Annotated in this window: 48 protein-coding genes (2 of these 48 running past the window's edge); 19 read left to right on the top strand and 29 right to left on the bottom strand. The window is 59.6% G+C overall.

Annotated features, from left to right (window positions below; all coding sequences use genetic code 11):
- The 4 genes from DHV10_RS23285 to DHV10_RS23265 form a co-directional block, all read left to right on the top strand.
- Window positions 1-642, top strand: partial view of an SDR family oxidoreductase gene (locus DHV10_RS23285; RefSeq protein WP_162601824.1) — the 3' portion only. It extends 168 nt beyond the left edge of the window; the window shows 642 of its 810 coding nt (coding positions 169-810); the start codon falls outside the window, past its left edge; the stop codon is at window positions 640-642.
- 61 nt (window positions 643-703) lie between these two features.
- Complete coding sequence (locus tag DHV10_RS23280) at window positions 704-967, top strand: hypothetical protein (protein ID WP_109488818.1); 264 nt, start codon at window positions 704-706, stop codon at window positions 965-967.
- Between the two features lie 1397 nt (window positions 968-2364).
- The gene (locus DHV10_RS23270) at window positions 2365-3336 is read left to right on the top strand and encodes a VTT domain-containing protein (protein WP_109488816.1); all 972 of its coding nucleotides are present in this window, start codon (window positions 2365-2367) and stop codon (window positions 3334-3336) included.
- A gap of 236 nt (window positions 3337-3572) precedes the next feature.
- Window positions 3573-5627: an AI-2E family transporter gene (locus DHV10_RS23265; RefSeq protein ID WP_109488815.1), complete on the top strand. Its 2055-nt coding sequence runs from the start codon at window positions 3573-3575 to the stop codon at window positions 5625-5627.
- A gap of 81 nt (window positions 5628-5708) precedes the next feature.
- Here DHV10_RS23265 and DHV10_RS27365 read toward each other — a convergent pair whose 3' ends face one another.
- From DHV10_RS27365 to DHV10_RS23260, 5 genes are all read right to left on the bottom strand, one after another.
- Window positions 5709-5885 carry a hypothetical protein gene (locus DHV10_RS27365; protein WP_162601823.1) on the bottom strand — a complete coding sequence of 59 codons (177 nt, stop codon included), beginning with the start codon at window positions 5883-5885 and terminating at the stop codon, window positions 5709-5711.
- Between the two features lie 227 nt (window positions 5886-6112).
- Entirely contained in the window at window positions 6113-6250 is a 138-nt protein-coding gene (locus DHV10_RS27360) for a hypothetical protein (protein ID WP_162601822.1), read from the bottom strand.
- A gap of 282 nt (window positions 6251-6532) precedes the next feature.
- Window positions 6533-6700 carry a hypothetical protein gene (locus DHV10_RS27355; RefSeq protein WP_162601821.1) on the bottom strand — a complete coding sequence of 56 codons (168 nt, stop codon included), beginning with the start codon at window positions 6698-6700 and terminating at the stop codon, window positions 6533-6535.
- 93 nt (window positions 6701-6793) lie between these two features.
- Complete coding sequence (locus tag DHV10_RS27350) at window positions 6794-6970, bottom strand: hypothetical protein (RefSeq protein WP_162601820.1); 177 nt, start codon at window positions 6968-6970, stop codon at window positions 6794-6796.
- A gap of 2 nt (window positions 6971-6972) precedes the next feature.
- A complete protein-coding gene (locus DHV10_RS23260) occupies window positions 6973-7176 on the bottom strand; it encodes a hypothetical protein (protein ID WP_162601819.1) in 204 nt (67 codons plus the stop codon).
- Between the two features lie 104 nt (window positions 7177-7280).
- On the opposite strand from DHV10_RS23260, the gene DHV10_RS27875 reads away from it, so the two are divergent.
- Both DHV10_RS27875 and DHV10_RS23250 read left to right on the top strand, forming a co-directional pair.
- Window positions 7281-7694, top strand: coding sequence for a DUF6321 domain-containing protein (locus DHV10_RS27875; RefSeq protein WP_239462000.1), 414 nt, complete (start codon window positions 7281-7283; stop codon window positions 7692-7694).
- Window positions 7695-7801: 107 nt separating this feature from the next.
- Window positions 7802-8791, top strand: a complete 990-nt coding sequence (locus DHV10_RS23250) for an aldo/keto reductase (protein ID WP_109488813.1) — start codon at window positions 7802-7804, stop codon at window positions 8789-8791.
- Window positions 8792-8875: 84 nt separating this feature from the next.
- Here the strand turns inward: DHV10_RS23250 and DHV10_RS23245 are convergent, their stop codons facing one another.
- Together DHV10_RS23245 and DHV10_RS23240 are read right to left on the bottom strand one after the other, a co-directional pair.
- Window positions 8876-9394: a hypothetical protein gene (locus DHV10_RS23245; protein ID WP_109488812.1), complete on the bottom strand. Its 519-nt coding sequence runs from the start codon at window positions 9392-9394 to the stop codon at window positions 8876-8878.
- Window positions 9395-9739: 345 nt separating this feature from the next.
- Window positions 9740-10558: a hypothetical protein gene (locus DHV10_RS23240; protein ID WP_109488811.1), complete on the bottom strand. Its 819-nt coding sequence runs from the start codon at window positions 10556-10558 to the stop codon at window positions 9740-9742.
- Between the two features lie 743 nt (window positions 10559-11301).
- On the opposite strand from DHV10_RS23240, the gene DHV10_RS23235 reads away from it, so the two are divergent.
- From DHV10_RS23235 to DHV10_RS23225, 3 genes are all read left to right on the top strand, one after another.
- Complete coding sequence (locus DHV10_RS23235) at window positions 11302-12564, top strand: ATP-grasp domain-containing protein (RefSeq protein WP_109488904.1); 1263 nt, start codon at window positions 11302-11304, stop codon at window positions 12562-12564.
- Between the two features lie 117 nt (window positions 12565-12681).
- Window positions 12682-13095: a PilZ domain-containing protein gene (locus DHV10_RS23230; protein WP_109488810.1), complete on the top strand. Its 414-nt coding sequence runs from the start codon at window positions 12682-12684 to the stop codon at window positions 13093-13095.
- A gap of 34 nt (window positions 13096-13129) precedes the next feature.
- Window positions 13130-13876 (top strand): response regulator transcription factor, encoded by a 747-nt coding sequence (locus tag DHV10_RS23225; protein ID WP_109488809.1) that lies wholly within the window; start codon window positions 13130-13132, stop codon window positions 13874-13876.
- A gap of 154 nt (window positions 13877-14030) precedes the next feature.
- On the opposite strand, the gene DHV10_RS23220 is transcribed toward DHV10_RS23225, so the two are convergent.
- Entirely contained in the window at window positions 14031-14546 is a 516-nt protein-coding gene (locus DHV10_RS23220) for a MarR family winged helix-turn-helix transcriptional regulator (RefSeq protein WP_109488808.1), read from the bottom strand.
- An 85-nt stretch (window positions 14547-14631) separates the two neighbouring features.
- A complete protein-coding gene (locus DHV10_RS23215) occupies window positions 14632-15204 on the bottom strand; it encodes a YceI family protein (protein ID WP_109488807.1) in 573 nt (190 codons plus the stop codon).
- A 229-nt stretch (window positions 15205-15433) separates the two neighbouring features.
- Here DHV10_RS23215 and DHV10_RS23210 point away from each other — a divergent pair, with 229 nt between their 5' ends.
- Window positions 15434-16684: an MFS transporter gene (locus DHV10_RS23210; protein WP_239461999.1), complete on the top strand. Its 1251-nt coding sequence runs from the start codon at window positions 15434-15436 to the stop codon at window positions 16682-16684.
- A 154-nt stretch (window positions 16685-16838) separates the two neighbouring features.
- Here the strand turns inward: DHV10_RS23210 and DHV10_RS23205 are convergent, their stop codons facing one another.
- Together DHV10_RS23205 and DHV10_RS23200 are read right to left on the bottom strand one after the other, a co-directional pair.
- Window positions 16839-17450 carry a YbhB/YbcL family Raf kinase inhibitor-like protein gene (locus tag DHV10_RS23205; protein WP_109488806.1) on the bottom strand — a complete coding sequence of 204 codons (612 nt, stop codon included), beginning with the start codon at window positions 17448-17450 and terminating at the stop codon, window positions 16839-16841.
- Between the two features lie 88 nt (window positions 17451-17538).
- Window positions 17539-18162, bottom strand: a complete 624-nt coding sequence (locus tag DHV10_RS23200; protein ID WP_109488805.1) for a flavin reductase family protein — start codon at window positions 18160-18162, stop codon at window positions 17539-17541.
- A 175-nt stretch (window positions 18163-18337) separates the two neighbouring features.
- On the opposite strand from DHV10_RS23200, the gene phoU reads away from it, so the two are divergent.
- Window positions 18338-19009, top strand: a complete 672-nt coding sequence (phoU, locus tag DHV10_RS23195; protein WP_109488804.1) for a phosphate signaling complex protein PhoU — start codon at window positions 18338-18340, stop codon at window positions 19007-19009.
- Between the two features lie 441 nt (window positions 19010-19450).
- Here phoU and DHV10_RS23190 read toward each other — a convergent pair whose 3' ends face one another.
- The 9 genes from DHV10_RS23190 to DHV10_RS23150 all read right to left on the bottom strand — a co-directional run bounded on the left by DHV10_RS23190 (window position 19451) and on the right by DHV10_RS23150 (window position 34228).
- A complete protein-coding gene (locus tag DHV10_RS23190) occupies window positions 19451-20524 on the bottom strand; it encodes a type IV pilus twitching motility protein PilT (protein ID WP_109488803.1) in 1074 nt (357 codons plus the stop codon).
- 225 nt (window positions 20525-20749) lie between these two features.
- Window positions 20750-21667, bottom strand: a complete 918-nt coding sequence (locus DHV10_RS23185; protein ID WP_239461998.1) for a D-alanine--D-alanine ligase family protein — start codon at window positions 21665-21667, stop codon at window positions 20750-20752.
- Between the two features lie 163 nt (window positions 21668-21830).
- The gene (locus tag DHV10_RS23180) at window positions 21831-22844 is read right to left on the bottom strand and encodes a putative zinc-binding metallopeptidase (RefSeq protein WP_109488802.1); all 1014 of its coding nucleotides are present in this window, start codon (window positions 22842-22844) and stop codon (window positions 21831-21833) included.
- 288 nt (window positions 22845-23132) lie between these two features.
- Window positions 23133-26837: a TonB-dependent receptor gene (locus DHV10_RS23175; protein WP_109488801.1), complete on the bottom strand. Its 3705-nt coding sequence runs from the start codon at window positions 26835-26837 to the stop codon at window positions 23133-23135.
- 540 nt (window positions 26838-27377) lie between these two features.
- On the bottom strand, window positions 27378-28940 hold the full coding sequence (locus DHV10_RS23170) for a hybrid sensor histidine kinase/response regulator (protein WP_109488800.1): 1563 nt from the start codon (window positions 28938-28940) through the stop codon (window positions 27378-27380).
- Window positions 28922-29347, bottom strand: a complete 426-nt coding sequence (locus DHV10_RS23165) for a response regulator (RefSeq protein ID WP_109488799.1) — start codon at window positions 29345-29347, stop codon at window positions 28922-28924. The genes DHV10_RS23170 and DHV10_RS23165 overlap by 19 nt, the downstream gene beginning before the upstream one ends.
- A 5-nt stretch (window positions 29348-29352) precedes the next feature.
- Window positions 29353-30783, bottom strand: coding sequence for a sensor histidine kinase (locus tag DHV10_RS23160; RefSeq protein ID WP_109488902.1), 1431 nt, complete (start codon window positions 30781-30783; stop codon window positions 29353-29355).
- A 294-nt stretch (window positions 30784-31077) separates the two neighbouring features.
- On the bottom strand, window positions 31078-31533 hold the full coding sequence (locus DHV10_RS23155; protein ID WP_109488798.1) for a hypothetical protein: 456 nt from the start codon (window positions 31531-31533) through the stop codon (window positions 31078-31080).
- A gap of 223 nt (window positions 31534-31756) precedes the next feature.
- On the bottom strand, window positions 31757-34228 hold the full coding sequence (locus tag DHV10_RS23150; RefSeq protein ID WP_109488797.1) for an ABC transporter permease: 2472 nt from the start codon (window positions 34226-34228) through the stop codon (window positions 31757-31759).
- A gap of 359 nt (window positions 34229-34587) precedes the next feature.
- Between DHV10_RS23150 and DHV10_RS23145 the strand changes: the two genes are divergently transcribed.
- On the top strand, window positions 34588-38025 hold the full coding sequence (locus DHV10_RS23145; RefSeq protein ID WP_239461997.1) for a TonB-dependent receptor: 3438 nt from the start codon (window positions 34588-34590) through the stop codon (window positions 38023-38025).
- 288 nt (window positions 38026-38313) lie between these two features.
- Here DHV10_RS23145 and DHV10_RS23140 read toward each other — a convergent pair whose 3' ends face one another.
- Complete coding sequence (locus tag DHV10_RS23140) at window positions 38314-39357, bottom strand: methyltransferase (protein ID WP_109488796.1); 1044 nt, start codon at window positions 39355-39357, stop codon at window positions 38314-38316.
- 238 nt (window positions 39358-39595) lie between these two features.
- Here DHV10_RS23140 and xylB point away from each other — a divergent pair, with 238 nt between their 5' ends.
- The 4 genes from xylB to DHV10_RS23120 all read left to right on the top strand — a co-directional run bounded on the left by xylB (window position 39596) and on the right by DHV10_RS23120 (window position 44861).
- Window positions 39596-41071, top strand: a complete 1476-nt coding sequence (xylB, locus tag DHV10_RS23135; RefSeq protein ID WP_109488795.1) for a xylulokinase — start codon at window positions 39596-39598, stop codon at window positions 41069-41071.
- 166 nt (window positions 41072-41237) lie between these two features.
- A complete protein-coding gene (locus DHV10_RS23130; protein WP_239461996.1) occupies window positions 41238-42488 on the top strand; it encodes an acyltransferase family protein in 1251 nt (416 codons plus the stop codon).
- 278 nt (window positions 42489-42766) lie between these two features.
- The gene (locus DHV10_RS23125) at window positions 42767-43774 is read left to right on the top strand and encodes a glycoside hydrolase family 20 zincin-like fold domain-containing protein (protein WP_162601818.1); all 1008 of its coding nucleotides are present in this window, start codon (window positions 42767-42769) and stop codon (window positions 43772-43774) included.
- Window positions 43758-44861 carry a hypothetical protein gene (locus tag DHV10_RS23120; RefSeq protein ID WP_109488793.1) on the top strand — a complete coding sequence of 368 codons (1104 nt, stop codon included), beginning with the start codon at window positions 43758-43760 and terminating at the stop codon, window positions 44859-44861. The genes DHV10_RS23125 and DHV10_RS23120 overlap by 17 nt, the downstream gene beginning before the upstream one ends.
- Window positions 44862-45030: 169 nt before the next feature.
- Here the strand turns inward: DHV10_RS23120 and DHV10_RS23115 are convergent, their stop codons facing one another.
- The 4 genes from DHV10_RS23115 to DHV10_RS23100 all read right to left on the bottom strand — a co-directional run bounded on the left by DHV10_RS23115 (window position 45031) and on the right by DHV10_RS23100 (window position 49490).
- Entirely contained in the window at window positions 45031-45684 is a 654-nt protein-coding gene (locus DHV10_RS23115) for a peroxiredoxin-like family protein (protein WP_109488792.1), read from the bottom strand.
- Window positions 45685-45818: 134 nt separating this feature from the next.
- A complete protein-coding gene (ffh, locus tag DHV10_RS23110) occupies window positions 45819-47210 on the bottom strand; it encodes a signal recognition particle protein (protein ID WP_109488791.1) in 1392 nt (463 codons plus the stop codon).
- 60 nt (window positions 47211-47270) lie between these two features.
- Entirely contained in the window at window positions 47271-48065 is a 795-nt protein-coding gene (locus DHV10_RS23105; protein WP_162601817.1) for an alpha/beta hydrolase, read from the bottom strand.
- A gap of 36 nt (window positions 48066-48101) precedes the next feature.
- Window positions 48102-49490, bottom strand: a complete 1389-nt coding sequence (locus tag DHV10_RS23100) for a serine hydrolase domain-containing protein (protein ID WP_109488789.1) — start codon at window positions 49488-49490, stop codon at window positions 48102-48104.
- Between the two features lie 92 nt (window positions 49491-49582).
- Here DHV10_RS23100 and DHV10_RS23095 point away from each other — a divergent pair, with 92 nt between their 5' ends.
- Entirely contained in the window at window positions 49583-50227 is a 645-nt protein-coding gene (locus DHV10_RS23095) for a carbonic anhydrase (protein ID WP_109488788.1), read from the top strand.
- Window positions 50228-50342: 115 nt separating this feature from the next.
- Here DHV10_RS23095 and DHV10_RS23090 read toward each other — a convergent pair whose 3' ends face one another.
- Both DHV10_RS23090 and DHV10_RS23085 read right to left on the bottom strand, forming a co-directional pair.
- On the bottom strand, window positions 50343-50801 hold the full coding sequence (locus DHV10_RS23090; protein WP_109488787.1) for a PA2169 family four-helix-bundle protein: 459 nt from the start codon (window positions 50799-50801) through the stop codon (window positions 50343-50345).
- A 270-nt stretch (window positions 50802-51071) separates the two neighbouring features.
- Window positions 51072-52652, bottom strand: coding sequence for a DHA2 family efflux MFS transporter permease subunit (locus DHV10_RS23085; RefSeq protein ID WP_109488786.1), 1581 nt, complete (start codon window positions 52650-52652; stop codon window positions 51072-51074).
- A gap of 113 nt (window positions 52653-52765) precedes the next feature.
- Here DHV10_RS23085 and DHV10_RS23080 point away from each other — a divergent pair, with 113 nt between their 5' ends.
- Complete coding sequence (locus DHV10_RS23080) at window positions 52766-53629, top strand: hypothetical protein (protein ID WP_162601816.1); 864 nt, start codon at window positions 52766-52768, stop codon at window positions 53627-53629.
- Window positions 53630-53763: 134 nt separating this feature from the next.
- Here the strand turns inward: DHV10_RS23080 and DHV10_RS23075 are convergent, their stop codons facing one another.
- Both DHV10_RS23075 and DHV10_RS23070 read right to left on the bottom strand, forming a co-directional pair.
- The gene (locus DHV10_RS23075; protein WP_109488784.1) at window positions 53764-54519 is read right to left on the bottom strand and encodes an ABC transporter ATP-binding protein; all 756 of its coding nucleotides are present in this window, start codon (window positions 54517-54519) and stop codon (window positions 53764-53766) included.
- Window positions 54520-54584: 65 nt separating this feature from the next.
- Window positions 54585-55961: an efflux RND transporter periplasmic adaptor subunit gene (locus DHV10_RS23070; RefSeq protein ID WP_109488783.1), complete on the bottom strand. Its 1377-nt coding sequence runs from the start codon at window positions 55959-55961 to the stop codon at window positions 54585-54587.
- A 400-nt stretch (window positions 55962-56361) separates the two neighbouring features.
- Here DHV10_RS23070 and DHV10_RS23065 point away from each other — a divergent pair, with 400 nt between their 5' ends.
- Window positions 56362-57671, top strand: the 5' portion of a protein-coding gene (locus DHV10_RS23065; RefSeq protein ID WP_109488782.1) for a GWxTD domain-containing protein. Its footprint extends 433 nt past the window's final position; only the first 1310 of its 1743 coding nucleotides appear in the window; it begins with the start codon at window positions 56362-56364; the stop codon falls past the right edge of the window.

The following is a 57671-nucleotide window of genomic DNA, read 5'->3' as shown; positions in this document are numbered from 1 at the left end:
GTCACCAGCGACGAGTCTGTTGCGCGGTGCCTTGAGGAGGTCGGTTCGCTCGATGCAGTCGTCAACAACGCAGGTATCTCTGGCGGAGGGCCGGTGGAAGGTTATCCACTGGATCGTATCCGTCAGATTTTCGAGGCAAACACGCTGGGAGCGTTGCGCATCATCCAGGGAGTCTTGCCGGCGTGGCGAAAGCGGGGTTCCGGCCTCATCGTCAATGTGTCGAGCGTGAGCGGCCGAGTTGCCTCGCCGCTCGAAGCAGCGTACTGCGCCTCCAAGTTCGCGCTCGAAGCTTTTACGGAGGCCCTGCATGTAGAGGTGGGTCACTTTGGAATACGCTGCGTGTTGATTGAGCCCGGGACCATCATTACCGGCACAAGACCGATCGAGACTCACAGGGGACCGGCCGACTATGCCGGACTGTGGGAGCAGTGGACCGGCGCCCACACGAAAATGACAGGCCCATCCGGTGGAAGCGGACCAGAGGTTGTCGCTTTGGCCATTGCCCGTGCCATTGAAGACCCCGCGACGCCTTTCCGTGTACCGGTGGGCCGGGACGCTGAGATGATATTAGGCTTGCGAAAAAGCCTTGACGATCAGGCCTTCGAAGATGCCATGAGAAAGGCGGTTGGGCTTACTTGGTGATGAGATGCAAGCTTCACTGTCATGTTGTGTCTGGAGATCAATGAGACTGAGGACCAGAAGAATGTTCAGGAGGAGATGGCTTTGTTTCGGGAGGATTATTTCTGATGAGGGATTTACAGTCCATTACGGCCACAAGATTGTCTGCTACTCCGATGAACGCGGCGAATTTCAGATCGGGTACGAAGATGGTCTGCTGTTTGCGGACTCCATTTGCCAGGTCGACCCAGTCAAAGGAATACAGGAAGTTGACACGATTCTAGTTCTGACCCGAGTGCTGCGGGCGCTCAAGTGGGATGGGCAGGAAGCCAGAGTCTTTGGCGAGTGACTGCTTTCGAAGATGATTTGTTCAGAGCACGGGATCGTTATTGCCTTTTTAGGAGACTGACCGGAATCCGATGCTGAGAAGAACCGAGATGATGGAGCCGGGGATTACCTGCGGGGCTTTCGCGGCGAAACTGTCGAAAGTCTTTCTCTCGGCATTGGTCTTGTGTTGCTCTGGATGCTTCCACCACAAGGTTGGGAGCGGAGGGTTCCGTCTCGAAGAGAATGGGGGCGCTCCCATACTTGTCCCAACTGACGATGAAGGTTCCGGTGAAAGTAAGTTTCGGACATCGACGGTCGTCCTTTCAGGTGATTCTGCTGCAACGAAGAATCACGCTCGTGACGACTGCGGGATCAACGGCGAAGTCTTCTCACTTCGTGCGGCGTCGCCTTTTGATTCGAAGCGCTGGGTTGTGCGAAGCCCGAGCGTTTCCGGTTGGAATGCTGTTGCCGGCCAGATCGATGTTGACTCGCATTGGAAAAGCTTCGCGCGCGGCATCGCACGCATGAACGAGGAGGGCTGTTTCCCTGGGGGACTCAGCTCGCTGCAGATTCGAATAGCGATTGCACAGAGAATTCCGCTGCCGGCGGATGAAGTCCCACTGTTCTTCTATTCGGACCGGCGGATCGGATTCGCCGACCTAGCGCCCGGAATGCAATTGAGACTCGAGCGGTTCGTTCGAACTGCAAAGTCAGTCACGGCGGAGGGTCCCCCCAGACAGTGGGTAGCGAGATACGACGTGATCTCCCGGCCCGGGGAAGGAGTCGGGCTGAAAATGACAGGGAAGCCACTGAGGGGTTCTGGCGGTGAGTTGGGGTCGGAAGATAAGGAACTGCTCTCGCTGTCGCAGCGCTTCACTCATACTCCGGTTTTGCGGCTGTTTCTGGAAGGAGTCTACGGAGCCGGAAAAGTTTCCCACGGAATGCTCATTGGTGCGCAGAACCAGGAACAGCTCGACGCATTGGCCGGTCTCATCGAGCAAAGCGATCCAGCGAAGTGCGTGAGTTTCCAAGACACAGTTTGCACTGAGTTTCCGCTGGGCTCGCTAACTTTGTCTTCGCGGGTATGGATTGATGGGCACCCGACATCGTGCCTGTTCGGGGAGTCTCTTGAGGGTTGCCTTCGATCTCTACCACCGTCGAAGCGGAGGGTCACACTAGAGCGGGCAAAGGTATTTCGACGCGTGGCTTCGGATCGTTACGCACAGATTTATTTCTCAAACCACAAGGACGGCGCTGCGCAGCTACGTCTGCTGCCCGGAGACAGAATCGAATCGCGGCACTAGCGAGCGCTCCGGCCCAAGATTCCGCAACCGATTGAGCTCTGGATCATCGGATACACTGAATGTCTCCGGAGGGGCTTCCCGCCGCGAGCGAATCCCTGCTCTCTCGGAAATTGCTATGCCGCTGCCTGAACACATCCTTCTGACGTACGGGTATCTATTGCTGTTCGGATGGGTGCTGGTGGAGCAGTTCGGGATTCCGCTGCCGGCGACACCGGTGCTGCTGACCGCGGGAGGGCTGTCTGCGGATCATCAGCTGAGTTTTGGAGCAGCGCTGGGCGCGGGTCTGGCGGCGTGCCTGGTTGCAGACACCACATGGTTCATCATCGGCCGGCGGTACGGGCATCACGTGCTGCGTATCCTCTGCAAGCTGTCTATGGAGCCGACCATCTGCGTGCGGCGGACACAAGACTCGTTTTCGCGCAATCGCAGCCTGATGCTTGTCTTCGCGAAGTTTGTTCCGGGGCTGGCTACGCTGGCCGCACCGGTGGCGGGCGAGAACGGCATGAGCCTGCCGACGTTTCTGCTTTTCGACGGGATTGGGGCGTTTCTGTGGCTCTCGGCGCTGCTGGGGGCTGGGCGGATCTTCGGAGACGCGCTGAAACGCGATCCAAGCCTGCTGGACTGGGCAGGACGTTTTTCGGGCGCGCTGGTGCTGCTGGCGATTGCCGGGTGGTTTACGTGGCGTCTCTACCGGCGGCGGATGGTTCTGCGCAAGCTGGTGCAGTCGCGGCTGGAGCCGCAGGAACTGAAGGCGCAGCTGGACGCCGGGGAACTGGTGTACATCGTGGATCTGCGGCATCCGCTGGAGCTCCTTGCCGAGCCTTACACGCTGCCGAGCGCAATGCACTTCTCGCCGGATGCGCTTACCGCGCGGCATCTGGAGATTCCGCGGGATCGGGATGTCGTGTTGTTCTGCACTTGCCCCAGTGAGGCGACGGCGGCCAAAACTGCGATGACGCTGCACAAACTGGGCATCGAACGGGTGCGTCCGCTGCGAGGCGGCTTCGACGAGTGGAAGAGGCTGGGCTTCCCGCTGGATGAGGTACCTCCGGTGCAGAACGTGGTGCCGGTTTCGAAGGTAGGCTAGTTGCTGGCCGGCAGTAGCCAGTAGTTAGTAGCCAGTAGCCAGTAGCCAGTAGCCAGTAGCCAGTAGCCAGTAGCCAGTTGTCAGTCGTCAGCTCTCAGCTCTCAGCTTTCAGCCGTCAGTGTGTTGTGAGTCTCGAGTGGCCGGGCTTACGCCGGCTTACTATCTCCTTCCTACCCCTGCTCCCTTGTTTTTGCGCATCCTATTTAGAAGCAGTTGCGCCACCCCGGGAGCCCCGCATGAACGGTTCACCAACCGCACGACTTTTGACGCAGCTCTGGTTTCTGACTGTTGCCGTACTTGCTGTTGCGGTCTTGTTTCTGGCCAAGGTTCTGTTGCTGCCGCTGGGGATTGCCGTACTGTTTGCGTTTCTGCTGGCGCCGGTGGTGGCGCAACTGGAGCGCCTGCGCCTGCCCCGGCCGGCTGCGGCCCTGATCGTTATCTTTGGGTTTTCGGCGCTGCTGCTGGTGGCGGCGTGGACGATCTTTACGCAGATCGTCGCGATTGCGGATGACCTGCCGACCTATCGCGACAACATCACTGCCAAGTTTGAGGCGCTACACCGGCCGAGCAATTCTGCGATCGGGCACGTGCAGCACGAACTGGAGAAGCTGTCGAATGAACTCGGCATCATGAACGCGACGGCTACTGCTGCTCTGCAATCGCCGAAGAAGGTTCAAGAGAAGCCGATCGGAACGACACCTGAACATCCGCTGCAGGTGCGCGAGGTGGGCCGGCCGACGGGTCGTCTGGACCAGCTGGGCGGGATTGTGGAGCCGCTCACAACGGTGTTCCTCGCGGTCGTCTTCACGTTTTTCGTCTTGTTGCAGAGGGAGGACCTGCGCAACCGGCTCATACGGTTGTCGGGCGATCGCAATCTATCGCTGATGACACAGGCGATGCGCGATGCCTCGCAGCGCATCTCGCGCTACTTTCTGCTCCAACTGGCTGTGAATCTGGTTTACGGAACGGTTGTTTGCGTGGCGCTGTACTTCATTGGACTGCCGCATGCGCTTTTGTTCGGGGCGCTCGCCACGTTGTGCCGCTTCGTTCCCTACATCGGAGCTCCGGTGGCGGCGCTGACTCCGACGTTCCTGTCGGTTGCTGTCTTTCATGGATGGGAGCACACCGTCCTGATCCTTGCGCTGTTCTTTGTTTTGGAAGTGGTGACGGCGAATTACGCGGAGCCGCATATTTATGGACGGCACACGGGACTGTCGTCGCTGGCGGTGCTGATCGCGGCGGCGTTCTGGACGCTGATCTGGGGACCGGTGGGGCTTGTGCTGTCAGTGCCGCTGACGGTGTGCCTGGTGGTGATGGGCAGCCACGTTCCGTCGCTCGAGTTTCTCACTGTGCTGCTGGGTGACCAGCCGGCGATTCCGCCGTACACGTGTTTTTATCAGCGGCTTCTGGCACATGATGAGCGCGAGGCATCGAATCTTCTTTTCAAAATGTTGAGCAGCGAGCCCCTGGTGACGGTGTACGACTCGATTGTGATTCCGGCTCTAACGCTTGTCGAGAAAGATCGACAGCAGGGCGATCTGGACGACTCGACGATGGCGTTCATTCGGAACACGACGGGCGAGCTGGTGGAGGAGCTGGGATTTCGGGCTACGGAAGAACAGGCTGCCAGTGAGAGTGGCCAAAATGCGTCTGTGAATACGGCAGACGACGAGGGTGGGAGGATCGCCGAGGATCAAGCGAGACGGGTGGATAGAGTTGCGTTGGCATCAACGGGGCAGACACAACGGTCGCACGCTTCCGATCATGGGGACTCGAATCGTACGGTGGCCGTGGTGGTGCCGGTGCGCGACGGGGCCGACTCCCTGGTTGCGACGATGCTGACGCAGGTGCTGAACCTGAGCGGGGTAAATGCGGTCTCGCTGCCGGTGCGCGCGATTCACGAGACGGTTGAGGCAGTGGCAAAACAGAGGCCTGCGATCGTCTTCTTTTCGGGGATGCCGCCGGTGGCAATGGCGCGGGCAAACCGGCTCTATCGCAGCCTGCGCAGCGGTACTGGCGATGAGGTGCGAGAGAACCCTCTGCGAGCGAATGCAACGGAGAAGGAAGGGTGGAATGGCAATTTCAGAATCGTAGCAGGCATCTGGAATCTGACGGACGATCCGACGAGGGCGGCGCACATGATTACACGAAGCGAGGAGCTTCATATTTCAACTTCGCTCGCCGATGCGGTAGCTCAAGCAATGTCGCTGGCGGGTGATCGGCCCGCAGTGCCGGAGCCGCTGGATGCGAGCCCTCAGCTGGTGGCCGCGCCAAAGGATACGGCTGCGTAGGAATCGGTCTTGCCGTGTTTGGTGATTGGCGAGGCGGCAGTGCGAGTTGTGAAGATCGACTACTAGTCGAATACTGGCCGGCTACTGGTCCTGGTCTTTAACGCCGGAGTTGTGATCGCTGGCGCTGCCGGCGTAGACGACTACGATTTTGCGGTCGGCACCGTCGAGGTCGTCGACTTCGTTTTTTATGATCTTGTTGGTCAGGGGATCCCTTACTGCCTCGAGATCTGCGAAATAAATAGTCGTAATTGTAAGCATGTACGGACCTCTTTCTCTTGCGTCGCGCGGCCCACTGCGAACTACCAACAAACCTTTACCTCATTTGACCCCTTAGCGTGAGAAGAAGATGCACGCACATAGAAATTTTCCAGCAGGGGGCCCGGAGCGCTCGTTGCGTTTTCGCAACGAGCGCGGGAATCATCCGTTCAAGTTCTTGTGCGCGGGCAAGGGTGCGATGCGAAGGCCGTCATCGCGCCGGGGCCGTTCTAGTTCTCGTTATGGCCGTTTCCCTTTGTGCCCTGATAGATGCCGAGGAATTCGCGGTCGTCCATGGGAACCTTGGGTTCGATGTTCTGCTCGGCGGGTTCCTGTGCGTTGAGCTTCTTCGCAGTGTCTAATTCCATCGAATAAATCGTTGTCACGATCAACATAGTTTTAACCCTTCTTCTGTAAGTCCAGCTTTATTGCTTTAAGCCTTGCTCTAAACTCCTGCTGATTGGAACACGGAGGGGCGGGGAAAGATGCAGAGAATGGGGAAATTAGTTTGGGGCGGGGGGACGAGGGACTAGCGACTAGGGACTAGGGACGAGGGACTAGGGACGAGGGACTAGGGACTAGCGACTAGTGAGTAGTTGTGAGGGACGAGGGGCTTGGGCCAGAGGACTAGAAGACTAGAGCTGTTGGGGTTAGTCGATGGGCTCGATGCGGTTTTTGCCTTCGTACATGCTGACCAGCTCGCGGACGTCCTGCAGGGCGCTCTTGTCGTCGGCGAGAAGGAACTCGTCTTCGAGGAGTTCGGGGATTGCGCGGGGGCCTTTGATTTCTGCAACGAATACGGATGTGAGAACTACCATTGCCTACCTCAACAACTCAACATTGGACTCCAAGCGAGCGGAAAGAGTGGCCAGCTTGAAGGAAAATTAATCGTGCAGATCCCAGAATGAGATTCAGGTATTTCTCTGTTCCAAATCGGCGATCTTTTCTTTGATAACGCGTTTGAGGTCGAGCATGCGGGGCGTCTGGTAACCCTGGGTTTCGAGCTTTCTGAGGGTTGCGCGCAACATGCCCAGAAGGTCCTGAGGGAGCGGATCTGCTGGCCGATCTTCTTCCTGGGAGTACGGCATTTCTACTTCGCCTCAAGACGAGGGGAGAGCATCGCACGAGGCGGAAAACGCAGCGCACTCTCTGCGTGGCGGATGCGGAGCTCGAGGTGGTTGCGGATCGCCGCCACGGATGCCGAGTCGCCGATATCAGCCGTTGACTCGAAGTGAGAGAGGCTGGCGCGCAGGGCAGCGAGCTGATCCAAGGGAGAGGGGGAGGCTGGTTTCATGGGACGAACTTGATACTGCCATGCATTTCGCCTGTGTAAAGTGATTTACATCACTCATACAGGTCGTTTTGGGGTACGCGTGTCAGGGCGGCATCTATTTCGAAATGCCAACTCGTAAAACAGCTACCGCTCGAGGCCGTTCCAAGACAACTGCTAAAACCCGGACTGGCGCTGTTACGAAGCGCAAGGCCTTAAGGCATGGTGCCGAGAAGGATCCGAACGGCGGTCTGACCGCCGAGGGCCGCAAGGCATTTGCCCGCAAAGAGGGGTCACACCTACGGCCCGGAGTGAAGGGTCCGGCGGATACTCCGGAGAAGATGCGTAGGAAGGGATCTTTTCTGCGGCGACACTTTGCTCATCCGCGCGGGCCGATGCAACGGGACGGGGAACCGACGCGGCTTGCTCTCTCGGCCCATGCGTGGGGAGAGCCGGTGCCGAAGACACTTGCGGATGCCCGTAAGCTGGCAGCCAAGGGAAAGAAGCTGCTGGAGCGATATCACCGGGCGAAGGGCGTGTGAGGGGACTGCTTTTCTGAAGCGCATTCGCTGAACCTTACTTGTTTCGTTCGGCAGTTTGGCTGCCTTTATGAAACCGTGCGCGCTTCGGTTCCATCCAAGGGAGTGCCATGACCACTACGACTGCTACGACCGCCAAGCCTGATCTGCGTCAACTAGGTAACTCGGACCTTCACCTTACGCCCGTCGGCTTTGGAGCCTGGGCGATCGGCGGAGGGAACTGGGAGTTTGCCTGGGGCCCGCAGGACGACAACGACTCTGTCAATGCGATTCGCCGGGCGCTGGATCTCGGCGTGAACTGGATCGATACCGCGGCCATTTACGGATTGGGGCACTCAGAAGAGGTAGTCGCCAAGGCGTTGAAGGGCAGCAGCCATAAGCCGTATGTGTTTACGAAGTGCTCCATGCGTTGGCATGAGGATCGCAGCATTTATCGATCGCTGAAGGCAAAGTCGCTGGAAGAGGAGCTGAATGCATCGCTGCGGCGACTGAACGTGGAGACGATCGACCTGTACCAGATTCACTGGCCAAATCCAGAGGCTGAGATTGAAGAGGGCTGGACCGCGCTGGCGAAGTTCAAAGAGCAAGGGAAGATTCGATACATCGGAGTTTCAAACTTCAATGTCGAGCAGATGAAGCGGGCGCAGAAGATCGCGCCGATCACGAGTCTGCAGCCGCCTTACTCGATGCTGCGGCGGGCGATTGAAGAGGAGATCCTGCCGTTTGCGAAGGAGAACAATATCGGAGTGATCAATTATTCGCCGATGCTGTCGGGCATGCTGACGGGGAAGATGACGCGCGAGCGAGTGGCGTCGATGCCTCAGGACGACTGGCGGAGACGGGCACCGGAGTTCAATGAGCCGCGGCTGTCGCGGAATCTGCGGCTGGTCGAGGTGCTCAGGGAGATCGGCCGGACGCACAATGTCGAGCCGGGCGTGGTGGCGGTGGCGTGGACGCTGCACCATCCCGCGGTGACGGCTGCGATTGTGGGAGGGCGGAGCGCGGAGCAGGTGGAGGGAATTGCACCAGCGCTGCACTTCCGCATCTCGGAAGACGAGTACCAGCGGATCAACCAGTTCCTGGCGGAGAATCCGGCGTGATACGGATTCGCGGTTGCGAGTTCGGCGGAAAAGCGAAAGCCCCAGCCAATCGGCCGGGGCTTTTGCATTGGGAGAATGCGAGAGTTACATCGCAGCGACGAAGTCGGGAACCATGACCGCAGCGCTTTCCTGCAGGAGCTGGGTCATTCTTGCTGCCATGCCCGTGTACATAGAGGCGGCGCGGAAGGCATTGACGCGGACACCTTCGCTGGCCTGCGTGAATGCATACTGCGCGAGAGCCATGAGGACGCAGAGCCTGATCTGCATTGCGTCACTGCGGAGGGTTGCGATGAGCACGCGATCGACGTTTTCGCAGTTGCGGCCGGCAAAGTCGGCCATCTCAAGCATGACCCGGGCGTTCTGATACATCGCCCAGAGGCCGTGGGGTCCGTGCATGCGCGTCCAGGTGTCTTCAGGGGTGGAGGTCAGGCCCTCTTTCCAGAGGAACTGATCGCTCAGTTCGCGCGCGCTCCAGTCCGGCCTGAGCTTCGCCATGAGCGACTCCCAGGTTTCGGCCTGACGGCGACGAGCATTGAGCCGCCAGTAGCCTAGATACGCAGCAACCAAGACAACAACACTTACTTCAAGCAGCGGGAAGATCATTTAGTAGCCCCTGACCCGGTCTTTGGTAACACTGATGTACTTCCGTCCTTGACCGGACGTGTTCTGACTGGTTCTTCCACTTCTAACAGAAAAAACACGATTTGTGGACGGATTTCTGCCATGTCCCGCCATTTTGTCCCAACCGTGGTAATCCGTTTTTATGGTCACATGAGTAACTTAGAGTAACTATCGTCCAGAGTAAATGACACTTTCGAGTGTCGGCGTGCCACTCTGAGGTCGGGCGTAAGAGGTTGAAAAAATTGCGGTTTGGCGGGAACGGGAAGAGAGGTTTGGGAGAGGGACTGCGGCGCTCCCACGCCTGTGGGAAACCGGGAGGGGTTATTCTCAGTCTTTTTTGGTGAAATCGCGGGAGTTGCGCCTGGTGAAGTCGCGGGAATCGCGCATGCCCACCCGGGTGGTGCGGGCGGTTCCGGCGAGAGCGAGGAGGAAGTTCTCCATCTGGGGGGTGAATTCGCGGCGTTCCCGGACCTTTTGAGCGAAGCTGACCAACCAGTAGAGCATCGCAACGATATAACTGCCGGCCTGTATCTGATCGAACAGATGATAGGTATTTCGGGCGTCGTCGGTGGCAGCGCCTACGTGCATTTTGAAGAAGGTCGTAGAGAGACTTGCGAGCGCGAAGATGCCGAGACCGGTGCCGATTTGCAGTTCGCGATCGCGCCAGCTCAGCGAGAGCCATTGGCTGCATCCTGCAAGCGCGAGGAAGAAGACGATGGGAAGCACTGCCATCGCTGTATCGAAGTGGACCTGGAGTCTACTGGCGGGAGTGAGGGTTGCGAGGCCGGGCGGTTTGGCAAAAGGCCAGATGATCGCAAAGGCGACGGCGAGAATGACAAAGACGGCGAAGACGCTCCAGGAAGGCAGGGACGAGCGAATCGGGCTCAGCACCGACATGGACAATTCAACGAGGACACAGAACATGAATGCCCCATCGATAATGTCGGCAATGACAAAGACTTTCTGGAGCGCGTCGTCAGAGTAGTGCCCGGTGAGAGCAAGAGTGGCTCCGGTCAACAACAGGAGCCATATGAGGTAGGAAAAGAAGAGGGGAAGTTTTTTGTAGAACTTTCTGAAGATCAGCAGGCCAATGACCATCGCCTGAACAGTTAGAGTGAGGTATTCGAGCTTGGTGTCCAGGGTCATCGTCTGCCTTTATCGACGCAGCATCGACAGAGGATCAGCTTCAGGTTAACAGTCCCTGGTGTCGTTCACGTTTGAAAACTAAACGTTGGTCACCAACTTCGAACCCAACCAGCAATCAGGACTGCGAAGGATTTGCCGGAATTGGTTTTGGGCTTGGGATACCCGGGATGAAGCTTGAGTCCGGATTTGCCGGAATCGGCTTCGGGCTCGGGATACCCGGAATGAAGCTTGAGCTCGGATTTGCCGGAATCGGCTTCGGGCTCGGGATACCCGGGATGAAGCTCGTGCTCGGGCTGGCCGGAATCGGCTTGGGGCTCGGGATGCCGGGAATGAACGAGGTGCCCGGATTCGCTGGGATCGGCTTAGGGCTGGGAATCCCTGGAATCATTGAGTTTGGAACAGGACGCGTGGTAGGCGCTGCAGCCGCGGTCAACGCGGAGACAGCAAAAGCCGAACCAAGAGCCACGCATGAAACTTTCAACCATGGGCGCATTCGGATATTCCTCAACTGGAAACAGAAACCTGCAGCAACACTAACTGAAAAGGGGATGCCCGGTACAACAAAAGTACTGAAGTTACTCCAAAAAAAGTTGAGATATCGTTTACTTATACCGCTATATGGGAAAACCCATGAAACGGTGGCCAGAACGTCACGTTACCACCTGCGGCTGAGGATGGTGGAACTTGGGTACAATTCTCACCAACCTGAACTGGAGGGCGGTGACCGCCCGAGGTGCCCTAGCTTGATCCCCAAATTTCGTAGCCAATTTAATGAAAAGTACGTGCCGGAGGCGTACGGCCGACTGCTGGGGCTGCTGGCCGAGCACTGCGGAGGGCCGGTGCAGTTCCGCGTGGCGGAGACGCCGATTTTTGTGCCGAAGGCGATGCTCGACGAGATGGCGGGTCTGGGCGGTGCGATGGCGAAGCAGCTGATGGAGGACGCCGAATATCTTGCTGGAGCGGGGCGGGCGATCCCGGCCGGATTCGACGTAGCGGGCCAGACGGCGCATCCACACTTTCTGACGGCGGATTTCGCCCTTATCCGGAACTCGACGGGGGAACTGGCTCCGAGGCTGGTGGAGATTCAGGCGTTTCCGTCCGTGTTCGCGTACCAGGTGGAGCTCTGCGCTGCGTACCGTAAAGTGTTCGGGCTGCCGGAGTCGCTGAAGGTCTATCTGGGAGGGCTGAGCGAAGAGACGTACTGGGATCTTCTGCGACGGACAGTTTTGGGCGACCGTGACCCGGAGCACGTTGTGCTGACGGAGGTCGATCCGCTGCATCAGAAGACTTTCCCGGATTTCGAGCTGACCCGGCGCCGGCTGGGTATCTCGGTCGTGGACATCAGTTCGCTTGAGCCGCAGGGGAACAAGCTCTTCTATCGCGACGCGGCGGGGAAGCGGATCCCGATCGAGCGAATCTACAACCGAGCGATTGCGGACGAGCTGATTTCAAGGGGAATCGAGTTGCCGTTCGATCTAGCGCAGGAGTGGGAGGTTGAGTGGGCGGGGCATCCGAACTGGTATTTCCTTATTAGTAAATATTCGATCCCGTTTCTGTCACAGTCGAGAGGTTTCCCGGAGGTGCCGCCGGCGTGCTTTTTGGATGGGTTTCTGGCCGGGCCGGGCGAGGACTTTCTGAGGTCGCGCGGGGTGGATTTGGGGACTGGCTCCGAGGCGGAGCGGGGATACGAGAGTCTGCTGCTGAAGCCGCTTTTCTCGTTTGCGGGGAAGGGCATCGAGTTTTCGCCTACGCGTGCGCGGCTGGAGGCGATCACCCAGGAAGAGAGGAAGAACTATATCCTGCAGGAACGGATGCACTTCGAGCCAACGATTGAGACGCCGTTTGGACGGACCCAGGCGGAGATCCGGATACTGTATTTGTGGCCGGATGGGGGCGAGCTAACGCCGGCGATTTCGCTGGTCCGACTGGGGCGCGGGAAGATGATGGGAGTGGACCACAACAAAAATCAGGAGTGGGTGGGTGGTTCGGCGGCTTTTTATGTATGATGGCGGAGCGTAAGTTGCTGGTTTTGCCTGTTCGGTCTTCGATGCCGGCCCCCTCGGCAGAGTTACCTATCCGATTACCACTTTTAAACTTTCGTGCTCTGGGTTTTGCCAGTAAAGATGTATACATTCAGCAGTGGTAGAAAAAGCGGAAAAGGAAATCGCATGATGGAGATATCAAAGACGACGCCCTCCGAGGAGCAGGAGAAAACAGGACACGCTAACTTCCTGAAAGAAGTTCGCTGTGCCGTTCGCTTTCCGCTTTCCCTGCCTGTCGAATTGTCTGAGGACAAAACGCACGAAGCACCGGCAGTGACGCGCAACGTTTCAGCGAACGGAGTGCTGCTTGAACTGAGCGGTCCGATCGATGTGGGACAGGAACTTGACTTCCATTTGAGGATGCCCGGAAGTGTGCTGGGCACTCCCCAGGATGTGTTAGTTCACTGCAGAGGACGTGTGGTACGCTGCTCCTTAAGCCAAAGTCATTATCAGGCTGCTGCCACGATCGATGAGTATCATTTTGTGGAGCAGTAAAGCGGCCTGAAGCGACGGCTGTAGCGGCCACTTTATGGAAATTCTTGACGAAACAAACGACGGCGAAATTCTGGACGCACCAGTAAAGCCGGGAACAGTCCGCATCATTCTGGCGGACTCTCAGGCGATCTACCGCGTCGGAATCCGCAAGATCTTCGCGCTTGAAGATGACGTGCGCGTAGTTGCGCAGGCTGACTCGCTTGAGAGTCTACGTTCGGCTCTCGAACGTCACTCCGCCGACGTTGTTCTGCTTGAGGGCGGGCTTCTTACCGGACAGCCGAATGCCATCCCCGACCTTCTTCGTGTTGCCCCCGATGTGAAACTGATCGTTCAGGCACTGGGAAGCGATGAAGCGCAGACGGTGGAGCTTTATCGCCGCGGAGTTCGCGGCATCATTTCACGCTCGATCTCGCCCGACCTACTGGTGCGCTGCGTGCGGCGCATCGCTACCGGCGAGACCTGGATCGATAACCAGGCGGTTAACTGGGTGATCGAAGCGTATCGCGCGCAAGCGGCGGCGCTGGTGAGCCCGCGGACACAGCCGAGGCTATCGCCGAAGGAAACCGCGATCATCACCTGCATTACGCAGGGCAAGCGCAACAAGGAGATTGCATTCCAGCTTGGCACGACCGAGCAGGTGATCAAGAACTACCTGCGGAAGATTTACGACAAGCTGGGAGTTTCGGACCGGCTCGAGCTGGCGCTGTATTGCCTGCACAACAAGATCATCAAGTCCGATGCGGATGAGGTGGTTGTGGCGCAGAAGATCGTCGGACGGTAAGACGAGATTGGGTTTCAAGTGAGTCGGCGCTGCCTATGGGCAGCGCCGAAATTTTTTTGGGGAGAAGCTCTGGTGAGGTTTGTGGTTTCCCAGGTCTCCAAAAGAGGGAGACCCTTCGACAAGCTCAGGGCAGGCTCTGGGGCACCCCGACGCGCTACGTTTCGCAGATGTCCCCGTCGCAGCTGACGGGAGTTTGCGTGTCGATGCAGTTTTTGCGGGCGAGCTCGAGGAGGCGGATGAATTCGTCGAGTTCTTTGCGGTCGAGGTGTCCGAGCAGTTCGCCGGGGATCTGGGTGATTTCTGGATCGACCTTGCTGAGCAGTTCGAGGCCGGTTGCGCTGATCTGAGTCCAAACGACGCGGCGGTCTTTCTTATCGCGCTGCTGACGGATGAACTTCTGGGCTTTCATGCGCGCGAGAAGTCGCGTGATGTCCGGAACAGCGGTGATCATGCGCTCGCCGACTTCAGAGCAGGTGAGCCCCTGCGGCTGAGCGCCGCGCAGGATGCGAAGGACGTTGTACTGCGTGGGAGTGATGCCCCAGTGGCGGGTGCGGCGCACGAAGGCGCGCTGGAGGCAGTCTGAAGTCCTCATCACGTTCAGCAAGGCTTCCTCTTCGACGCTCGCGAAGGGGCGCTGCTGTGCGATTTCCTGCTTCAATGCCGCCGACATTTAATCCGCTCCCGTGAGAGAAGTGCGGGCCCGCGCACCGGATACGAACACCGGGTACGAAAACCGGGCGCGAGCCGCAACACTTCTATTGTTTCATTACGTCGAGGTCGATGCTCAGCTGCACGTCGTCGCCGATGACGGCAGTGGGGTACTTGGTTCCGATGCCGAAGGCGTTGCGGCTGATGGTGGTGGTGGCGGAGAAGCCGGCGTGCATCTTACCGCCCATGCCCTGCGCGGGGCCGGTGGGGCCTTCGACGGCGAGGGTGACGGGCTTGGTTACGCCGTGAAGGGTCAGATTGCCTTGCACGGTGAGGCCTTTATCGGCCTTGGCCACGCTGGTGCTGACGAAGGTGGCGGTGGGGAACTGTGCGGTGTCGAAGAGGTTGGGGCTTTTCAGGTCGTTGTCGCGCGGGGCTACGCCGGTGTCGACGGACGCGACGTCGATGGTCATCTTCACGGTGGACTTAGTGACATCTGCTTCGTTCCAGACGATCTGGCCGTCGGCAATGCCGAAGCGTCCGTGAACCTTGGAGAGGCTCATGTGGAGGATGGAGAAGTCCACCTCGCTGTGTGCTTTGTCGGGTGTCCAGGTAGAGGTCTGGGCTGAGGCGGGGAGGATTGCAGCGAGGATGCCGAGTGCCAACACGAATCGCTTCATTTGCCGTGTCCTTTCAGAAGCCGAGCGACGAAGCGCCGGCAGTTGATGATTGCCGATGTTGCATTCTGCGGCGTGCAGGCGCATACCGAAGAAGGGCGCGGCCCCGATGGGGAGGCGCCGGGAAGCCGGAAGGTGCGTGTTCCTAATTGACGCGGGACGGGGAATATTCGTTTCAACAAATGTTTCCTGATCGCCTGGGGGGCTGTCAATGGAGAAGTGACGGTCTGATATGCTCCGGCTCATGTCCTTCGTCCACGACTTCAGGCGGCTCAGCCCGGCGCAACGGCACACCTTTGTGGCTGCGTTTCTGGGGTGGACTCTCGATAGTCTCGATTTCTTTCTACTGATCTTCTGTGTGAAGGCGATTTCGTCTGATTTTCACGCGAAGCCGTCGGATGTGCTGAGCGCGGTGTTTCTGACGCAGGCTTTCAGGCCCGTGGGGGCATTGCTGTTCGGCGTGCTGGCGGACCGTTACGGGCGGCGGCCAGTGCTGATGTTCAACATCCTGAGCTTCTCGGTGATTGAGCTGGCATGTGCTTTCGCGCCGTCGTTGAGCATGCTGCTGGTGCTGCGCGCGCTGTTTGGAGTGGCGATGGGGGGAGAGTGGGGCGTAGGCGCGGCGCTGGCTTTTGAGACGCTGCCGACGGAGGGGCGCGGGACCTTCTCGGGGATTCTGCAGGAGGGGTACGCATTCGGGTCGATTCTTGCGTCGGCTGCGTTTGCGCTGTTTTTCCATGCGCTGGGATGGAGAGGGTTGTTCATTCTGGGAGCGTCGCCGGCGCTACTTGTTTTCTACGTGCAGGCGAGGGTGAAGGAGTCGCCGGTGTGGCTGGCGTCGGAACACAAGCGGCGGGCAAATCCGGAGAGGGAGTCGTTCTCGCGGAAGATAGGAATGCTGAAGTCGTTTGTGCCGACGTTTCTGTTTCTGGTGCTGCTGATGACGGCGTTCATGTCGTTTTCACATGGGACGCAGGATGTGTATCCCACGTTTCTCGAGGTGCAGATGAAGATATCGCCGCGGCTTGTGGGGACGATCGGGGTGATCTATGGGTTTGCGCAGATCGCCGGCGGGTTTGTATTCGGAACACTATCAGAGCGCTGGGGACGCAAGCGGGCGATTATTGCGGCGGCGTTGTTGTCGCTGGTTGCGATTCCGGCGTGGGCGTATGGGCATACGGCGCTCACGCTTGCGATTGGGGCAGTGGTGATGCAGTTCATGGTGCAGGGCGCGTGGGGAGTGGTGCCAGCGTATCTCGCGGAGCTGACTCCGGCGCCGGTGCGGGCGACGGCTCCGGGGCTTGCGTATCAGCTTGGCGGGCTGGTTACTTCATGGAATGCGAAGGCGCAGGCGCTGGCGGCGGAGAGGTGGGGGAGCTATCCGAATGTGCTAGCGGTTACAGTGATCATCGTTGCGTTGTCGTTGGCGCTGCTGGCCTCACTAGGGCATGAGGTGAAGGGCAGGGATATGGGGGCGGAGTGAGTATGGCGTTGTCCTGGTGTGATTAGTCAGGAAAAGCAACCGCAGATGTTTCGACTCCGCTGCGCTCCGCTCAACATGACACCTTTCGATTGTGCCGGCTTGCTGCATATCAATTGGCATGACCGGGCTCAAACAGCTACCACCTAGCAGAGGTTTACCTGCCGTACCGCGCGGTTAACTCGCCTTTGGAGAGCACGTGGCTTTGCAGGGCGGGTTCGACGTGGTCGCGAGGGGCGCCGGCGGGGATGTCGATTACGGAGTCGAGGGCGTAGAGGGTGAAGATGTAACGGTGTGTCTGCCCGACGGGAGGGCAAGGGCCGCCGTAGCCTACTTTGGCGAAGTCGTTGTTGCCCTGGCGGCCACCGTGGGCGAGCTGGCCCTGCTTCGGAACGCCTTCGGGCAGACCGATGGTATTTGCGGGGAGGTTGAAGAGCACCCAATGCGTGAAGGTGCCGCCGGGCGCGTCGGGATCGGTGACGGTGAGCGCGAGGCTCTTCGTGCCTGCGGGCGGAGCGGTCCACGTCAGAGGAGGAGATTTATCTTCTCCGTCGCAGGTGAATTCCCTGGGAACCGTGCCGCCTTTCAAGGGCTCGCTCGATAGCGTCAGCGCTGCTCCTGAAGTTGCTGCAACGGCCTGGTCGTGATGGCGGCAGCTTGCCAGGAACGGAACCGCGAAGAGCAGCGCGAGCAGCAGCAGGATGCGGAGAAGCAATCCTGAAGACACATGAAGGTGTCGGAACGGGAGAATCGGTTCGTAGATGTGCATGGGAGCCAACCCTTCCTCTCGTGCAGATGGCGGCTACTGGCCGAGTCCGGCACAAGTATAGCGCTGTTCGCAAACACGGGAAGTGACGCTACTTTGGCCGGATAAGGTCGATGCGATCGTGGGTTCTGGCCCAGGTGTTGCCGGCCATGCGGCCGACCGCGTCGAGGCCGGCGGGGTCGATGCGGAAGTCGTCGAAGAGGTCCTCCCGCACGTGGAAGCGAACGATTTCGCCGAGGACAATGACTCCGCTAGCGGGCTTGTCTCCGGTGTAGATGACCTGAAGGAGGCGGCACTCCATCTGCGCGGGGGATTCAGCAACCCGCGGAGCTTTGACGATTTCGCTGGCTATCGGGGTAAGGCCGGAGAGCTGGAACTCGTCGATCTCGGGGGCGACTTCGGCGGCGGTGGCGTTTGCCTGGGCGGAGATTTCTGCGCTGACGACGTTGATGACGAACTCGCGGGTGGCTTCGACGTTGCGGAGGGTGTCTTTGCGGCCAATTGGGTCTCGTTCTTCGGCAGCGCGGAGCGCGGGGCAAAAGAGGACGGTGGGAGGAGCGGATCCGACGCCGGCGAAGAAGCTGAAGGGGGCCAAATTGGCGTTGCCGTCGAGGTCTAGCGTGGAGACCAACGCGACCGGGCGGGGAACGATTATGCCGGTCATGAGTTTGTAGATGTCGCGGGGCTGGTGCCGGGAGGGGTCGATGGAGAGCATTCTTACCTCGCAGGGATGTCCTTATTTGATAGGCTAAGGCACTGACAGGATGCGGGCCGGCTGGAACTGCCTGGCCTGTCGATGCTGCAAGCCGTTCCGAATGAGATGCCTCAGGGGAAATTCGTCGTACCGTAACACAGGTTGATGCACAATCAATAGCAGGGAAGGGACCGCTTTGCCTCGTATTCACTTTCAGCAGCAGCTGGCCGAATTGAAGGACAAACTCCTGGCGATGGCCGCACTGGCCCAGCAGGGGGTGGATAGTGCGATTGACGCCTACCTGCAGCGCGACCAGACGCTTTGCCTCTATGTAAAGCAGAACGAGACGGCCATCAACACGGCGCAGCGGGAGCTGGATGAGATGGCGTACGAGTTGCTTGCCAAGGAGCAGCCGATGGCCATCGATCTGCGGTTCATTCTGGCCGTGATCAAGATCAATGGCGACCTGGAGCGGATTGGGGACCAGTCGCTGGGCATTGCGCGCCGCACTCGGGACATCATGAAGACGGAAGATTATGAGCTTCCGGTGGACTACTCGGCGATGGGCGAATGCGCGGGCCGGATGATCCGGACGGCGATTCTGTCGCTGCTGGAAGGCGACGCGCGGATTGCCGATTCTGTGCGCGAGATGGATGACGAGATCGATCGCATGAATCGGGCGGCGCAGGCTGATCTACTCAAGCTGATCCAGGACAAGCCGCAGTATACGCAGCAGGCGATGAACGGGATGATGGTTTCGCGGAGCCTGGAGCGGATTGCGGACCATGCGGCTAATATCGCGACTGATGTCATCTTCTGGATTCGAGGGGCGGATGTAAGGCATCAGCTGAGCTTGTCGATGGACTGAAGACAGCAGGGACTAGGGACTAGGAACTAGGGAACACTGACTGGCCCTCCTATGGGTTTGACCCGAACAGAGAACGGGTTTCGTGGAAGCCAGAGCGTTCATTTCCGGAATCCCTGATGGCGGGTTACGGGAACGGTTGGAAACGTTACCACCAAGTGGGTATGTTCCATCGGGGCGGGGTTTGGCATGATGAATTCATCAATCCAAAACCCCAGCCGATCAAGGACAGCTCAACCATGGGACACCAGTACCGTCCGCTTCTCGAGGTTTTTCGCGAGGCCCTGAGAACTCTGCAGAACGAACCCGGGCCCATGATTCCTGCGAAGGTTGAACTGATGGAATACCTGCGCGAGCGGATCGCGGAGCATGAGGGACTGGATCGCTCGACGGCTGCGAATTATCCGGCGCGGGAGATTCTGAACGCTGCTTACGGCTGGATGTCTAAACGCCCATGTGGCGGCGCAGATCCTCAGGATGATTGCAGTTCGCAAGCGCCGTTTCAGCAGTAATGCGGCCAAGGCGGACCAACTCTGCCAGCGACTGCTCGATGGTCAACATTCCTTCTGAGCGCCCAGTTTCAATGACTGCCCGAAGCTGGTGATCGTCGCCGCGGCGGATGAGGTTGCGGATGCCGCTCGTAGCGATGAGGATTTCGACCGCCGGATAGCGATCGACACCGTTGGCTGCGGGCAAGAGCCTCTGATGAATTACAGCGAGAAGCGCGAGCGAAAGCTGGCGGCGAACCTGTCCCTGGAAATTTGAAGGAAAGATGTCGAGGATGCGGCCGATGCTCTGGGCTGCGTCGTTGGTGTGCATCGAGGTGAGGACGAGGTGGCCGGTTTCGGCGGCGGTCATGGCAGCGGCCATGGTTTCGCCGTCGCGCACTTCGCCGATGAGGATGACGTCGGGATCCTGACGGAGGACAGAGCGAACGGCCTCGGCGAAGCTGTTGGTGTCCATGCCGAGCTCGATCTGCTCCACCAGAGACTGGCGATTGGGATGCTCGAACTCAACTGGATCTTCGATGGTGATGATGTGATCCTGGCGGCTGCCGTTGATCTGGTTGACGAGCGCGGCCATCGTGGATGATTTGCCGCAGCCGGTGGCGCCGGTGAGAAGAATGAGTCCCTGGCGGCGCTCGGCGAGCGTGGCGATCTGATCGGGCAAGTTGAGCGATTTGAAGGTGGGGATCTCGGCAGGCAGGAGTCGGATGGCTGCGGCGAGGGTTCCACGCTGGTAGTGAAGATTGGCGCGGATGCGACCGACGCCTTCGTTGACCAGGCAGAGGTCGAGACACTTGAGGGCTTGCAGCTGCTGCATCTGGGTTGGCGTGAGCAGGGGCAGGAGAATGCTCTGGATTTCGGCTTCGGTGAGAGGTGGGCCGAGATCGGCGCGCAGGGATCCGAGGACGCGGAAGTTGGCGGGAGCGCCGGCAACGAGGATGATGTCCGACGCGTTGGCCTGCATGGCGATGGAGAGCAGAGCGTCGAGGGAGTGGTTGGCGAGTTCGGTCATGGGTCGATGGGGCGTCGCTTGCAGGAATACTCATGGTAATCGATGGGCGGCGCCGCGGTCGGGCATTGTCGTTTCCCGCCCGAGGGGAGCGTAGTTGAGCACCCCGGGAAATCTCAAGAGTTGTTCTACGATTGCGGGAAAGGGTTCGTCGTTTCCCAGGTCCGAACACACGGACCTGGGGCACCCGGCTTCGTCGCGGCGAGTGGACGCCCGACATCCTTCCAGCTAGATGGAGCGGGCGCGGGCGAGCTCGATGATCTTGTCGATGAGGTCGGTGTAGGAGTAGCCGGCTTTTTTGGCGGCCATGGCGAATTCGGCCTGGCTGGAGAGCCACGGGTTGGGGTTCGCTTCGATGACGTAGACTTCGCCTTTTTTGTTCAGGCGCATGTCGATGCGGCCGTAGTCGCGGAGCTTGAGTGCGCGGTAGGCTGCGAGCGCGGTGTCGCGCAGTTTTTTGGCGATCTCTTCATCGAGGTCTTCGACGGGAGCGGACTTCGTGACCTTGTAGGCTTCGGTGTCGTGATCGAATTTGACGTCCTGGCCGGCGATACGCGGAGTTCCCTTGGGAAGTTTGGAGAGATCGAGTTCAATGAGAGGGAGAACTTCGGGGTTGTCGTTGCCGAGGATGGATGCGTAGATTTCGCGGCCTTCGATGTACTCCTCGATGAGCGCGGGGCTGTCGAATTCTTCGTGGATGTAGTGGATGCGCTCCATCAGTTCTTTCACACTGTCGACGACGGAGCCGTTGTCGATGCCGATGGAGCCGTCTTCGGAGACGGGCTTTACGATGAGCGGGAATTCGATGTCGTGGGAGTGATCGGTGCGGCCTTTGTAGGAGGTGGCGAAGTCGGGTGTTTTGATTTTGTGGAAGTCGAAGATCTTTTTCGCGATGGACTTGTCTTGAGCGAGAAGGAGGGCGTGAGGACCGCCGCCGGTGTAGGGGATGTGGATGAGTTCGAGGTAGGCGGCGATGTTCTTGTCCATCTTGTCGTCGCCGGCGTAGGACTCAGTGAGATTGACGATGAGGTCGGCGCCGCATTTTGCGAGAGCGACAAGGGTTTGATTCCTGCCGTCGAGGACGTAGTAGGAAGGCTCGTGGCCCAGCTTGGTGAGGGCCTCGAAGATTTCTTCCCGATCGTGCATTGGGTCTTTTTCTTTTGGGGCGCTTGCCGTTTTTGCCGCGCGGCGCTTTGACTGGCTCCGGCTCCGGCTCAGGCGGGCCCTCTTCCCATACATCGTGCAGGATCGTGATCTTCAGGTTTGCCATGTTGCCTCAACATCTTTCTCGTTCATCGTTAGCCGTCAATCAAGGCTGGATGAATTTGCCTCGAGTGATGTAGTTCATCGCCAGCGCTGTTGCGTAGGCGGTGATTTCAGTCAGGTATTCTCTTTCACATTTTATGTCGGCGCGCAGGTTGAGTTCACTGACTTTCGCTTCGATGGTTTCAACCAGTTTTTTCACAAGGGGACGCTGGACGCCTGTCCAGTAATTCACCTTGTCGATGAGGGTCTTGCGATTTTCGCGAAGCAGATCGGCGGCGGGCCGGACGTTTTTTCTGCGGCGGCGCGAGACGTTGAAGATGTCGCGGAGATCGGTGTCGAGCGGAAGATCGCCGGGCGAGAGCTGCTGATCGAGCGCGCGCTCGTAAAACTCGCCCACGGTGACGGACATTTCATCGACCGTGATGTCGGTGTCACCGTGCGCGACGGTGGGATCGGTGTCGCGGAATTTGCGGCCGATGCGATCCATGTAGAGAAGCTTCTTCATCGCGCCCCAGCCCTTGTAGCGCTGACGCCAGTTGGAACGCGGCGTCAGCCAGACAGCGAAGGTTTCGGCGAAGTCTTCGTCGGGATGTTTCTGCGCATACCAGCCTTCCATGTGGCGGACGAACTGGCGCGAGAAGGGAACGGGCTTGTAGTTGTCGCGATAGGGACGGCGGAACGGGCCGAAGCAGGCGCGCCATTCTTCGGTCTTGAAGAGCTCGTAGGCGTAGTTGAAGGCGTGGCCGGCTTCGTGGCGGAGGTACATCATGATCTGGCGCGCGTCTTCGATGTCGTTCATGGCGGACTCGAGGCGCTGGAGCTTGGGATCGGCGAGGTAGAAGGGGATGCCGATGACGGGCTCCATGTTGGGGCAGCCCCACTCATCGGTGAGGTAGCACTTGGGACGGAATTTGTTCAGGCCCTTGGCTTCGAGTTCCTGGTAGAGCTGCTGGACGAAGCGCTCGAGGGGGGAGCCCTCCAGCTTCAGACCGAGCTGCTGAATGGGCTTGGATAGGATCTCCTGGACCTCGACGGGCGCTTTTTCGAAATTAGCCACAATTGGTCAGAAGGGTAGCACAGGGAGCCCCAGCTGTTAGCTCTCAGCCTTTAGCTCTTAGCTGGATAGGTAGTTACTTCGGAGGTGAAATCGAGCTGTCGAGGTTGGAAACTAGCCGAGGTGGGCCATGGCGAGGTCGAAGGAACTGGAGGTGGTGGGGCGCTGGGAAGGAAGACGGTGTGCAGAAGGTTTCGGGTGAGGGATGTAGTGGGGCTTTGGTTAGTCGGCAGGAAGGAGAATCCGGAGCCGACGCCGGATTCTCCTAGTGGACCTGCCGTCTCTTCGGCTTTAAAAGTCTACGCGAAGAGAGAGTTCAAGTTGTCGAGGCCCGCAGGCTCCGCTGGGGAAGCAGCCATTGGCCTCGCCGCCGATCGTGCCATTCGATTCGATGTTGCCGCTGGGATTCCCAGGGTTGATGTGGTTGAACACGTTAAATGCGTCGACGCGGAACTTTGTCGAGACCCGCTCCCAGATTGGGAAGGCCTTGCTCAACGCCATAGAAGCGGTGAAGAAGCGCGGTCCGAAATAGGTGTTTCGGCCAACGTTGCCGATCGTATCCAGGCCCGGGTTCTTGAAAACCCCGGTTCCCGGATCATTGAGCAGGTTCTTTGTCTGCTGGGTGTAGAACTGGCGGTTTCCGGTGCCACCCGTTACATTGAACCCCGTCAGCTTGGTTTTCATTTTCCCGGACCCTGCATAGCTTGGATAGCTTGGCGCACTGCCGGGCACGTTAGTGGAGGCCTCGCTGTAGCCTAATGTGAAGGGCAAGCCGCCGGCCCAATTCCACGTGCTGCTCAATTGGTAGCCGCCAATCAGCAGGTCAGCTGCTTTGTTCATCCCGGCGCCGAATTGCTTGCCTCGCCCGAATGGGAGGTCGTAGCTGCCGTACCACGTAAGCTGCTGGAGGCGTACGTTGCTGTCGCGACCATGCTCAACCCGCTTATTCCACGTGTAGTAGCCGCCGTTGCTGTTGTCCGCAAATGCACTTGCCCGTTGATAGTTCGCGGAGTAGGCAAGCCCCTTCCACACTTGCTGATCAAGTGTCACCTGCAGAGCATTGAAGTTGGTGTTTGCATCGAGTGAGTAGTAGGTAATGTCGTTCGTCCATCCGCATTGGCCGGCAAGAACTCCCGAAGGAGTTGCGTAGTTACTATCCCGACAAGCCGCCAGGGACGACCCGTAGTAACGTCGCAACAGGTTGTAAACTCCGGTTCCCCCGTTCGCCGAAGGCGTGGATCCTGTCACGCTTGGGTCCCAGTGCAATGTCTTGCCCGTCGTGCTGAGCGCTCCAGGCAAGGTGATTGCAGCGGAATTCGGATTGCCCGCATTACCACTTCCATCGCCAAGGTTATGAGTACCCTTGTTTCCGACGTATGCGGCGGTTAGGGTCAGTGAGTTGGTCACCGCATGCTGAATCGCGAGGTTCCAGGCATCGATGGTCGGGAACCTGAGCGGATTTGGACGAGCCCTCGATTGAACCAAAGAGCCAGGATTTGGCAAGAGGCCATTTGAGGGTACAGTTACCGGAGTTGGCGCCGGGGGTCCTAATGCAAGATCGAAGACCCTGGATGTGGTCGACGCCTGATTGATGTTCTGGTTTGCAAGAACGGGTAGATTCTGCGTGACCACGTGCCCGAAGATCGACCCGAAGATGCCGATGTCGAAACTTCGCCCGTACCCTGCCCGAAGAACTGTCTTGGGACCGAGCTGGTATGTCAGACCGACGCGAGGCGCCAGATTTTTCTTATTCCCCTTCCAGCCCATGTTGGTCGCGTTTTGACCGACACCGGCGATGTGTAGATAGCCATCCTCAAGATTCAGAAGTGAGCCATTGCTCTTCGCATTAACAACCTCTGGGAAATAAATCTCCCAACGTAATCCGAGGTTGAGCGTCAGGTTGTGGGTTGCGCGCCACGTGTCCTGACCGTAGAAGAAGGTTCGCTTCTGGAATTCCTTGGCGTTTGTGGAGGTGGACACGTACCGGCCGTAATAAGTCGGCATTCCCAGCATGAATGAGGCGATTCCAAGACCACCCGCACCTGCCGTATTCCCCGGCTTAGATGTCGCGTTGCTTGAGAAAGAGATCACGCCAGTCCGGTTAGTATCCGAAGGTACGCGGAGGTTTCGCGCGTATCGCAAATCAGCTCCAAACTTCAACGAGTGGCTGCCAAGCATTTTGGTCCAATTATTGACGATCTGGTATTGATCCTCGCGCTCGGTCAGCGGGCAGTTGCAGCGATTGATGCCAAGGCCGCCACCGTAGAGAAATCCTGAACTTCCACCAGTGGCGTCATTCCCTTTCGCTCCCGGAACTCCGTTGATTTGGAACTCGGGCGCTCCCCAGGTGAATTGGTTCGCAGTATTCATCCCGGGAATGCCCAGCTGCTCGGCGAACTTCACATTTTGGTCGTACTTCGAAGTACGGATGTTGTACCGGTAATAAGCCAGGCGGAAATCCGTAAGCAGTTTCGGGTTGATTGCGATATCCATGCCGGACGCGAGACTGTCGTTCGCGCCCTTGGATGTACCCCCGTAGTTGTTGATGCCGAACCCGGGGCCGCCCGCATCACCAAACATCACTTTTCCAGTGAGGATGTCTGTGAACCGCGAGAAGCGTCCGAAAGCGTGCATCTCCGGATTGATGTTGTAATCGCCGCGCACTGTCCATTGATTGCTGTTGAACACGCCAGTGCCGCCCGTGCTGTAGTTGTAGTCCAGGCCATTCTGGAGTCCGGCACCTCCCAAAGTGATGCCGGTGGTATACGGCTCGAGCATTCCGATGAGTTTGAGCGCGGGGGCAGAAAGTCGAGCGAGCGGGACCACATTGTCCGGGAAAGGAACAGGAGTAGGACCAGAGGTGTCATAGATAATTCCGTTGGCACCAAACTGCTTGGCATATTCGCTGAAGTCGGCGCCCTTGACAGTGTTGGTCCCACTGATGCCAGGTCCGATCTGTTTGCCCAGTGCGGTTTCAGTAAGCAGGCGCGTGGGCAATGTGTCTGAGGCGGCAGTGCCTACCTTTTGCCGTTGCCCTTCGTAATTGAAGAAGAAGAACGCTTTCTCGCGAAGGATGGGTCCCCCGATCGTGCCTCCGAATCGATTCTTGAGTCCTGGAGGGATCGAATTCGGAAGTCCATGAGCTCTAGCCCACTCGTTCGAATACTGGCTGAAGGGATCTCGCGCGAGGTTCGCGTTGCTCGTCCGGAAATCATATGCACTGCCGTGGAATTCGTTCGTCCCGGAGCGGGTCTGAGCCGTGACAACAGCAGATACCGCTTTGCCGAATTCCGCGTCGAAGTTCTGCGTCGTGATCTTCGTCTGGGTAACCATGTCCATTGTGGGGTTGATGACGATGATCCCCAGGATTGGATCCTGATTGTCCGTGCCATCAAGCTCGAATCCGGTACCGGCGAACGCCTGACCGTTCACCATGATTTGCTTCGAGCCCTGCGGATTCTCGTTTGCGGCATGGGACCAGCCAAGAGGCTGCGCGCCCGGCAGAAGCAGTTGCAGGTTGGTGAAATTTTGATCGCCCACCGGAAGGCTCGAGATTTGCTGCTGGTTGAGAACTGTCGCAACATCGGCGCGATCTGTTTTTAGCAGAGCTTGCTGTTCTGCGCTGACTGTTACCGAAGAGGTCTCTGCTCCCACCTCAAGTGTTGGATCGATGCGCGGTGCGGTATCCGCCAGCACCCGAATACCCTTGGTCTCGAATTTTTTGAACCCAGTAGCGGTGGCTACAAGGTCATAGACGTCGGGGATCAAGTGAGGCACCGAGTAGTCGCCGGAGGCATTTGATGTAACCGTCACCGTTGTGCCTTTCGCGACGTTATTCACCGTTATCAGCGCGTTCGGAATCACTGCGCCGGTGGCATCCGTGACGGTACCGAAGATTGATCCATAAACTGCTTGTGCTCTGGCCGAGTTAACGAGGAACAGACCGAAGCAGAGTAGCGCGATTGGCATTACCGCCCTAAGGACTGCTTTTCTCATACGCTCTCCTGTCTGGCAATGAGGATTCTCAACGCCAAAACAACTTCCAAGGTTTGGCAAACTGAGCGAGATAAAACCATCTAGACCGGGTCTACGCCATCCGGAACAAGCCTGTGTTCACTGCGCACGAATGCGCGGCACGACAAACCAGACCTGGACCGTGAATGGCTGAAGAGGCTGAGGCACGCTAGCCCTCAGTAGTTGCTATCGATGTTTAAGGTCGGTGAGGTTCGGAGTGGAGCAATGCTCTGAGGCTTCTGCTTTCCTCTCGACCAAGTCGCACTCATGTCCTGTTCCGTTTCCAAGGGTAGGAACGGGTTCAGAACAGCGAATGGGCTGTGTGCCGCGTCGCGAAACAAACGCGATTAAATACGCAACCCCAAATATCCGGAGATGGTGCTACTGAGGCGTGGAGGGGTCAGTGACTGCAATCACAAAGGAATGTTCGCGCGGAATCTGCCATTCAAGCGGGGAAGTTTACCGAATCAGTTTGTCCTGCAACGGAGCTGCCGAGCTACCTTCTCGAAATTTGTTGTCGCCTCAGCCGAGGCGGGCCATGGAGAGGTCGAAGGAACTGGAGGTGGGGGCGTCGGCGGGGGTTTCGGTGGGGAGGAAGACTGTGCAGACGGTGCCGGCGGAGCGGTGGGGAGAGGCTTCGCGGCTGTTGAAGCGGATGGTGCCGCCGTGCTTTTCAACGATGCCGCGGCAGATCCAGAGGCCGAGGCCGGTACCGGTGATTCCTTTGGTGGAGTAGAAGGGCTCGAAGAGGCGGCTCTGGGTTTCGCCGCTCATCCCGGTGCCGGTGTCGGCGATGGTGAGCCGGGCGCCTTCCAGTTTCGAGACGGGGTCGATGGCGCGGCGGGTACGAATGACGATGCGACCGCCGCGGGGCATGGCATCGAGCGAGTTGGCAAGGAGGTTGGTGATGAGATGGCGGACTTCGCCATCGTGAATGATGAGGCGCGGGATGTCGCCGAAGTGTTTCTCAACCTCGACCTCGTGCTTGCCGAAGCGTGAAGAGAGCACGGCGAGGACGGTGTCGATCAACTCGTGCAGGTCAGTGGAACGAGCGTGCGTGGAGGAGCGGTGGAAGCGAAGAGTCTGAACCGTGATTTGAGAGATACGCGAGAGCTCGGACTGAGCGGTGACGAGGAATTTGCGCGCGTCGTCGGAGAGCTCGCAGTGCTCGAGAAGATAAAGGCAGTTGGTGATGGCTTCGAGGGGGTTGTTGACCTCGTGGGCGATGACGGCGGCGAGGCGTCCCGCGACGGCGAGCTTTTCAGTGCGGCGGAGCATCTCCTCGCTCTTTTTGCGCATGGTGATGTCGGCGATGAAGACAGCGAGGCGGCGATCTTCGAGAGGCTTTTCGGGGTTGAGTACAGTGAGGGCAACGAGGACGTCGAGGGGTTTTCCGTCAGCGAGACTGCAAGTGGATTCGAAGAGAGAGTCGTGACGGTCGGAAGGCTGAGCCTGAAGGGCGGAGACGATGCGCGAGGAATCAGGGAAGAGAGCGGACAGGGAGCTCTCGCGATTGCGCAGCGAGCCGGAGGCGTACTGAAGCATAGCTTCGATTGCGCTGTTCGCGTAGACGATGCGCTGGTCGGCGTCGGAGATGAGGAGGCCGAGGGGCATGGCGGCGACGAGGCGATCGAAGCGGCTCTCGGAGGCGAGCAGGGCCTGCTGGGCAGCCATCTCTCGGCGACGGCTGCTGACTTCACTGAGTTCGCGTTCGATGGCGGGGACAAGGCGCACGAGGTTCTGTTTGCTGATGTAGTCGGCGGCGCCGGCGCGCATGGAGGAGACCGCGGTCTCTTCGCTGACGGCGCCGGAGAGCATGATGAAGGGGATGTCGAGGCGCGTGCTTTTGAGGAGGGCGAGCGCAGCGGGGCCGCTGAAGTTGGGGAGGTTGTAGTCGGCGAGGATGACGTCGGGGAGCGCGTCAGAGGCGAGCTGGACGCGCATCTCCGCGGCCGTCTCAACGCGGTTGATGGATGGCTGGAATCCGTTGCGGCGCAGGTGTCGCTCGATGAGGAACGCGTCTTCGGGATTGTCCTCAACGAGGAGGACGTGCAGTGGGGTTGCGCTCAGTTGGCCGGGGGACATTCGTTCAGGACCAGCCAGTACATGCCAAGCTGCCGGGTAGCTTCAGCAAAGTCAGTAAAGTTGACGGGCTTGCGGATGTAGCTGTTGACGCCGAGCTGATAGGAGCGGACGACGTCGCGCTCTTCGTCGGAGGAGGTGAGGACGACGACGGGAAGGGTGCGGGTGCTGTCTGTCTCGCGGATGCGGCGAAGGACTTCGAGGCCGTCAAGTTTAGGGAGCTTGAGATCGAGGAGGATGACCTGGGGCTTGAGAGCGTCGGGCCCGAACAGAGTTTCGACGGCTTCGCTACCATCCCGGGCAACGTGAATATCGTTAGCAATGTTTGCCTTTTTAAGGGCCCGGATGGTGAGGAGTTCGTGATCGGGATCGTCCTCAACAAGCAAGATGCAGCGCTGCGTCGTCGACATGGCGGTTATTCTAACGAAAAGAAGAAGGTAGCGCCACGATCGACCTCGCTGTAAGCCCAGATCTTGCCGTGGTGGCGGTGGATGATGCGGGAGACGGTGGCGAGGCCAATGCCGGAGCCTTTGAAGTCTTTATCGCCATGAAGGCGATGGAAGGCGGAGAAGAGGCGGTCAGCATAGGCCATGTCGAAACCAGCGCCATTGTCGCGGACGAAGTAGGCGTTCTGGGCTGGGTCGCGTCCGAACTCGATCAGAGCCGAGGGTAGGCGGGACGTGAACTTGACGGAGTTGCCGAAGAGGTTTTCGAGAGCGACGCGGATGAGGCGCGGGTCGCCGGTGGCTGTGAGACCGGGCTCAATGCGGAAATCGATCTGGCGGCCCGGGTTTTCCTGAACAAGAGTGGAGGCGACGGAATCGGCGAGGGCGGAGAGGTCGAATTCAGACGTCTCGACTTCGGCGCGGGTGATTCGAGAGAGCTGGAGAAGAGCATCGATGAGCTGGCCCATGCGCTGAACGCCTGCGCGGATGCGGCGGATGTAGTCTTTGCCGACGGCGTCGACGGCTTCGGCGTAGTCTTCTTCGAGCGCGAGGCTGAAGCCATCGACGGTGCGCAGTGGAGCGCGAAGGTCGTGGGAGACCGAGTAGGAGAACGCCTCAAGCTCGCGGTTGGTGGCCTCGAGCTCTGAGGTGCGCTGCTTGACGCGCAACTCGAGGGTTTCGTTGAGCTCGTGGATCTCGGCGGTAGAGGCGATGATGCGCTCGTTGGCTTCACGGAGCTCGGTGGCCTGAAGTTCGGTTTTGTAGCGGAGTTCACGCTCGCGGTAGAGGTAGCGGGACATGATGACGAGCAGGATGAGATCGAGGATGGTGGCGACAGCGACCGTTATCCGGGTGCGGATGTCGGCACGCCGGGCTTGAACGAGGCGATCCGTGAGGAGGCGGTATTCCTCTGACTGCATCTCTTTGCCGATGCGGCGGAGTATGTCCATCTCGGCCTTGCCCTGCTCGGTGACGGCGAGGGCGGCCTGGGCCATGGAGGAGCCGCCGCGACGGAGATTGATGGCGTGCTCGAGGAGCTGATTGCGAACCACGAGATGGCTTCGCAGTTGGGCGAGGCGCGACTGCTGGGAGGCGTTGTCGGACGTGAGCTGCTGAAAGGCGTCGAGTTCAGCAGGCAGATCCCGCTCGGCATTGGAATACGGCTCGAGGAAGCGAGGGTCGCCTGTGATCAGGAAGCCGCGTTCGCCGGTTTCCGCGTCCTTCTCGGAGCCCATGATGATTTCTACCTGGGCGATGACCTGGTAGGTGTGCTGGACCCAGGATTGCGAGTGCTCCAGAACGGCAACGGAGCGGTAGGCGACCATGGCGTTGATTGCGACGAGGATGACGGCGAGAACGGTGAGCAAGCCGATGGAGGATTTGCGGCTGAGAATGTCCATGCGCAGAGACATTGTATGTGAGGAAGCATCTCGCCCTGGTTCCCAACGATGGACGGGCACCCGGATCCCGGTTTTGTGCGTGACAAAAACAGCAAGTTAGCGCCGCTTCGCGGCGTTAGCGAGTTAGCAAGTCAGCGGTTGGTTGGCGAGTGCGGAAGGGGCGGAGGTGGGCGGCCATAGTCGGACGTGAGGTTCTAGTCGTCCGATGAGACTCGAGGGTTGTGGTTCCCATGTCTTCCAAAACAGAAGACATGGGAAACCGGAACTGCGCACGATGCGGAAGAGGAGAGTCTGTTAGAGGGCTTGAATTGGAGCGGGACCGGCGGATGCGGGCACCTGGTCGAGGATCTGCGAGAAGCCGGCGATTTTGATCCAGTAGATGATCCAGAGAACAATGTAGACGAGGCCGGTGATCATGTTGACGAGCGGGATGATGGAGCACGCTCCGCAGATGGCCATGGCGAGGCCGATGGTCTTTCCGGGTTCGGGGTCGGCGTTGGGTATGTTGCGAAGCCGGAACTCGTTGGCGAGAGACTTTGTCATCGCCTGAACGACGAAGAAGTTCCAGATGAGGTTGAAGAGAGGGATGAGCAGGAGCCAGACCATTCCGGGTTCCATGGTTCTGGAGGCGGGATGACACTTATTCAGCGCGCGCGAGAGGGTGAGGATGTAGAAGATCGCGACGGCGATGCCGATGGCGAAGAAGGAGAGAAAGACCGCGCCGGTAAAAAGGCGAATCATGTTGTCCATGCAAAGCTCCCCCGAAGTGGTGCAGCGATTTGTGCGGAATCGTAGCACGGAGTTGCGGAAAAGGGGAACAGAAAAAGGCGGGGACATTATGCTCTCCCATGTCTCCAGAACCGGGAGACATGGGGCACCCGAACTGTTGGTTGAACTGGCCTGGTTTTCGGCCCGTTCATCGCGAAAAGATGCGATGAACGGGGCACAGCACGGTTTCCGGAGATGGTGAGGGCTATTCCGATCGGAGGGCGTTGACGGGGTTGACCTGGGAGGCGCGGCGCGACGGAACGTAGCAGGCGAGTAGCGCGATCGCGAGCACAGCGGCGGTGGAGAGCGAGTAGGTGAGCGGGTCCATGGGGCTGACCTTGAAGAGAATGGAGCTCATGAAGCGCATGGTGCCGAAGGCGGCTGCGACGCCGAAGACGGCGCCGATGCCGGCGAGAAGCAGGCCCTGGCGCACGAACATGCCGGTGAGGTGATCGCGCTGCGCGCCGAGCGCCATGCGAATGCCGATTTCGCGGGTGCGCTGCGAAACGGCGTAGGAGATGACGCCGTAGATTCCGACGATGCCGAGCAGAAGAGCCATGCCTCCCGCAACGCAAAGCATGATGAGCGTGAATGAGGTGCGAGCCATCGACTTGGTGTAGAGTTCGCCAACAGTGCCGGTCTCGGCGAGAGGCAGTTCACCGTTGATGGACCAGACGGCCTGCTGCACCTGGGTGAGGAAGGCGGCGGAGCCAGCGCGGGGGGAGCGAATCACAAATGTGAGTCCGCGGTTAACGTCTTCCTTCTGGCCTTCGAAGCGGTCGCGCCAGACGGGCCAGTAGACAACAGAGGGAGCCTTCTTGCTTACGCCGTCGTAGTAGACGTCGCGCGAGACGCCGATGATTTCGCGCCAATCGTCGGTTGTGCCGACGCGGATTTTTTTAAGGATGGCGTTTTCGGCCGAGCCCCAGTATTCGCGGGAGAGGTTTTCAGAGATGAGTGCGACGGGGCGCTTCTGGTAGGTCTCGGCCCAGGTCAGGTCGCGGCCGGCGACGAGCGGCGTACCGACTGTGGAGAAGTATCCAGGCGATACGAAGATGAAGCGGCGGATGGGCGGGAGTTCGCCCTCACGGTAGGTACGGTCCTGCGCAAAGATGGGGTCGTTGGAGTCGTGCCCGTCCATGGGGATTTCGGTGGAGAAGGCGACGGAAGAGACGTTGGGAATGGCGGCAAGCTTGTCGGCCATGGCCTGCTCGGTGCGGAGGACGCGCTCTCTGTCGGTCTCGGGGATGGTGGTTTCGGGGATGTAGATGCGGAACTTCTCGAGCGATGCGGGCTCGGTGAATCCGGGCGAGACGTTGGCAAGGGCGCGGAAGGTGCGGATCATCAGGCCGGAGCAGATGAGGAGCACGAGAGCGAGAGCGACCTGAATGACGACGAGAACTTTGCGGGCACGCTGGCGCTCGCGGGACTGGGTGCCGGAGCGTCCGCCTTCGCGGAGGCCGGTGTACATGCTGATGCCGGAGTACTTGAGGATGGGGAGCATCCCGATCACGAAGCTGACGAACAGGGTAGTGATCAGGACGAAGAGGAGCACCGGGGCGTTGACGCCGATTTCGTGAAGGCGCGGGAGACCTGTCGGGGCCATGGAGACGAGCAGGCGGAGCGCGCCGAATGCGAGAGCGAGGCCGATGATGCCTCCGGCAACGCCGAGGGTGAGGCTCTCGACGAGGAGGCCGGCGGTGATGCTGGAGCGGCCTGCACCAAGCGCGGAGCGCACGGCGAGTTCCTGACGGCGGCCTTCAACGCGAACGAGAAGGAGATTGGCGACGTTGGCGCAGGCGACGAGCAGGACAAGGATGATGGAGCCCATCAGAACCCAGAGGACGTTGCCTACGTCGCCGATGACGTCGCGCTTGAGGGTGTGGAGGTTGGCGCGAACTTTGGCGGACTCGAAGATGCCGGCTGGGAAACCGTCGGGGGCGGGGAAGCTGTGAATGGCGATGGGGAGGAGGCGGTCGATGTCGGCGTTTGCCTGCTTGAGGCTGACGCCGGGCTTCATGCGGGCGATGCCGCGGAAGCTGAAATTGCCGAGCTTGGTTTTGCTGCGATCGAGCTGCATGGGCAGGAAGATGGCGGCGTCGTAGTCGTCGAGGAAGGTGAAGTTGCGGGGGAGGACACCGATGATTTCTCGGGCGGTTCCATCGACTGTGAGAGAGCGGCCGATGACGGATTGATCGCCGCCGAATTTGCGCTGCCAGTAGGCGTAAGAGAGGAGGATGGTTTTAGGGGCGGTTGGAGAGTCGTCCTGGCGCGTGAAGATGCGACCGAGGGCAGGCTTGACGCCGAGCATGGGTAGGACGCCGTCGGTGACGTCGAGGCCGGAGATGTGTTCGGGCTGGCCGACGCCGGTGATCGAGAGGGAGTCGCCGTTGTACATGCCGACGTCCTCGAGTGTTTTGCTCTGCTCACGATCGATGAAGTAGAGGAAGGGCGCCATGTTGAGTTCGTCGAAGCCGATGCCGCTGGCGCTGTGCCAGAGCCCGATGAGCTGATCGGGCTGGGGATAGCTGAGGGGCTTAAGCAGGACGCCATCGACAACACCGAAGACGACCGCGTTGGCGCCGATGCCGATGGAGAGCGTGATCAGGATGATGGAGGTGAAGAGCGGGGCGCGAAAGAGGCGCCGCAGTACCTGCTTGAGCTGGTCTCTGAACATGATCCTGATCCTCTGCTTGGCGTTGGCCGGACATGACGGAATCGGCCTTGGATCGATTTACGCACCAGTGAGGTCTGGGGTTCGCGAATTGTGACGAATGGCGCGACAAACTGCTGCGTTGTGGACGGATGCGGAGGTTTATCGATTTTCTTTCTGTTCGGAGGGGATTGCGGGAGGGAGCTAGTGTGAAATGACCGTGATTTGATGGATTCTCAGCCGATTGTTCTATTGACTTTCCGGAGCGGAAAAACCAAGATGGACAGTCGGCTGGTGGTATCGTTCCCAACCACCTGCAATCGCCGGCGTTCGTCCCGAACCAAGAAAAACTTTGCAGAACCCATCCGCGAGGAGAAAAGGATATGCAGATCCTACGCAGGCTGCTGTTCGTATTTTTGGTAGGCCTGGTGTTCCAAGCCTCTCTAGCAAGCGCCCAATCCGATAACTCATCTATCACAGGAACGATCACCGATTCATCAGGAGCGGTAGTTCCGCACGCGACCGTGACGATTACGAATGAAGCGAACGGTCAGATCCGCACGGTGACTTCGAACGACACAGGTTTTTATGCCGTGACCAACTTGCAGCCCGGGAACTACACGGTGAACGCGACTGCGCAGGGATTCCAGAGCTTTACCCAGACGCACAACCACCTGCAGCCGAGCATTCCGATGCAGGTGAATGCTGCGCTGAGCGTGGGAGCTTCGGCTACCACCGTCAACGTGGTGGCCGATGCGAACGTGATTCAGACGCAGACGGCGGCCGTGGGTCAGCTGGTGACGCAGGAACAGGTGAAAAGCATCCAGCTGAACGGGCGCAATCCCATGTACCTGGCACAGCTTGAGCCCGGAGTGCGGCGAGGCTCGTCGATCTCGAACTTCAACTTCGGCCTAGACAACGGAATCAATATCAACGGGTCGAGTAGCCGCGAAAACGGAATGACGTTCGATGGGGCGCCGATGGTGCGCAGCCGCGGAAACGGAACGAGCATCGGCGTGGCGGATACGGATTCAACGTCGGAGATGCAGGTGCTGACGGCAGCGTATCCGGCGGAGTACGGACGCGCTTCAGGCGGCATCATCCGCATTGTTCCGAAGAGCGGCGGCAGCAATTTCCACGGAGCTGTGTTCGAGTATCTACGCAATTCGTTTTTCAACGCGAACACGTGGGCTCGTAAATCGACGACAGATCCGAACATTTACGGGCATCCGCCGGCGTTCCGCTTCAACCAGTTTGGCTGGAACTTCAACGGGCCGGTTTGGATTCCGGGCGTTCCGTTCAACAGCGAACGGAAAAAGCTGTTCTTCCTTGCGGGTCAGGAGTACATCCGCTACCGCCACGTGGATACAGCGCAGCGCAAGGTGCCTTCCACGCTTATGCGGACAGGAAACTTCAGCGAACTGCTGGATCCGGCGAACATCTATAACTATTACGGCAAGGCGGTTCAGATCTACAGCCCGTTCACGGGGCTTGCATATGCCGGAAACATCATTCCTGCCGGCGATCTGAGCGCGAACGGACTGGGTCTGCTGAATGCTTATCCGGCGCCGAACGCGGCGAATCCGACCTACAACTGGGTTGACGCAGCGATCTATCCGGAGAACCAGAGGAAAGATACGCTGGTGGTGGATTATGCGATTTCAGACAACCATCACCTGCGGTTCTCGCTGTTGAACTACAACTACGACAGCAGATCGCCACACTACGGAAACTTTAACCGGACGCCGCAGGTGTGGCACCGGCCAAACCAGGTGGGCGTGCTCCATTACACGTGGACGGTGAGCCCGACGCTGGTGAACGAAGCATATGTTTCGGCCAGCGCGGATCACGTGCGGATCGGCATCGACACGAGCAGCGGACTGTTCGATCGCACGAAGTACGGTATCAACTACCCGTTCCTTTTCGCGCAGAGCGACAAGGAGATTCCGAACAAGATTCCGACGATCCAGATTGCAAACTTCGATACGCTGGACGGCGGACCGTACCCTTCGCATTCAGGCGGAGTGGTGTGGGACTTTGCGGACAGCATTACGAAGATTGTGGGCAAGCACACGCTGAAGGCAGGCGCACTGTTTGAGCGCGAGAGCCAGAACGACTTCGACCAGATCAACGTGAGCTCGACGACGCCGGGTGCGACGAACAACCAGAACGGGTTCTTCACGTTTACGGATACGCGCGGCGGCAACCAGACGTCGAAGGCGGCGGTGGCCAACACTGCGCTGGGCTTGTTCGATACCTACGGCGAGATCGGCGTGCGCTCGTACACGATCTTCCTGAGCAATATGTATGAGTACTTTGTGCAGGACACCTGGCACGCGAGACCGAACCTGGTCATCGAGTACGGGTTCCGGCACAGCATCATGAATCCCTATTACGCGAAGTGGGGCAACCTGTCGGTCTTCTCGCCGGCGACGTACGATGCGAACACAGCGCCGCACGTGGATCCGACGACGGGCTTTGTGTCGGGAACAAATCTGTACGACGGCATCGTGATTCCCGGAACGCATTTCCCAAGCAGCGCACAAGGGCATGTGCCGGCCAACATTCTGAATGGCTCGTACGATGGGTTGTTCCACGGATTCGACCGCGGATATAACCCGACGGTGTGGACGAACATCCAGCCGCGCGTTGGAATCACGTTCTCGCTGGATCCGAAGACGGTAATCAGAATGGGTGGAGGACGGTACTTCGATCGTCTGGGTGTGAGCGACAGCGTGCACCTGGGCGGCAACCCGCCGTTCCAGCCCTCGGCGACGGTGAGCTACGGCGGTACTGATTCGCCCGGAGGTTCGGGAGCGAACAATTACCCGATCAACATGACATCGTACGCGTACCACTTCCCGTCGCCTGAGGCGTGGTCGTGGACGCTGACGACCGAGCATGAATTCCCGAAGGTGGGCGTGGCCACGCTGGGCTATGTGGGACGGCGCGGACTTCACCTGCAGCATCTTGAAAACATCAACCAACTGCAGCCGGGTACACGGCAGGCGAATCCGAAGGTGGCGAAGCCGGATGCATTGCGGCCGTACCAGGGGTTCTCCGTCATCCAGCAGGAGACCACGGATGCGATCTCGAACTATCACGGTCTGCAAGCTAACCTGAAGCATCGAGTAAGCCGCGGGCTGACGTTTGGCGTGGCCTACACGTGGTCGAAGAGCCTGGATACGGCCTCGGATGCGGGTACGAACATTCCGAATGTCTACGATCCGCATGAATTCTACGGCCCGAGCGACTACGACACACGGCACATGCTGGTGATCAACTACGTGTGGGATATGGGCTTCGCGGATCACTGGTCGAACTGGGCCGCGCGCAACGTGATCGGCAGGTGGCAGCTGTCGGGAACCTCGCAGTTCCAGAGCGGCGCGCCATTGAACGTTTCGACCGGCGACGACTTCGCGGGTGTGGGTCCGGGTTCGGGCAACCAACTGTGGAATCGTACCGGGCCGGTGACGCTGCTGCGGCAGAGCTCGCCGAACAACACGAAGAACGCTTACTGGTTCAACACAGGTGTCTATCAGAAGCCGGCGGCGGGCACGTTTGCTCCGGAGGGAATGCGGAACCAGGTGTATGGGCCGGGCTTCCAGAGCTGGAACATCGCGATGCAAAAGGCGGTTCCGATTGGTCCGGAGTCGAGCAGGGTCCTGTTCAAGGCGGAGGCGTTCAACTTCATCAACCATCCGAACCTGGATAATCCGAACACCAACCCGACGAGCAGCACGTTTGGGAAGGTGACGGGCAAGGGTGCGACGTATTCATCGGATCGGCAGATGCAGTTCAGCTTGAGGTACGAGTTCTAGACGATTGCTGTGAGGGCGGCGGCGAATGGAGACATTCGCCGCCGTTTTGTTTTGGGTGGTGTGGGGAACCTGGCATCCTTGTTCCCATGTCTCCGAAACCGGGAGACATGGGGAACCCGACGTCCTGGACGATCGATCGGCTCGTTCGTTGCAACATCGCACGATGAGGCTGTGCGCGATCCGCCTCCGCGAAGGCTTCGGCGTGACAAGTGGGGCAAAGGAGTGGACATCTCGCCCCGGTCCCCAAAAGCGAGGGATCGGGGGCACCCGGTTTCTGTTGATGTGGCCCTACTTGATGCCGATGACCATGGAGTCGGGGCCGACGAGGTGTTCGACGCGGGCTTCGCGGAAGCCGGCTTCTTTCATCCAGCCGATACAGTCGGCACCGGTGTAGTCGAAGCCGCCGTGGGTTTCGATGAGCATGTTGAGGCTCATGAGGAGGCCGAAGGCATTCTTGGAGCGATCGTCGTCGATGATGCTGTCGTAGGCGATGAAGGCTCCTCCTTCGGGCAGGGCTTCGTATGCCTTGCGGACGAGCATCTTCTTTTCTTCGAGGTTCCAGTCGTGGAGGATGTGGCCCATGGTGATGACGTCGACTTTGGGCAGCGGGTCGGTGAAAAAGCTGCCGGGCTGGAACGTGAGGCGAGAGGAGAGGCCGTTCGCTTCGACGTGTTCTTCGAAAATGGGAGCCACTTCGGGGAGGTCGAAGCCGATGCCGCTGATGTGGGGGTTCTTGAGCGCGATCTGGACGATGAGGTCGCCCTGCGCGGTTCCGCAATCGGCTGCTGTTTTGTACTTGTGCCAGGGGAACTTCGAGGCGATGGCGAGGTTTGCGCCGCGGCTCACGCCGGTCATGCCGCGAAGGAAGACTTTGAGGCGCTCGGGGTCGGCGTAGAGGGTGGCGAACATGTCGGGCTCGCCATGGGCGGCTTCGTTCTGGGGCTTGCCGGTGCGGAGGCCGGTAGTGAGGTTGTTCCAGTGGCCGAAGAGGCGGCGGTTGGCCATCTCGAGCATTCCGCCGATGTAGGAGGGCTTGTGCTTGTCGAGGAAAACGTCAGCGGATGGAGTGTTGCGGTAGGTTCCATTTTCGCGCTGGAGGAAGCCGAGAGCGACGAGCGCATCGAAGAAGTCGCGGGCGGAACGCGGGTGGAGGCCGAGGCGGCCGGTGAGGGTCTCCAGGCTTTCAGGTCCGCGGGCGAGCTCGGTGAAGACCTCCATCTCGACAGCGCTGAGGAGAGTTTTGGAGGCCCAGAAGGCGAGGCCGGTCTGGAGGATGTGTTCAGGGGAGACGGACTGAGTAGGGATCTCAGGTGCGACTGCTGTGGTGGTCATGTTTTCCTCTCTGTTCGGAGTGATGGGGGCCCGTTATGACCGGCCGGCAGGAAAGCGCAGAGAGCTTGTATGCGGCAGGGGAAGTGCAACTGGGCTTTGGAGCTATACGAGTGTACATGACGAAAAGTTCATGAGAGAACGACTGAGTGTGACGTGCGCGCCGCGGCTTCCGGGTGCGGGGTAAAGCTGGTATGCTGCCAGCGCAGAGAAAAGCGATTTACAAGAGGGGTGCAAGGCGATGTGGTTTCTTGGCATGGATGTGGGAACGGGCGGTACGCGGGCGGTGGTTGTTGATGGGAACGGGAAGCTGATCAGTGGTGCTTCAAGCGAGCACGCTCCGTTTCGCACGCCGCATCCAGGCTGGGCAGAGCAGGATCCGGAGGACTGGTGGAGAGCGGCGCAGGAGGCGATCAGGGGCGCGATCAAAGCTGCTCCGGAGCCGCATGAGGAGATCGCTGGGATCGGACTGACAGGGCAGATGCACGGCGCGGTGATGCTGGATGAGAATGGCGCGGTGCTGCGGCCGTCGCTGATCTGGTGCGACGTCAGGACGCAGCCGGAGTGCGACTGGCTGACGGAGAAGATCGGGTACGAGAAGTTGATCGAGCTCACGTGCAATCCGGCGCTGCCGAATTTCACGCTGACGAAGCTGCTGTGGGTGAAGACGCACGAGCCTGAGACCTTCAAGAAGATCCGGCACATCATGTGTCCGAAGGATTATGTGCGGTACAGATTGACGGGCGAGTTTGCGATTGATGTGCAGGAGGCGAGCGGCACGCTGCTGCTGGATGTGACGCATCGGCGCTGGTCGAAGGAAGTGGCCGAGGCGGCAGGAATTCCGGAGAGCTGGCTTCCGAAGGTGTATGAGTCGCCGGAGGTGTGCGCGCGAATCAGCGAGACGGCGGCGGGGCTGACGGGATTGAAGGCGGGGACGCCGGTGGTAGCGGGAGCGGGCGACCAGGGCGCGGGCGCGGTAGGTATGGGGATTCTGCAGCCGGGTTCGGTGTCGGCAACGATCGGGACTTCGGGCGTGGTGTTTGCGGCGACGGCACAGCCGACCAAGGATCCAAAGGGACGAATGCATACGTTTTGCCATGCGGTGCCGGGTGTGTGGCACGTGATGGGCGTGACGCAGGGCGCGGGGTTGAGCCTGAACTGGCTGAAGAATACGTTCTTTGCCGGGCAGAATTACGACGCGATGACGGCTGCGGCGGCCCAGGTTCCGGCGGGGAGCGAGGGGCTGATGTGGGCTCCTTATCTGATGGGAGAGCGGACTCCGCATCTCGACCCGTATGTGCGGGCGGCGTTTGCGGGGATCTCGACGATCCACACCGCGGCGCACTTTACGCGGGCGGTGCTGGAGGGAGTGGCTTATTCGCTGAAGGACAGCTTCACGCTGTTCACGGAGTTGGGAATTCCGCTGAGCGATGTGCGGCTGGGCGGGGGCGGTGCTAGAGGGCCGCTGTGGAGGAAGATCCAAGCGGGCGTGTACGGAATGACGGTGGAGTGCCTGGTTGCGGAAGAAGGCGGCGCGTTTGGGTGTGCGCTGATGGCGGGAGTGGGCACGGGCCACTGGGCGAATCTGGATGCTGCGTGTGATCAGGCGATCCAGGTGGCGCAGCGGATTGCGCCTGATGCGGCGGAGAAGGCTGCGTATGAGGCGGGATACGGGCAGTGGAGGAAATTGTATCCGGCGTTGAGAAGCTTGCGGTAAACTGCTGCGGCAGTCCTGGGGTGCGGGCTGAAGCCCGCACCCTTTTCGTTTTTAGCCAGCCGTTCGGCACGACTAAAGTCGTGCCCTGACGCTTCTCGAGAGTGCGGGCGAGTCTCGTTCAGTGAAAGTCTCCTGGAACGCAGGCCTGAGCCCTAGGGAGTTGATGATGTCTGCTGCTACGAGCCAGGCGATTGCGCCGGCAGAGTCTGTTACGCGAGTAAAAGAAGGAAGCACGATTGCTGCGCCGCCACCGCGGAATGTTGCTGTGGATGCGTATCGCGGGCTCGTTATGGTGCTGATGATGGGCGAGGTGATGCGCTGGGCGGACACGGCGAAGGCGTTTCCGGGGAGCACGTTCTGGCGGATTCTCGCGTACAACCAGACGCATGTGGAGTGGGCGGGGATGAGCCTGCACGACACGATCCAGCCGGGGTTTACGTTTCTCGCTGGCGTGGCGCTGCCGTATTCGATACGAAGCAGGCAGCGGAAGGGCGAGAGCTTCGCACACATGCTGCTGCATACGATGTGGCGGAGCGTGCTGCTGATTGCGCTGGGAGTTTTTCTGCGGTCGATCGACCATCCGATCACGTACTACACGTTTGAAGACACGTTGAGTCAGATCGGGCTGGGGTACACGTTCGCATTTCTGATCGCGTTCCTGAAACCGCGGTGGCAGTGGGTGTGGCTGGGCGTGATTCTGTTCGGGTACTGGATGGCGTGGGCGCTTTATCCGGCGCCGGAGGCGAACTACAACTGGGCGGCTGTGGGCGTATCGCCGGAGTTTGTGCAGAAGTATCTTTACCACGGCTTTGCTGCGCATTGGAACAAGAACAGCAACCTGGGGAATGCGTTTGATGTGTGGTTTCTGAATCTGTTTCCGCGCACGAGCCGGTTTGCGTATAACGATGGCGGGTACCTGACGCTGAGTTTCATTCCGACGCTGGGGACGATGCTGCTGGGGCTGATTGCGGGAAGGTGGTTTCACGAGAGTGCGCCCAAAATCCCACTTCGGAAGTTTGCGATTGCGGCAGTCGGGCTGATGGCCGCGGGACTGGTGCTGCACTTTGCGGGGATTTGCCCGATTGTGAAGCGGATCTGGACGCCAGCGTGGACGCTGTGGAGCGGGGGCGTTTGCCTCGCGTTTCTGGCGGCGTTCTCGTGGGTCATCGATATAAAGGGCTACCGGAAGGTTGCGTTTCCGCTGGTGGTTGTGGGGATGAACTCGATTGCGGCATATCTGATGGCGCATCTGTGGGAGGAGTTTATTCTGAGCAGCTTCAAGATTCATCTGGGGATGGGGTTCTTGAATGTGTTCGGGACGGGGCTGGAGCCGTTCTTCCTGGGCGTGCTGACGATGGGGGCGTATTGGGTGATGCTGTACTGGATGTACAAGAAGAAGATATTCATCCGGATTTAGATTTCCACTTATCGCGCATTGAAGCGCGCGATGAATGAGGCACAGCCCGGGCCTGAAGGCTCCTGCTCCCTCCGTTTTGTTGTTGTACATGCGATCGCGCGGGCTGAAGCCCGCGGGAATCTCTTCAGAGAAGGCGTCTATCGGCACGACTGAAGTCGTGCCCTGACGCTTCTTGCAACGCCGAAGATCAATTCAGAGCCAAGGTTCACAGTTGTGCGGACGGGAGGCAGGATTTAGTCTGGCGGGGCTGGGTTCAAACGTTTTTATTGGGGGTTCTGATGCGGTTTGGTGCGCTGGGTGCTTCTTGTGTTTTGTTTGGGATGATGGGTGCTGCGGCGCAGAGTGTGCCCTCGTGTGCGGATCTGAAGCTGGTGCCGGCGGTGCGGGAGTGCAAGGCGGTGAAGTCGTTCGCGATCGGAGCGGGTGGATTGCGCGTCATATCCGGGGTGAATCCGGAGGACGAGTTCAGCGCTGAAGATCTGGGCAAGGGTCTGTACGCTCGCGGGGTTCCGAAAGCAAGACTGAATGCTCGAACGAATCAGATGACTACGATTCGGCTCGAGCGCGTGAGCAGCGCACGAGCGAAGGAGATTTCAGACACTTCGGACGAGGCCTATCAGATCGAGCCCGTCGGTGCGCATGAACTGGTGGTGCGGGCGGCGACGTCTGCTGGAATCTTCTATGGTGCGCAGACGGTGAAGCAGTTGGTGCGCGGGGCGGGGAAGGATGCGGTGCTGCTGGTGCCGACGATTCGGGATTGGCCGGCGATGCCGCACCGGGGAATTTCGGACGACTGGTCGCGCGGGCCGCTGCCGAATATGGAGTTCCTGAAACGTGAGATTCGCACGCTGGCGGCTTACAAGTACAACATCTTCTCGCCCTACTTCGAGCACACATTTGCGTATGCGAGCACTCCGGTGGCGGCGTTTCCCGGTGGCGCGATGACTCCGGAAGAAGGGAAAGAACTGGTCGAGTTCGCGGCGAAGTATCACATCACGATCATTCCGGAGCAGGAGGCGTTCGGGCATCTGCATCATGTGCTGAAGTTCGAGGAGTACTCAAAGCTGGGCGAGACGCCGCATGGAGCGGTGCTGGCGCCCGGGGATGCGGCGAGCCTGCCGCAGATCGGCGAGTGGTTCGGCGAGTTGGCGAAGGTGTTTCCGGGGCCGTATGCGCATATCGGCGCGGATGAGACAGACCAGCTTGGGCTGGGACGAACGCACGACCAGGTGGCGCAGCAGGGATTAGGGAAAGTGTATCTGGATTTTTTTGGGGAAGATTCATGAGGAGCTTGCGCCGCTGCACAAGCGGCTGCTGTTCTGGGGTGACATTGCGGAGAACTCGCCGGAGCTGGTGGGCACGCTGCCGAAGGACATGATTGCGGTTTCGTGGCACTACGACAACAAGCCGGACTTCACGCAGAATCTGGAGCCGTTTTTGAAGTCGGGCCTGGAGACGTGGGTGGCGACGGGCGTGAATAACTGGAACCGCGTGTATCCGGATAACAACGAGGCGCTGGGGAACATCAAGAACTTCGTGCGGGATGGGCAGAAGCTGGGCGCTAAGGGCTTGCTGAATACGGTTTGGAATGATGACGGCGAAGGCATCGAGGACGAGAACTGGTTTGGGCTGCTGTTTGGGGCGGCGGCGGCGTGGCAGCCGGGCGAGAGTTCTGCCGAGAACTTCACGGCGGCGTATGGGCAGGCATTTCACGGCGACGAGACTGGGAAGATCAGCCAGGCGCAGCAGGAGCTGATGGCGGCGCATGCGGTGTTGCGCAAGGTCGACTTGTATGGCGCAGAGGACCGGTATTTCTGGGCCGATCCATATTCACCGGAGGGACGGGAGATTTCGGCGAAGCTGATGCCGGTTGTCTCGGAATTGCGGCTTCATGCGGAGAAGGCGATTACTCTGCTGGCGCAGGCGAGGGCTGCGGGGAAGCTGGAGAATCAGGAGGCGCTGGACGCGCTGCAGCTCGGCGCGCGGCGGATCGACTTCATCGGGCTGAAGTTCCAGTTTGCGCAGGAGTGCGCGGATCTGTATGCGAAGGCTCAGGCGGCTGCGGCTTCGGGTGATAAGAAGCGCTGGGATGAAGTGGGCGAGGCGATGTACACGATCGGGTCGAACAATGGGCGGTTCGAGGATATCCGAGACGGGTATGCGCAGCTGGGAAGGCTCTATCGCGATGCATGGCTGAGAGATAATCGGCCGTACTGGCTGGATGTGAATCAGGCGCGGTATGATCGCGCGGCGCAGTTATGGGTGGGGTGGTCGATGGCGTGGCAGAACGTGATTCAGAAGTGGCACGAGACGCGGACACTGCCGCCGGCGGAGCAGGTGGGGTTGCCGGGTGGGAGTTCGCCGGTGAAGTGAGTTGGTTCCCACATCTCTGCGAGATGTGGGGCACCCAGATCTTCAAGCATGAACTTGATTCCCGGTCCCCAAATGCGTGGGAGCCTCGGCTGCGCTCAGGACAGGCTCGGCGGCGCCCACTTTCACCAACTTGGAATCTGATTGCAACCGAACGGTTGCGCGATGCTGATCAGCGGAGATGGATGCGGCAGGCGGAGAGGGCCTCTTCGGGTTCGGGGCGGACGCGGAAGTCGGCGTGGGCTTCGGCGTAGAGGACCTTGTCGTCTCTTTCGATGACGTAGGTGGCGGGGAGGGGAAGTCGCCAGCTCTTGTCGCCGTTGATGAACGGTAGATTTACGAGGATGGAGAGGTAGTAGTCGCGGTGGTAATCGGGAATGGTGTAGACGAGGCCGAACTTCTCTGCGACTAGGTTGCCGGGATCGGAGAGGACGGGGAAGGGAAGCCCGTGCTGGCCTACCATGAAGTCGCTCTGGCGTTCGGTTTGCGGCGTGATGGCGACCAACAATGCGCCGCCCTCGCGGAGTTTGCCGTAGAGGTCGCGCCAGGTCTCGAGTTCGGTGACGCAATAGGGGCACCAGCGTCCGCGGAAGAACTTGATGACGAGAGGGCCGAGGGCGAGGATATCTCGGGAGCGGACGAGTTTGCCGCTTGAGTCTTTGAGGGCGAAATCGGGTGCTTGCGCGCCGGCGGGGAGTATGCGGTCTTCGATACCGGTGACGAAGAGGTCTTCGACGGCGCGTTCGCTGATGGCGAGGCGCTCGGGCTGGACGAGGTGGCGCGTGTTGGATGTGATCTCGTCGAGTTGGTCCTGGAGAGGGGTCATTCTTGGTTCAGCGGGTCAGGCCCTTGTGCGCTTCGAAAAAAGCAGATCCTTCGCTTACCACCCCAAGCTGAAAAGTACGCTTGGGGCCCCGTGCGCTCAGGATGACAGTTGGTGTTGAGAGACGGAGACAAACTTCATCGTCCGAATTTTTGGCGGCCGCCCATGAGCCCGGACATGCCGCCGCGGAGCATCTGCTTGGCGAGGCCACCTTTCCCCATTTGCTTGAACATTTTGCTCATCTGGGCGTACTGGCGGAGGAGTTGGTTCACTTCCTGTACGGAGGTGCCGGAGCCGGCGGCGATGCGTTTGCGGCGCGAGCCGGAGATGACTTCGTGGTTGCGACGCTCGTAGGGCGTCATGGAACTGATCATTGCTTCGAGGCGCACGAACTGTTTTTCGTCGACCTGGCCGGCGGCCTGCTGAAGTCCGGCAAACGGGCCGACGGAGGGCATCATCTTGAGGATGGATTCGATGGAGCCGAGCTTCTTGATCTGCTTCAACTGATCGCGGAAGTCTTCGAGCGTGAAGCCATCTCCGAGGAGAGCCTTCTTTGCGAATTCTTCTGACTTCTTCTTGTCGAGGGCGGACTCGGCTTTTTCGATCAGCGAGAGCATGTCGCCCATGCCGAGGATGCGGCCGACGATGCGGTCAGGATGGAAGGGCTCGAAGGCGTCGGGTTTTTCGCCGGTGCCGATGAACTTGATGGGCTGGCCGGTGACGTGGCGGATGGAGAGAGCTGCGCCGCCGCGGGAGTCGCCATCCATTTTGGTGAGGACGACGCCGGTGAGGCCGAGGCGCTTGTGGAAGTCCTGCGCCGAGTTTACGGCGTCCTGTCCAGTCATGGCGTCGGCGACGAAGAGGATTTCGGAGGGATTGAGGAGCTTCTTGAGCTGCTCCATTTCGGACATGAGCTCTTCGTCGACGTGGAGGCGGCCGGCGGTGTCGACGATGAGGGTGTCGCAGGCGAGGATGCGGGCTTCGCGGCGGGCTTCGGTGGCGAGGCGTTCGACGAGTTTGGAGTCGGCTGCCTGGCCGTCAACTTTGCCCTCGTAGAGGCGGGCGTCGATGGACTTAGCGACAACTTTGAGCTGCTCGCGGGCGGCGGGACGGTAGACGTCGACGGAGACGAGCATGGGGCGGTGTCCGCCCTTCTTGAGCCACTGGGCGAGCTTGCCGGAGGTGGTGGTTTTGCCGGAGCCCTGGAGACCGGCCATGAGGATGACGGTCGGCGGCTGGGAGGAGAACTTGAAGCGCGCGGTGTCGCGGCCCAGGAGTTCGATGAGCTCGTCGCGGACGATTTTGATGACCTGCTCGGAGGGCGAGAGCGCGGTGAGGACTTCGGTGCCGACGGCCTTGGCGCGGATGTGCTCGACGAGTTCCTTGACGACGTTGAGGTTGACGTCGGCTTCGAGCATGGCGACGCGGATCTCTTTGAGAGCCTCGTCCATGTTTTCTTCGGTAAGGGTTCCCTGGCCTCGAAGGGTCTTGAAGGCCCGCTGCAGCTTCTCTGTGAGGTTCTCAAACATGCTAGGGACAGTTTACTAGGGGACGTAGGGAGTAGGGACTAGGGACTAGGGACGTAGGGACTAAGGACGCGACAAGAGCCAGCTGATGATTGGGTTCCAGTATTCGGGTTGGGGTTTGTAGAAGGGGGAGTTGTGGGTGCGGGCGGGGAGTGTGAGGAAGTCGGCGCGATGGTTGGTGCAGGCGTGGAGTTCGTGAGCCATATGCGCCGGAAAGAGGCGGTCGCGGTCGCCGTGGACGATGAGGATGGGGAGTGTGGAGTCGCAGAGGGCCTCGCGAGCGGACCATATGGGCGGCACGAGCGGCGTCATGAAGGGCGGGATCCACGCGGCGCGCGCGGCTTTGCGGAATGAGGTATATCCGGCGCAGAGGATGAGGCGATCGGGCGTGACACGGTTGAGGATGGCGGGCGCAATTCCGGTGCCGAGCGAAAAGCCGAGAAGCGTGATGGGTGTGCCGGGCGCGAGACGCTGCAGAAATGCGAACGAGGAGACGGCGTCCTGTTCGAACTGGTGGAAATCGGGGTGGCCGGTGCTGCGACCGTAGCCGGAGTAGTCGAAGACGAGAGAGGCAATGCCGCTCTCGGCAAAGATGCGCTGGATGGGGAACCACTGCGGGGCGGTTTCGCCAATCCCGTGACAGATGAGGAGTGCTGATCGTGGCGGTGAGGCTTCGGGCTCAACAAAGATTGCGTCGAGCAGGTTTTTGCCGCTGGAGAGTGTGTGCCGAGTGGTGCGGAGGCTGGGGCAAGCGGGATACGAGCGAGGGATCCGGCCGAGGAGGCGATCTCTTAGTTGGATAAAGCGGCTGGCGATGGTGAGCGAAGTTGTGAAAGCGATGCGTTGAGCGAGTCTCACAGAAGAGTTTCCAGTTGCCAGTTTCCAGTCGTCAGTTCAGTCGGCGGGCCCGACGAGGTATTGCTCGAGTTTGCCGTCGGGGTAGGTGTAGGTGCTGATGCTGAGGCGGCGGGTGGGATACACGACGCGGTAGCCGCGGTATGTCATGCCGCCGCGCAACGACTCGCCGGTCTGGCGGAAGGTGAGAGGCTCGCCGAGAGGTCCGAGGCTGTCTTTGAAATCGGAGAGGGCCTGCGCGGAGAAGTAGTCGCTGAGGTTGGGCGCGAGAAGATTGCGATCGATCTGGCCCTTCTGAAGGCCGCGATAGATGTTGAGCGCCTGCTCTTCAGAAGGCGAGCGCTTTTCGCCAATGAGGGTGTCGGCGGAGAGCTGTGCGATCTGGCTGGCGCCGCTCTCCATATGGTTGGTGAGTACCGCAACGGCGACTCCGTCGTCGACGTAGACGACGTTGTCGGAGACGAAGCCGGTGACTTCGCCGCTGTGCTCGATTTCGCGGTGGCCATTGCGATTGAGCACGTCAACGCCGAGGCCGTAGTGACTGCCCGTGCCAATCTTGAGCTTTACTTCGGTGAACATCTGTTTGTAGCTCTCGGGCTTGAGGACGGATTGCGCGATGAGGCTGATGTCCCAGAGAGCGAGGTCGTGCGCGGTCATGGCGAGCTCTCCTGCAGCGAACATCCAGCCTTCACCTTCTTTGGGAGCGGGGCGGAGAGGGCCGAGTGCGTAGCGGATGTAGGGAGTGGCGTCGGTCTGGGTGAGTTTTTTCTCGTCAGAGTTCCAGACGCTCTTCATGCCGAGCGGGTGAAAGATGTGCTCGCCGAGGAAGTCCATGACTTTCTGGCCGCTGACTTTTTCAACGATGAGGCCGGCGATGACGTAGTTGGTGTTGGAGTATTGCCACTGGGTGCCGGGCTCAAAATCAAGGGGCTTTTTGGCCCATGTGTCGATGATGTATTGCGGCGTCGACGGCTTCATCATCGGAGTCATGAGGTAGTCCTCGGGCCAGTAGTCCTGATAGCCGGAGGTGTGGGAGAGGATCTGGCGGATGGTGACTTCGTCGCCGCGCGTGAGACCGGGAACGTATTTGCCGACCGGGTCATCGAGGGTGAGCCTGCCTTGTTCCTGAAGGAGAAGGATGGCGGCGGCGGTGAATTGCTTGGAGACCGAGCCGATGGAGTAGCGCATGTCGGGTGTGGCGAGCTTGTCTGGCGCGATGTGCGCGAGGCCGTAGGCGTGTGTGTAGACGAGCTTGCCGCCTTTGACGACGGCGACGGAGGCGGAGGGAACTCCGCGCTGCTTCATGACGCCGGCTGCGATCTCGTCGATGCGGGATTTAAGAGCGGGTTCGATGGTGTCGATTGTTTGTGCTGGAAGGTAAGAAGAAAAGGCGAGGATGGCAGCGTAGAGGACGGATGACTTGATCACGGACAGATCGGCTCCTGTTGATCCGAATAAAAGCGTAACAAACGGATGCGGTAGGCTGGTTCTGGTGTTACATAAAGTCGCGCGAGGTCGAGATGCAGCGAGTTATTGCAGGACATAAGAAATTTCTGGCCGAGGTTTTCCCGAAGAAGCGGGATCAGTATCACTTGCTGGCGGAGTCGCAGGCGCCAGAGTGGCTGTTCATTACCTGTTCGGATTCTAGGATCGTGCCCGATCTGATTCTGGGTACCGGGCCGGGCGATTTATTCATCAGCCGTAGCATCGGGAACGTGGTGCCGGTTTCGATGAACGATGTGGATGGCGTCACTGCGACGATCGAGTATGCGGTGGATGTGCTGAAGGTGCCCTACGTGATTCTGTGCGGGCACTCGGATTGCGGGGCGATCAAGGCGGCGATCAATCGGACAGGGCTCGATAAGCTGCCGAAGGCAAACCGGTGGCTGCAGCATGTGGAAACTGCGTTTTCACATCGCCAGCCGTTGAAGGATGAGGATGGGCCGCACGCGGAGTTGTGTTCGGTGATCCGGGGGAACGTTGTGGCGCAGCTGAACAATTTGAAGGCACAGCCGTCGGTATCACGAGCGATAGGTGAGGGCCGACTGAAGGTGTTTGGGTGGTATTACGACATTCTTTCGGGAAGGATTGAGCAGTACGATGAGGAAGAGCGAAGGTTCTTGCCACTGGTGAGTGAACTGATGCGTCGGCCTAAACCGGTATGATGAACAATTCCGAATGGGCACCCGGATCCCAGGCGTCAGAATCGAAACCCTTCGACTTCGCTCAGGGCGGGCTCTGGGGCACCCAAGCCTGTTAGGTCGAGCGGCTACAAGCTAACTACTTTTTGGTATCGCGGGCGGACTTGATGAAGTCGCGGGACTGTTCGATGTGGGCTGACTGCGTGGTCAGGACCTGGCGAACCGGGAGAGGCATGTAGGAATCGACGGCCCTGTTATAGGTCTCGAGGGTTTGATCTTCAGCCTCTTCGGCTGTGGAGAGAAGGCTTGAATCGCCTCCGCCGAGGGTAGCCTTGATGTCGCCCCATGCACGCAGGACAGTGCCGACGGCGGTTCCGCTTTCCTTCACGTCGTGGACGCCTTCCTGGTGAAGGATCGATTCGAGGACGCCGCGAAACTGCGCGCGGGTGAGGGATTCGGCGAGGAAATATTCCTTGAGAGCTTCGTCTTTGAGCTGCTCGCCAATCTTCTTGAAGCCTTCCTGACCATCAATCAGAGTTTGAATGACAGAGCGCAGTGCGGATTCAACTTCCTTGAGGTCTTTTGAGGGGGAGGACATAAGGGATTTCTCCGATTGGGATAGAAAAGGGCAGAGTCTGGCGGCTGACATGCGATTCTCCTTCGCCGCCAGTTGGGTAGGGGAAATCGCGAAAACCCCACCGGCCCTGCCCCTGAATGGATCACACCCGCACCCGCAGAGGCTGGGTGAATCCAGTTACTAAGATGCTGAAAGTCGAGGGTACGGCAGAAGAAAGTCTGAGCGATGCGCAACGGATCGCTTGCACTTCTTCTTTACGAGTAAATTGAGAGCGCAGCGAAGGCGGGCGGGTCAGTGCGCGCCGGGAGGCGGAGCGGCGTTCCTGGGCGGTTTTCCGAAGAGCCAGACGGCCGCGGCGCAGAAGAAGGCGAGCAACGCGGTCCAGCGGAAGACATCGACGTAGGCGAGCAGGGCGGACTGCTTAAGGAGTTTGCCGTAGAGGAGCCCGAAGGCTCCGGAGGTGGAAGACGCGGGCCCGAGGTGATGACCGAGGTATGTAGCGATCTGGCGGGAACTCTGCTGGAGGACGGGGCTGGATGCTGAGATGTTCGCGCCGATCTCCGTTTGATGGAGGGCTGCGCGGCGAATGATGGCGGTGGTGGCCATGGCGATGCCGATGGAGCCGCCAATGTTGCGGAGCATGTTGAAGAGGCCGGTGGCGTTGCCCATCTCTTCGCGGGGAATCGTGGAAGTGGTCATGGTGGCAAGGGGAACGAAGACGAAGGCGAGAGCGAAGCCGGTGAGGGTGATGGGCAGGAGCAGGGTGTAGGGGCCGATGGCAAGGTTCACTCTGCCGAAGAAGAGCGCGCAGACGCCGAAGCCCACGAATCCGGCGGAGAGGAGTTTTCGGTTGTCGATGCGGGAGCCGAGGATGCCGATGACGGGAGAGCCGATGAAGGAGCCGATGCCGCGAGGTCCGACGACGAGTCCGGCGGTGAAGGCGGTGTAGCCGAGGATCTCCTGGTAGTAGAGGGGCAGGATGGTGATGGTGATGTAGATGCAGGCGCCGAGGAGGGTGATGAGGTAGCAGCCGGTGCGGAAGTTGCGGTTCTTGAGGATGTGGAGGTCGACGAGGCCGCGGGGGTTGGTCCATGAGCGCCAGATCCAGCCGATGAGGGAGAGGAGGAGGGCGGCGACGGCCCAGCGCACCCAGATGGCTCCGAACCAGTCGTCTTCCTGGCCTTTGTCGAGGACGACCTGAAGGCAGCCGGTCCAGACGCAGAGAAGGCCGAAGCCAATGTTGTCGAACGGAGCGACCCTGGCGTGCTTTATGTAGGGCGGGTCGTGTACGAAGCGGGAGACCATGAGAACGGCAAGGATGCCGACGGGGATGTTGATGTAGAAGGCGTAGCGCCAACTCCAGGTATCGGTGAGCCAGCCGCCGAGAGTGGGGCCGAGGACGGGGGCGACGACGATGCCGAGGCCGTAGGCGGCCATGGATTTGGAGCGCTCGGCGGGAGGAAAGCTTTCAAGCAGGATGGATTGGGCGAGAGGCTGAAGCGCTCCGCCTCCTGCTCCCTGGAGGATGCGTGCGAGGAGGATTACGGCGAGGGACGGGGCTGCTCCGCAGAAGAATGAAGCAATGGTGAAGATGACGATGCAGATGAGCAGGAAGCGCTTTCGTCCGAAGCGGCGCGCGAACCAGTTGGAGGCGGGGAGGATGACGGCGTTGGCGACGAGGTAGCTGGTGAGGACCCAGGTAGCTTCTGAATTCGTTGCGGAGAGGCTGCCGGCGATGTAGGGAAGGGCTACTGAGGCGATCGCGGTGTCGAGCACCTCCATGAAGGTGGGCAGCATGACGGAGCAGGTGACCAGCCACGGATTGACGCCCTGGGTGAGTGGATATCTGGCTTGAGCCTCGGCGGTGGTCATGGGGACCGGAACAGACGAGGTTACATGATGAGGCTGCTGGATGGTTGTGATGATGGACAGATGTGAACCGTGGTTGAAAGCTGTGGCTACTGCGTTTTGGTAGGCTGAAACCTATGCGTGGTCACTTGTGGTGGGCTGGTGCTTTGGTTGCGCTGGCAATGGCGGTTGGTGCGGTTTCTTGTACTGCGCAGGCTCCGGACAACTTCAGATGGGTTGATTTCCATTCGCCGAACGACCAGGACGTTGTGAACTGGGTGAGGCGTGCGCTGGAGGAGCAGAAGTGGACGGCGATTCGGGAGATCGGGGTTGAGTACGATCAGGCGCTGGTGATCACGACGAATCGCAACTCTCCACAGGGAGCGCCTAACCGGGATTCGTTTTCGATGTGGAGCGTTTCGCTGGCGAATCACGCGGTAGTGCACATCGTTGATGGGACGAATTTGAGGATTGCGGATTGGCTGTTGCTGGATGTGACGTCGCCGCGGGAGTTGGGCGTGCTGTATGACGACTGCGCGGATTGCGATGCGACGACGTACTTCACGACACTGCACTACGACCTGAGGCAGCATGCGTGGGCGGCGCGCTGGCTGCAGGGCGGCGGGAAGACGATTGCGGTGTGGAGCGCGAAGGCTCCGCTGGGCGTGACGCAGACGCAGGTGTTTGCGGTGCTGGCGGACTCGAATGGACACGAGGTGCTGGGTACGTGGCGTCACCTCGACTATGGAGCGCAGAGGGCTGCTGAGGATCTGGTCTATCGCTACGATGTGGATTCTGGAACGGCGAGGGAGAGCAATCTGCAGCTGTTTGGGCGCGATGCGGCGAGTATGAAGGAGCGGCTATGCCATGGCGATACGGTGCCGGGGTTGAGGCGAGGGCAGGATTCGGCGCTGTGCAGTCCGGCGGAGAAGCCGACGTATGAGCGGAAGCCAGTGACGACGCCGCCGAAGAATAACGAGGGAAGGTCGAGACCGCAATGAGCAGTGGTCAGTGATCAGTGCTCAGTGATCAGAAAGACAAGGAACGTAGGGCAGGGAACAGATGGAAACACACTTCGAAGAAAACGGAACGGCCACCGAGAGCGGTGGCCGTTTTGATTTTGATTGAGGCGAGGTTACTTTTTGAAGCGTTTGGAGGGTTCGTCGGAGTAAATCTGGCCGTCGCGGATGTGGACGACGCGGTGGGCGTACTCGGCGATGTCGGGCTCGTGGGTGACGAGGACGATGGTGTTGCCCTTGGCTTGAAGCTGGTCGAAGAGGGCCATGATCTCGACGCCGGTTTTGGAGTCGAGGTTTCCGGTGGGCTCGTCGGCGAGGATGATGGAGGGCCGATTGACGAGCGCGCGGGCGATGGCAACGCGCTGGCGCTGGCCGCCGGAGAGTTCATTGGGCTTGTGGTGCATGCGCGATTCGAGACCGACGTTGGTGAGAGCCTGTTTGGCGCGTTCGATGCGCTCCGTGGCAGGGGTGCCGTTGTAGATGAGAGGCAACTCGACGTTATGGAGGGAGCTTGCACGCGAGAGCAGGTTGAAGGTCTGGAAGACGAAGCCGATTTCCTTGTTGCGGATGCGGGCGAGTTCGTCATCGTCAAGTTCGCTGACGAGTTGGCTGTTGAGCCAGTACTTGCCTTTCGAAGGAGTGTCGAGGCAGCCGATGAGGTTCATCAGCGTCGATTTGCCGGAGCCGGATGGGCCCATGATGGCGACGTATTCGTTCTGCTTGATGCGGAGGTTGACGCCGCGCAGGGCGTGGACCTGCTGCTCCGATCCCATGTCGTAGGTGCGCCAGAGGTCTTCAACGACGATCATGTCGCCATTGGGGCCTAATGATTGCTGCGCTTCCACCTCAGATATGACGCTGTCGAGAGCCATGTGAACCTGTCCTTGTTTTGACTGCTGCGAAGGCCTGTTCGTTTCTGTCAGATCGTGTGAGCGGCTTAGGTAGTGCTGCCGGGCTGAGCGGCGACGGGCTGCTTGTCGCGTTTGAGAAGAGCGCCGTTCTTCAGAGTGCGAAGGGTCTTGTATGGACCGGTGACGATCTCCTGGCCGTCCTGCAGGCCGCTGAGTACTTCGATGTCGGTTGCGCCGGTGATGCCTGTCGTGACGGGCACGAACTTGGCGCGCTGCTTGCCGTGTGCGTCTTTTTCAATGACGTATACGCCCTGAACGGGAGGCGTTTTGCTTGCAGAGGATGAGGACGCGGCTTCGACATTGCCGTTGCTGGAGTTCGGCGCCGGTGGCGTGAAGGTCGTGAGCGCCTGGATGGGCAGCGCAAGAACGTTCGATTTCTGTGCGGTGGTGATCTTGGCCGTGGTGGAAAGGCCAGGACGCAGTTCTTCTGAGGGCTGATCGAGGGTGACGACGACCTTGAAGTCCTTAGCTTCTTCGGTGCCGGTGGTGGACTGTGAGGTGGCGATACCTGTAGAGCGGAGAAGCGCCTGGTCGCCGACCAGAGTCACGTGGCCCTTGAAGACTTTGCCGGGGATGGCGTCAACGGTGACGTCGGCCGGCTGGCCGTTCTTGATATTGACGATGTCGGTTTCGTCGACCTTGACCTCGGCGGTGATCACACTCATGTCCGCCAGGGTCATCAGGGTTGAGCCGGCGGTGTTCTGAATGCCGGTGACCACAGTCTCACCTTCTTTTACAGGCATGTTGGTGACGATGCCGTCGAACGGGGCGATGGCGATGGTCTTCTCGAGCATGTCCTGGTTCGCGCGGAGAGTGGCGACCTGGGTCTGGAGATGGCCGCGGGCGGATTCCGTCTGCGCTCTGGACTGGTTCAGCTGGGCCTGCATCTGCGCAACGGTCGCTACGTCGGTGTCATATGCGGCTTTCTTGCTGTCGAAGTCCTGGCGGGCCATGATGCCGGCCTTGAAGAGGCTCTGTGCGCGTTCCCAATCGAGCTTCTTCTGTTCGAGATCGGCCTTGGCGCGCTCCACATTGGCCTCGGCGGTCTTCTCGGCGGCGATGTAGGAGTTGATGTCGGTCTTGGCGGCGGAGATTGCGGCTTCCTGCCCGGCGACGTTAGCCCTCTGCTGGACATTCTCGATCGTGGCGACGATCTGGCCCTTCTTGACCGAGTCTCCTTCCTTTACGTAGAAGTGAGTGACTCGACCCATGACATTGGCGCCGACATTGACATAGGTCGTGGGCTTGATCTGGCCGGTACCGCTGACCACTGTAGCCAGATCCTGTTTGTGGACCTTGGCGGTGAGGACCTTGGTATAGCCGGACTGCTGTTTGTAAACAAAGACGACAACCAAGACGATGGCAACGATGACACCAGCGGCGATCAGAAGAATCTTTTTCATGTGTCGCTAAAACTCCGGGAGTCTCCACTCAATTCTACGCAGTTCTTTCCTCAGAGGTTCCCGCAGTGGAAGAATTCACAATTTGCAGTGAACTCGCTGGGGGAATGGCTGGAGCTTCGGTGTGCCTAGACCGGGCATCGAGCCGCTGCTGGTCACTCTCTTGGGCTGGAATTGCCGGGAGAGGTGGCAGCAGATTTGCAGGATGATTGCGTTCTTTGAAAAGACGCGGAGGAAGCTCTCTTTGTCTCATGAAAAGGGGAGATTCAGGCATGAAAAGTGACCAGCGGGGTGACATTCTGGTGGCGAGGGCGTCGAAATGCCAGCCACAGGCTCGTCATGCCTTGCCCAGCACCTTTTCGGACCGTAGAATAGAGCCACTTGTAGGGAGCATTTTGACGCAATGATTTTCAACGGCCGTTCGGTCCTTTTCGTCGCACTTGGGTGCGGCCTCGCCATCCTTCCCGCCCCTAGAAGCCACGCGCAACAGACTGGTGATCCAGCAGTTAAGACGCGCCCGGCTGGTGGACAGGACAGCGACTCTCCGGATGAGCCGGATCCGCTGAAGCGCAAGCGGTCGGATGCGGCGGAGTTCAAGGCTCAGAAGGAACTGCGGCAGGAGTTACACGGGGCGTTCAAGACCTGGCTGGACCAGGATGTGGCGTACATCATCACGGATGAGGAGCGGAAGGCGTTCAAGAACCTGGGGAACGACGAGGAGCGCGAGGCGTTCATCGAGCAGTTCTGGCTGAGACGCAATCCGAACCCTGACTCGCCGGACAACGAATTTCGCGAAGAGCACTACCGCAGGATCCAGTACGCGAACGATCATTACGCGGCGGGCAAGCCGGGGTGGAAGACGGATCGCGGACATATTTATATTTCGTTCGGGCCGCCGGATTCCGTCGAGTCGCACCCTTCCGGCGGTTCGTATAATCGGCCCATCGATGAGGGCGGTGGTGAGACGTCGACCTTCCCGTTTGAGATCTGGCACTACCGGTATCTCGAAGGTGTCGGCGACAACATCGATATCGAGTTTGTGGATACCTGCCAGTGCGGCGACTACCACTTCACAATCGATCGCGGTGAAAAGGACGCGCTGGCGAAGGTTCCAGGAGCGGGTCTGACGCAGTGGGAATCGATCGGCATGGCGAAGAAGGCGGACCGGTTTAAGGGTGGATTCGAGACGCTGGGCACGGGTCCGTTGGAGAGCTCGAACCAGGCGAAGCAGTTCGACCGGATCGAGATGGCCGCGAAGCTGTTTGCGCCGCCCCCGATCAAGTTTCACGACCTGGAGAGCGCGATCAGCGAGCACAAGATCCTGGGCGGACAGATTTTCCCGTTCGACGTGCGGACGGATTTTGTGAAGGTGACGTCCAGTACTGTTTTGGTTCCCATCACCCTGCAGATCAAAAACCGGGATGTCACGTTCGTGACGAAGGACGGGGTGGCACGGGGTGTGGTCAACATCCTGGGCAAGGTGACGACGCTGACGCACAAGACAGTGCAGACGTTCGAGGATACGGTCTCTGTGGAGCAGCCAGCCGAGCTGCTGCAGGGATCGCTGGAGCGTAAGTCCATCTACTGGAAGGCAGTACCGCTGCTTCCGGGGCTCTACCGGCTGGACATCGCCATCAAAGATGTCAACAATCCGGACCACATCGGACTCTACGGCAGAAGCCTGGACGTGCCTACGTATCACGACGAAAAGCT

Source organism: Occallatibacter savannae (assembly GCF_003131205.1).
Taxonomy (GTDB): Bacteria; Acidobacteriota; Terriglobia; order Terriglobales; family Acidobacteriaceae; genus Telmatobacter; species Telmatobacter savannae.
This window is presented reverse-complemented; position numbering and strand designations above follow the sequence as displayed.

What these genes read in the sequence shown, in the direction of transcription:
- DHV10_RS23280 (WP_109488818.1), top strand. Translation starts at nt 704, where the DNA reads ATGTTCAGGAGGAGATGGCTTTGTTTCGGGAGGATTATTTCTGATGAG.
- DHV10_RS23270 (WP_109488816.1), top strand. Translation starts at nt 2,365, where the DNA reads ATGCCGCTGCCTGAACACATCCTTCTGACGTACGGGTATCTATTGCTG.
- DHV10_RS23265 (WP_109488815.1), top strand. Translation starts at nt 3,573, where the DNA reads ATGAACGGTTCACCAACCGCACGACTTTTGACGCAGCTCTGGTTTCTG.
- DHV10_RS27365 (WP_162601823.1), bottom strand. Translation starts at nt 5,885, where the DNA reads ATGCTTACAATTACGACTATTTATTTCGCAGATCTCGAGGCAGTAAGG.
- DHV10_RS27360 (WP_162601822.1), bottom strand. Translation starts at nt 6,250, where the DNA reads ATGGAATTAGACACTGCGAAGAAGCTCAACGCACAGGAACCCGCCGAG.
- DHV10_RS27355 (WP_162601821.1), bottom strand. Translation starts at nt 6,700, where the DNA reads ATGGTAGTTCTCACATCCGTATTCGTTGCAGAAATCAAAGGCCCCCGC.
- DHV10_RS27350 (WP_162601820.1), bottom strand. Translation starts at nt 6,970, where the DNA reads ATGCCGTACTCCCAGGAAGAAGATCGGCCAGCAGATCCGCTCCCTCAG.
- DHV10_RS23260 (WP_162601819.1), bottom strand. Translation starts at nt 7,176, where the DNA reads ATGAAACCAGCCTCCCCCTCTCCCTTGGATCAGCTCGCTGCCCTGCGC.
- DHV10_RS27875 (WP_239462000.1), top strand. Translation starts at nt 7,281, where the DNA reads ATGCCAACTCGTAAAACAGCTACCGCTCGAGGCCGTTCCAAGACAACT.
- DHV10_RS23250 (WP_109488813.1), top strand. Translation starts at nt 7,802, where the DNA reads ATGACCACTACGACTGCTACGACCGCCAAGCCTGATCTGCGTCAACTA.
- DHV10_RS23245 (WP_109488812.1), bottom strand. Translation starts at nt 9,394, where the DNA reads ATGATCTTCCCGCTGCTTGAAGTAAGTGTTGTTGTCTTGGTTGCTGCG.
- DHV10_RS23240 (WP_109488811.1), bottom strand. Translation starts at nt 10,558, where the DNA reads ATGACCCTGGACACCAAGCTCGAATACCTCACTCTAACTGTTCAGGCG.
- DHV10_RS23230 (WP_109488810.1), top strand. Translation starts at nt 12,682, where the DNA reads ATGTATACATTCAGCAGTGGTAGAAAAAGCGGAAAAGGAAATCGCATG.
- DHV10_RS23225 (WP_109488809.1), top strand. Translation starts at nt 13,130, where the DNA reads ATGGAAATTCTTGACGAAACAAACGACGGCGAAATTCTGGACGCACCA.
- DHV10_RS23220 (WP_109488808.1), bottom strand. Translation starts at nt 14,546, where the DNA reads ATGTCGGCGGCATTGAAGCAGGAAATCGCACAGCAGCGCCCCTTCGCG.
- DHV10_RS23215 (WP_109488807.1), bottom strand. Translation starts at nt 15,204, where the DNA reads ATGAAGCGATTCGTGTTGGCACTCGGCATCCTCGCTGCAATCCTCCCC.
- DHV10_RS23210 (WP_239461999.1), top strand. Translation starts at nt 15,434, where the DNA reads ATGCTCCGGCTCATGTCCTTCGTCCACGACTTCAGGCGGCTCAGCCCG.
- DHV10_RS23205 (WP_109488806.1), bottom strand. Translation starts at nt 17,450, where the DNA reads ATGCACATCTACGAACCGATTCTCCCGTTCCGACACCTTCATGTGTCT.
- DHV10_RS23200 (WP_109488805.1), bottom strand. Translation starts at nt 18,162, where the DNA reads ATGCTCTCCATCGACCCCTCCCGGCACCAGCCCCGCGACATCTACAAA.
- DHV10_RS23190 (WP_109488803.1), bottom strand. Translation starts at nt 20,524, where the DNA reads ATGACCGAACTCGCCAACCACTCCCTCGACGCTCTGCTCTCCATCGCC.
- DHV10_RS23185 (WP_239461998.1), bottom strand. Translation starts at nt 21,667, where the DNA reads ATGCACGATCGGGAAGAAATCTTCGAGGCCCTCACCAAGCTGGGCCAC.
- DHV10_RS23175 (WP_109488801.1), bottom strand. Translation starts at nt 26,837, where the DNA reads ATGAGAAAAGCAGTCCTTAGGGCGGTAATGCCAATCGCGCTACTCTGC.
- DHV10_RS23170 (WP_109488800.1), bottom strand. Translation starts at nt 28,940, where the DNA reads ATGTCCCCCGGCCAACTGAGCGCAACCCCACTGCACGTCCTCCTCGTT.
- DHV10_RS23165 (WP_109488799.1), bottom strand. Translation starts at nt 29,347, where the DNA reads ATGTCGACGACGCAGCGCTGCATCTTGCTTGTTGAGGACGATCCCGAT.
- DHV10_RS23160 (WP_109488902.1), bottom strand. Translation starts at nt 30,783, where the DNA reads ATGGACATTCTCAGCCGCAAATCCTCCATCGGCTTGCTCACCGTTCTC.
- DHV10_RS23155 (WP_109488798.1), bottom strand. Translation starts at nt 31,533, where the DNA reads ATGGACAACATGATTCGCCTTTTTACCGGCGCGGTCTTTCTCTCCTTC.
- DHV10_RS23150 (WP_109488797.1), bottom strand. Translation starts at nt 34,228, where the DNA reads ATGTTCAGAGACCAGCTCAAGCAGGTACTGCGGCGCCTCTTTCGCGCC.
- DHV10_RS23145 (WP_239461997.1), top strand. Translation starts at nt 34,588, where the DNA reads ATGCAGATCCTACGCAGGCTGCTGTTCGTATTTTTGGTAGGCCTGGTG.
- DHV10_RS23140 (WP_109488796.1), bottom strand. Translation starts at nt 39,357, where the DNA reads ATGACCACCACAGCAGTCGCACCTGAGATCCCTACTCAGTCCGTCTCC.
- xylB (WP_109488795.1), top strand. Translation starts at nt 39,596, where the DNA reads ATGTGGTTTCTTGGCATGGATGTGGGAACGGGCGGTACGCGGGCGGTG.
- DHV10_RS23130 (WP_239461996.1), top strand. Translation starts at nt 41,238, where the DNA reads ATGTCTGCTGCTACGAGCCAGGCGATTGCGCCGGCAGAGTCTGTTACG.
- DHV10_RS23125 (WP_162601818.1), top strand. Translation starts at nt 42,767, where the DNA reads ATGCGGTTTGGTGCGCTGGGTGCTTCTTGTGTTTTGTTTGGGATGATG.
- DHV10_RS23115 (WP_109488792.1), bottom strand. Translation starts at nt 45,684, where the DNA reads ATGACCCCTCTCCAGGACCAACTCGACGAGATCACATCCAACACGCGC.
- ffh (WP_109488791.1), bottom strand. Translation starts at nt 47,210, where the DNA reads ATGTTTGAGAACCTCACAGAGAAGCTGCAGCGGGCCTTCAAGACCCTT.
- DHV10_RS23095 (WP_109488788.1), top strand. Translation starts at nt 49,583, where the DNA reads ATGCAGCGAGTTATTGCAGGACATAAGAAATTTCTGGCCGAGGTTTTC.
- DHV10_RS23090 (WP_109488787.1), bottom strand. Translation starts at nt 50,801, where the DNA reads ATGTCCTCCCCCTCAAAAGACCTCAAGGAAGTTGAATCCGCACTGCGC.
- DHV10_RS23085 (WP_109488786.1), bottom strand. Translation starts at nt 52,652, where the DNA reads ATGACCACCGCCGAGGCTCAAGCCAGATATCCACTCACCCAGGGCGTC.
- DHV10_RS23080 (WP_162601816.1), top strand. Translation starts at nt 52,766, where the DNA reads ATGCGTGGTCACTTGTGGTGGGCTGGTGCTTTGGTTGCGCTGGCAATG.
- DHV10_RS23075 (WP_109488784.1), bottom strand. Translation starts at nt 54,519, where the DNA reads ATGGCTCTCGACAGCGTCATATCTGAGGTGGAAGCGCAGCAATCATTA.
- DHV10_RS23070 (WP_109488783.1), bottom strand. Translation starts at nt 55,961, where the DNA reads ATGAAAAAGATTCTTCTGATCGCCGCTGGTGTCATCGTTGCCATCGTC.